The sequence below is a fragment of the Polaribacter sejongensis genome, from assembly GCF_038024065.1.
Lineage (GTDB): Bacteria > Bacteroidota > Bacteroidia > Flavobacteriales > Flavobacteriaceae > Polaribacter > Polaribacter sejongensis.
The window spans coordinates 2,076,543-2,134,213 of sequence record NZ_CP150667.1 but is presented as its reverse complement, the minus strand read 5'-3'; the positions used below and the strand labels follow the sequence as shown (position 1 = coordinate 2,134,213).

Here is a 57,671-nt window from a genome sequence, read left to right as displayed (position 1 = left end):
AATTACTGTAAGTGAGCTTAATGGAGTATATAAAAATGATACTTATTTTTATACAGCTGCAGATGGAGGAATGGTTTTTAAGTGTCCAGTAGACGGATTTAAAACATCTACAGGTACAAGTTATACAAGAGTTGAGTTTCGTGAAATGTTAAGAGGAACCAATACTAGTATAGATACCAAAGGAGTTAATAAAAATAATTGGGTTTTTGGTACTGCTCCGCAAGCGGATATAACTGCCGCTGCAAGTTATGACGGAGAAATGTCTGCAACACTTGCTGTAAATCATGTAACAACTACAGGAGATTCTGGTCAGCAAGGACGTGTTATTGTTGGTCAAATTCATGCAAATGATAACGAACCTATCCGTCTTTATTATAGAAAATTAGCAGGTAATACTTTGGGGTCTATTTATTTTGCACACGAACCTGCAGAAGGAAGTGGAGCTGAACAATGGTACGAAATGATTGGTTTTAAAGATAATTCTGGTTCTAACCCTCCAGACGGAATAGCACTTAATGAAAAATTTAGCTACAATATTAAAGTTGTTGGAGATGATCTAACGGTTACTATTATTAGAGAAGGCAAAGCCGATGTTGTTAAAACTGTAGTTATGGCAAATAGTGGTTATAATAATGGTGGGCAATACATGTATTTTAAAGCAGGAGTTTACAATCAGAATAATACAGGAGATGCAGATGATTATGTGCAAGCTACTTTTTATGCTTTAGAAAAATCGCATACTGTAAATTAAGTTATCGTTAAAAATACTTAGATTTTAGATTAAACTATAAACCCACTGAGATAATACTTAGTGGTTTTATAGTTTCAAAAGTTATTTATAAAAAAGTATATCCTACTATTTTAGTATAGTAATTAAATTGTGTAATTTTGTACTATGCTATCAAAGAAAACAAAATACGGAATTAAAGCACTTACTTATCTTGCAAGACTAGAAGATAAAACGCCTGTTTCTATTGCTACGATTTCTAAAAATGAAAATATTTCTTTAAAATTTTTAGAAACTATTCTTTTAACCCTTCGTAAAAACGGGTTGTTAGCGTCTAAAAAAGGAAAAGGTGGTGGCTACTATCTTTTAAAGGAACCTAAAGATATTCAAATGACTACTATTATGAGAATCTTAGAAGGGCCAATTGCCATGATTCCTTGTGTTAGTTTAAATTTTTACGAAAAATGTGCCGATTGTCCTGATGAAAACCTTTGTGCTGTAAACAAGTTAATGGTTCAGGTAAGAGATAGTTCTTTGCAAATTTTTAAAAATACTACGCTAGCAGATTTGTGTAATTGCTAAAACTATAAGTCATTTCGAGGAGGAACAACGAAGCCTTCTATTTGTTTTATTTATTATTAATTGCCATTTCTAAGCACTAAGCACTAAGCAAGTAGCAATCTCTTAATTATTCCTTTCCGTCTTTAGGTTGATATTCAACTTCTTTTGCCAATTAATATTGAGACAACACACCTTTACAAGCTCACTTTAGATTCCCTTTGTATTATTTTAATTACTAAAACCTTGTAGTAGTTACATATTCATAATTTATTTACTCTTTTTTTATTAATCTACTAAATCTATAGGGTTTAGGTAATTTTTAAGATTTAATCCCGACTTTTTGTATAATAATAATGTAGATTTGCATACCCTATTAAAGTAGTAGGGTAATTATTTGAATTAATTTTTTTTATGATTTTAGACCAAATCATTTTTAGTAAAAAAGCACAGACTAAAGGTTTTAAAGAAGATAAAACTTCTGAAAAACCTTTACGAAGTGTGCTTAAGGCATTAAGTTGGAGAGTTATAGGTACAGTAGATACTTTAATAGTGTCTTACCTCTTAACAGGGGAGTTGTCAGTGGCTACTTCAATTGCATCAATAGATTTTTTAACAAAGTTAGTTTTATACTTCTTTCACGAGAGAGTATGGAATAAAATAAAATGGGGAAAGTAATGAGCTTAAACTTAACACAAGTTAACGCAGAATTAAAAGATAAAAGTCCAGCAGAAATTATAGCTTGGGCTATTTCTTTTGCTAAAAATCCAGTAATTACAACCAACTTCAGGCCTTATGAAGTTGCAATTTTAAAAGCGGTTACGGATGTGCAAAAAGACATTAAAGTAATTTGGTGCGACACTGGTTATAATACGATGCAGACTTATAAACATGCGGAAGAAATTATAGAAAAACTGAATTTAAACATTCATTTATATACACCAAAACAAACGGCAGCTCATAGAAATGTTGTTTTAGGAGTTCCTTCGGTAGAAGATCCAAAACATGTTTTGTTTACAGAACAAGTTAAGTTAGAGCCATTTTCTAGAGCTATGAAAGAGCATCAACCAGATGTTTGGTTTACAAACTTAAGAAAAGGTCAAACGGCATTTAGAGACAGTATAGATGTTGTTTCTCAAAGTAAAGACGGTGTAGTAAAAGTGAGTCCGTTTTATAACTGGACAGATAAAGAATTAGATGCTTATTTAGTAGAACAAAATTTGCCAAATGAGTTTACATATTTCGATCCAACAAAAGTAGAAAGTAACAGAGAATGTGGTTTACACATCTAAAAAGATAATTATGAGTAATACAACAATACAAGTAGATGCTTTAGAAAGTGAAGCAATTTATATTTTTAGAGAAGTTGTAGCGCAGTTCGAAAAACCTGTGTTGCTTTTTTCTGGAGGAAAAGACAGTATAACGTTAGTACGTTTAGCTCAAAAAGCATTTTATCCAGCAAAAATTCCTTTTCCTTTAATGCATATTGATACAGGTCATAATTTTCCTGAAACGATTGAATTTAGAGACAGATTAGCAAAAGAATTAGGTGTTGAGTTAATTGTAAGAAATGTACAAGACAATATAGATTCTGGTAGAGTAAAAGAAGAAACTGGTAGATATGCAAGTAGAAATATGTTGCAAACAGAAACGTTGTTAGACGCTATAGAAGAGTTTGGTTTTGATGCTTGTATTGGAGGAGCAAGAAGAGATGAAGAAAAAGCAAGAGCAAAAGAAAGAATCTTTTCTGTAAGGGATGATTTTGGTCAGTGGGATGAAAAAAACCAACGTCCAGAAGTATTCGATATGTTAAACGGACGTATAGATTTAGGTCAGAATGTACGTGTTTTTCCAATTTCTAACTGGACGGAATTAGACGTTTGGTCTTATATAGAACAAGAAAATATCGAGATTCCATCAATCTATTTTGCACATAAAAGAAAAATATTTGTAAGAGACGGAATGATTTGGTCTGCAGATGATGAAGTTGTTTTTAGAGATGAAGAAGAAAAAGTAGAAGAAAGAATGGTTCGTTTTAGAACTGTTGGAGATATGAGTTGTACAGCAGCAGTTTTATCCGACGCAGTCGATATTGCAAAAGTTGTAGAAGAAATTAGAGATTCTTCCATTTCAGAAAGAGGTGCAAGAATAGATGATAAACGATCTGAAGCAGCAATGGAGAAACGTAAACAACAAGGGTATTTTTAGAATACTTTGGGCGTTTTAACGGGCTTTCCACTATATCTTTTTTTTGAAAAAAAAAGGATGTCGTTTCAATCCCTAACGCAACTATTTGCAAACACCTTACAAAATTTAATCGCTTTGTAAGTATTAAAAATGAATACAAATTAAGCTAAAAGCCAAAGGCTAATAGCGAACAGCTCATAAGAATGAAAGTACTAAAAATAGCAACAGCAGGAAGTGTAGATGATGGTAAGAGTACCTTAATTGGTCGTATTTTATACGATACAAAATCATTAACAGACGATAAGTTAGAAGCGATAGAAGAAAAAAGTAGACAACGTGGTTTTGACTATTTAGATTTCTCTTTAGCAACCGATGGTTTGGTAGCAGAACGCGAACAAGGAATTACTATTGATGTAGCGCATATCTATTTTTCTACACCAAGTAAAAGTTTCATTATAGCAGATACTCCAGGGCATATAGAATATACAAGAAACATGGTTACGGGTGCTTCAACTGCACAAGCTTCTATCGTTTTAATTGATGCAAGAAACGGAGTTATAGAACAAACATACAGACACTTTTTTATCAATAATTTATTGAGAATTAAAGATGTTGTAATTGCTATTAATAAAATGGATTTAGTTGAGTTTTCTGAAGAGAAATACAACACCATTAAAGCTGAAATTGAATATTTAGCAAGTAAAAGTGAGTACAAAGGTCAGAATTTAACGTTTATACCAATGTCTGCTTTACAAGGAGATAATGTGGTTCATAAATCTGAAAATACGCCTTGGTATAAAGGAGAAACGTTAATGCATCACTTAGAAAGATTAGATGCAGAAGATATTAATGATGCTTCTCAAACTCGTTTTCCTGTGCAAACAGTTATCAGACCAAAGACGGAAGAATACCACGATTTTAGAGGTTATGCAGGAAAGCTTTATGGAGGTGATTTAGCTGTTGGAGATGAGGTTGCAGTGTTACCATCGCAAACAAAATCGAAAGTTAAAACAATTAATTTTTTCGATAAAGAATTTGAAACTGCAAAAAGAGGAAGTTCTGTTACCATTACATTAGAGGACAATGTAAATGTTAGTAGGGGAGATATGTTGGTGAAAGTAAATGAAGAGCCAACAATTGCTAAAGAATTAACAGCAACTATCTGTTGGATGGATAAAGAGCCTTTAAAAGCTTCTCAAAAATACTATATTAAACATGGTGTAAATGATGCACAAGCAAAAATTACACAATTGTCTAGTATTATAAAAACTGATTTTTCTGGAATTGAAGAAAATCCATCAGAATTAGTATTAAACCAAATAGGAGACATACAATTAAAGTTAAGTAAACCATTAGCTTTTGACTCTTATAAGAATAATAAATCAAATGGATCATTTATTTTAATAGATCCAAAAAGCAACAATACAGTAGGTGTAGGTTTTATCAAGTAAAAAGCCCCCTTTCCCCTGAAGGGGGAACAATGGAATCGAAGTCTTAAAAGTTGACTTCTATATATTCCAATAAAAACTACAAGGTTTCAACAACCTTGTAGGTCTATAAAAAAAATATTATTAACAATATTCTTACCGCCCGAGTAAGAATTCCTTCCCTTCGGGAAGGTTAGGATGGGCTTTTTTATGCAGAGTTTTAGAACCGAAATAGAGAATCCAGTTGTAGAAAGAGATATTATTGAATTAGCAGATAAAATTGCAGCATTCAATAATCTAGAAATAGACGAAGAAAAATTTAGAAGTTTACGTTTAGCAAGAGGTGTTTATGGTCAGCGTCAAGAAGGCGTACAAATGATTCGTATTAAATTGCCTTATGGTAAAGTAATGAGTAATCAATTACGTAGAATTTCTGAAGTTTCAGATGAGTATTCTAGAGGAAGATTACACATTACAACACGTCAAGATATTCAAATTCACTATGTAGATTTACAAAGAACGCCAGAATTATGGGCAGAATTAGAACGTGATGATGTTACGTTGCGTGAAGCTTGTGGTAATGTGGTTAGAAATGTAACAGCATCAGAAACTGCAGGTATCGATGTAAACGAACCTTTTGATGTTTCTCCGTATGCGGATGCTTTGTACAAATTCTTTTTACGTAACCCTATTTGTCAAGAAATGGGACGTAAATTTAAAGTTTCTTTTTCTTCTACAGATGAAGATACAGGATTGTCTTATTTACATGATTTAGGATATATTGCTAAAATAGAAAACGGCGTAAGAGGTTTTAAAGTGATGGTTGCAGGAGGATTAGGTTCTCAGCCAAGACACGCAGAAACTTTATATGAGTTTTTACCTTCAGATAAAATTATTCCAGTAATGGAAGGTGTTTTAAGAGTTTTTGATCGTTATGGCGAACGTAAAAGTAGAGCCAAAGCAAGAATGAAATTCTTATTAAAAGACATCGGTTTAGAAGCTTTTAAAGAATTAGTAGCACAAGAACAAAAGGCTATCGAATTAAAAACGGTTGCAATAGATGCAGATGGTTATGTTGCGTCAACTCCAGTTTCTGTAGATGCTCCACAAGTGGAAATAAAAAATCAAGAAGCATTTGATTTATGGAAATCGACCAACTTAATTCCACAAAAGCAAGCAGGTTATGTTGCTATCGGAATTAAAGTTTTATTAGGAGATTTTTATACAGATAAAGCACGTTTATTAGCAGATTTAGTAGATACATACGCAGCAGGAGAAATCCGATTAACCTTGCGTCAAAATATTGTTATTCCTTTTGTAAAAGAAGATTTAGTTCCTTATTTCTATCAAGAATTAGAAAAATTAGGTTTTGTAGAAGCAGGTTATAATAAGGCTGTAGATATTACGGCTTGTCCAGGAACTGATACTTGTAATTTAGGTATAGCAAGTAGTACAGGAATTGCAGCAGAACTAGAAAAAGTAATTGCGGCTGAATATCCTCAATACTTAAAAAACGAAGATCTTGTTATTAAGATTAGTGGTTGTATGAATGCTTGTGGACAACATAACATGGCAAACATTGGTTTTCAGGGAATGACCGTTAGAACACCAGATAAATTAGTGGCGCCAGCATTACAAGTTTTATTAGGTGGAGGAAATTTAGGAAACGGAAATGCATTATTTGCAGATAAAGTAGTAAAAGTGCCAAGTAAAAGAGGTCCGGAAGCATTACGTAGAATCTTTAATGATTTTGAAGCAAATGCTGATGGTAAATCTTTTGTAGAGTATTATAAAGTGACAGGAGAACGTTATTTTTATGATTTATTAAACGATTTACAAGATGTTACTAATTTAACTCAAGAAGATTTTATCGATTGGGGAGAAGCAGATAAATATGTAAAAGAAATAGGAATTGGAGAATGTGCAGGTGTTGTTATCGATTTAATTGCCACTTTGTTTTTAGAAAGTGATGAGAAAATTGAAAATGCAAATGTAGCTTTTGAAAACAAAGTATATTCAGGAGCTATTTACTACGCATATCAGTCTATTGTAAACTCTGCAAAAGCATCTTTATTAGCGGCAGATAAGAAAACAAATACTCATGCAAGTATTGTTTCTCAATTTGATGAGTACTTTATTGCATCAGGAAAAATAGATTTAGGATCTTCTTTTGCAGATTTAATTTATCAAATTAATAAGTTTGCTCCAACAGAAGAATTTGCAAAGAAGTATATTAGCGATGCGAATACGTTTTTACAGAAAGTAAGAGCTTTTAGAAATGCTGAAACTGCAATTGCAAAGTAAGTCATAAAAGAATAAAATGAGTTTAAAAACACCAAAGTTAACCGTTGTAGGTGCAGGCCCTGGAGATATAGATTTAATTACAGTAAAAGCCATTAAGGTTTTAAAAACTGCCGATGTAGTTTTATATGATGCTTTGGTGAATGAAGAATTATTAGCATATATAAATCCGGAAGCCGAACAAATTTTCGTTGGAAAACGTAGAGGGTGTTATAAATATCAACAAGAACAAATTAATGAGTTAATTGTTGAACGAGCAAAATCTAGCGGACATGTAGTTCGTTTAAAAGGTGGAGATCCATTTATTTTTGGTAGAGGTGCAGAAGAAATGGAATATGCAGCAAATTTAGGTTTAGAGGTTGCGGTTGTTCCAGGAATTTCATCTTCGTTGGCAGTAGCTGCTTATCAAAATATACCTTTAACAAAACGTGGAAGCGCAGAAAGTTTTTGGGTAATTACTGGAACCACAAAAGATCATAAAATTTCTAATGATATAGAGTTGGCTGCAAAGTCTAACGCAACTATTGTGGTGTTAATGGGAATGAGTAAACTGCCTCAAATTGTAAAATTATTTCAAGCAGAAGGTAAAAATAATTTACCTGTAGCCATTATTCAAAGAGGTACTACTTCTAGAGAAAAACTAGGAATAGGAACTGTGGATACGATAGAAAAAATTGTTGCTGATAATGAATTGAAAAACCCTGCAATTATTGTTTTGGGTGAAGTAGTAAAACATCGTCAGGTAATTTTAGATATTCAAGAACAATATGCAAATGAATTAAAAGGATAGGTTTATGGAAAGAAATAATTTATATCCTATTTTCTTAAAAACTAAAAACCTTCAGGTTTTAATAATTGGAGGTGGTTTTGTTGCAGAAGAAAAATTGACGTTCTTATTAAAATCGAGTCCAGATGCAAATGTAACCATGGTTTCTCCTATGTTTAGAGAAGGCACAACAACATTAGCAAAGAAGGGTAACGTAAAATTGATCAAAGAAAAATACAGTAAACGGTATTTAAAAGGGAAACATATTGTTGTGGCAACAACAGAATTTCCAGAAGTAAACGAAAAAGTTTATAAACATTGTAGAAAGAGAAGCATATTAGTAAATGTTGCTGATAACCCTCCTTTTTGTGATTTTTATATGGGCGGTATTGTAACCAAAGGAAACGTAAAGGTTGCCATTTCTACCAACGGAAAATCACCAACAACAGCTAAAAGATTACGTCAGTTTTTTGAGGATGTAATTCCCGAAAACGTAGATGATTTGGTTAAGAATTTAAACGAATATAGAAAAACAATCAAAGGAAACTTTGAAGAAAAAGTAGAAAAGCTAAACGAGTTTACAAAGAGTTTAGTAGAAAAATAATAGATTAAAAAGACCTCAAAGGTTTTTAAAACCATTGAGGTCTAAAGTTAGATAAATTAAAAAAAATGATTACAACAGACATACTTATTATTGGAGCAGGACCAACGGGGTTATTCACAGTTTTTGAAGCTGGTTTATTAAAATTAAAATGTCATTTAATTGATGCATTACCACAACCTGGTGGACAATGTTCTGAGATTTATCCGAAGAAACCAATTTATGATATTCCTGCATATCCAGAAATTTTAGCAGGAGATTTAACACATAAGTTAATAGAGCAAACAAAGCAATTTAAACCTGGTTTTACTTTAGGTGAAAGAGCGGAAACGATAGATAAGCAAGATGATGGTACTTTTATTGTTACAACCAATAAAGGAACAAAACACCATGCTAAAATTGTAGCAATTGCGGGAGGTTTAGGTTCTTTTGAACCAAGAAAACCATTGATACCTAATATCGCAGATTTTGAAGATAAAGGTGTTGAATATATTATTAAAGAACCAGAATTTTATAGAGATAAAAAAGTAGTAATTTCTGGTGGTGGAGATTCTGCTTTAGATTGGGCTGTTTTCTTGTCTGATGTAGCGTCTGAAGTAACTTTAATTCATAGAAGAAATGAATTTAGAGGCGCTTTAGATTCTGTAGAAAAAGTACAAGAATTAAAGAATTTAGGGAAGATTAGAATGATAACTCCTGCAGAAGTGAAAGGAATTATCGGAACAGATAAAGTAACAGGTGTTGCTGTAGAGAAAAAAGGAGAAGATGCTTTTATTGTAGATACAGATCACTTTATACCTTTATTTGGATTATCTCCAAAATTAGGTCCAATAGGTAATTGGGGATTAGAGATTGAGAAAAATGCAATTAAAGTAAATAATGCTTTAGATTATCAAACAAATATTCCTGGAATCTATGCTATTGGTGATGTAAACACGTATCCTGGTAAATTAAAATTAATTCTTTGTGGTTTTCACGAAGCAACTTTAATGTGTCAGAGTGCTTATAAAAGAATTTTTCCGGATAAGAAATACGTTATGAAATATACTACTGTTGGTGGTGTAGAAGGATTTGATGGAACAAGAAAAGATGCGCCAAAAGCAGTTGTAAAAGCTATTCAGTAATTTTTTTAGCAAGTTTTCAAAAACCTTATTGGTATAAAATTGTTAGGTTTACTTAATTTAGTAGACAATTAATAAAGAGAATAACGTAGACCTCAAAGGTTTTAAAAACCTTTGAGGTCTAACCAAACAAATTTATTACTTTTGGCTTTGGTAAAAAATGTATAATGAGCGTAGATATAAATATTAAAATAACTGATAGAAATGGTGTACAGCATGAAGTTGTAGCACCTACAGACATGGCAATGAACCTTATGGAAGTTGTTCGTTCTTACGAATTAGCAGAAGAAGGAACTATTGGTATTTGTGGCGGAATGGCTATGTGTGCTTCTTGTCAGTGTTATGTAAATTCAGATCACGAATTACCAGAAATGACAGATGATGAAGATGCTATGTTAGCAGAAGCATTTAATGTTGAAGACAATAGTAGATTGGGCTGTCAGATACAAATGACGCCAGCAATGGACGGGTTAGAAGTAGTATTAGCTCCAGAAATGTAAAAGCTAAAATGAAAGAAACAGCACAAATAATTACGTTTAAGAACTACAGCATGTGTTTAAGAGATGCCGTAGAAGTTTTTACGAAACAGTTAATTAATAACTTGTTTGATGAACGTCATTTGTCTGAAAGTGGTGCAGAAACAAGATTAAAGTTTTTAAAAATTTTAGAAAGATTATCCGTTGAAAATGGTGAAAATTTGTGGAATGATTTTGAAAATTCTTTTGTTTCTATTCGTCAAAAATTAGATTTAGATGCTGCTGCTGCAGAAAAAAATGATCCTGCTGCTAAAAGTTTAGAAGAAATTTACTTAGCATATCCAGGATTTTATGCCATTGCCGTGTATCGCTTAAGTCACCAATTATTAAACTTAGGAATCCCTGTTTTTCCAAGAATAATGAGTGAGTATGCGCATAGTAAAACCGGTACTGAGATTCATCCAGGAGCAGAAATAGGAGCTTCTTTTCATATAGATCACGGAACAGGAACTGTAATAGGAGAATCTGCAATAATAAAAGATAATGTACAGATTTTTCAAGGCGTCACTTTAGGAGGAATACAAGTAAAGAAAAGTTTAGCATCCACCAAAAGACATCCTACAATAGAAAGTGGTGTTGTTATTTATGCAAATGCTACCATTTTAGGAGGAGATGTTGTAATAGGAAAAAACTCTGTAATTGGAGCCAATGTTTGTATTATGGAATCCGTTCCAGAAAATTCGGTGGTAACAGTGAAATCAGAAAATAATATTTTTCAAAAAAGAAATTAGAATGAAAACCAAAAGTATCATAGATTTTGTTGGAAATACACCACTTGTAGAGGTACAAAATATCTTAAAGAAAGAAGGTGTTACTTTATTATTAAAACTAGAAGGGAACAATCCTGGGGGAAGTGTAAAGGATAGAGCAGCTTATTATATGATTTCTGAAGCTATTAAAAGAAAAAATATAAAGAAAGGTGATACTTTAGTAGAGGCAACAAGCGGAAACACAGGTATTGCATTGGCTTTAATGGCAAAAGTTTTAGGTGTAAATATGGTACTTACAATGCCAGAAAACTCTACCATAGAACGTGTTAAAACAATGAGAGCCTACGGAGCAAAAGTGATTTTAACTCCTGCAGATGAAGGGATTGAAGGTGCAATTGATTATGCTTTAAAGCTAAAATATAAAAAGGGATACTTTCGTTTAAATCAGTTTGATAATTTTGACAATCCGAAAGCACATTTTAATACAACAGGACCAGAAATTTGGAGAGATACAGAAGGAGAAGTAACTCATTTTGTTTCTGCCATGGGAACTACTGGAACTATTACTGGAGTTTCTGATTATCTAAAATCACAAAACGAAAACATTACTATTATTGGAGCACAGCCAACTGAAGGGGCAAAAATACCTGGAATTAGAAAGTGGTCTGAAGAATATATGCCAGCTATTTTTAAAGCTAAAAAAATAGATCAAATATTTGAAGTAAGTGAAGAAGAGGCAAAAGAAATGACGGTTCGTTTGGCAAAAGAAGAAGGTGTTTTTGCAGGAATGAGTAGTGGAGGATCTGTTGCTACCGCGTTAAAAGTAGCAGAATCAATAGATAAAGGTGTTATTGTTGCTATTATTTGTGATAGAGGAGATCGTTACTTATCATCAGATATCTACGAATAAATTATTAAAACAAGAAAAAAGTTCGTTACTTTGTAACGTAATTTAGTTCATTTATTAAATATTGTTATCAAGAAAGGTTGAGGGATTAGACCCGAGGAAGCCTTGGCAACCCTTTATCTTTAAAGAAGGTGCTAATTTCTACTGATTCTTTCTGAACTAGGTTCAGAACCTTTCAGAGAGATAACGGAAAAAGTATCAATTCTTCTTTTCCTGATAACACAAAAATTAATTTTCAGGAATGTCAAATATATACAAAGCTTTACAAGAAAGAATTTTGGTTTTAGATGGTGCTATGGGTACTATGCTACAAGCCTATAAATTCACGGAAGAAGATTTTAGAGGAGAACGTTTTAAAGACTATCCATCACCTTTACAAGGTAATAATGACTTGTTATCAATTACGCAACCAGAAGCAATAAAAACCATTCATGGTAAATATTTTGAAGCTGGTGCAGATATTATAGAAACCAATACTTTTTCTGGAACTACCATTGCAATGGCAGATTATCAGATGGAAAATTTAGTGTATGAACTAAATTATCAATCTGCAAAAATAGCCAAAGAAGTTGCAAATGAGTTTACAGCAAAAGAACCACACAAACCTCGTTTTGTAGCAGGTTCTATTGGGCCAACAAACAGAACTGCAAGTATGTCTCCAGATGTTAATGATCCTGGTTATAGAGCAGTAACTTTTGATGAATTAAGAATTGCTTATAAACAACAAGTTGAAGCATTATTAGATGGTGGTGCCGACTTATTGTTAGTAGAAACGGTGTTTGATACTCTAAATGCCAAAGCAGCATTATTTGCTATTGAAGAAGTAAAAGACGAGCGTAGTATTGATGTTCCAATTATGTTAAGTGGTACCATTACAGATGCTTCTGGTAGAACTTTATCTGGGCAAACTGCGGAAGCTTTTTTAATTTCTGTATCTCACATTCCTTTATTATCTGTAGGGTTTAATTGTGCTTTAGGAGCCAATTTATTACAACCCCATTTACAAGCTATTGCAAACAAAACAGATTTTGCTATTTCTGCACATCCAAATGCAGGATTGCCAAATGCTTTTGGAGAGTATGATGAAACTGCAGAAGAAATGGGAGAGCAGATAGAAGAGTATTTAAAGAAAGATTTAATCAATATTATCGGTGGATGTTGTGGAACATCACCAGAACATATTAGTGAGATTGCAAGGATTTCGGGAAAATATAAGCCAAGAGCCTTTGTTGTAAATAAACAGGTTTTAGATATATAAAAAGCAGTGCTACGCAATAATCTCAAAATAAATAAAAGGAAAGTGATTCTAGAAGTAGCCATTTTAAACATAAAAGTAGGCCTTTCAAAAGATTTTGAGTTTAATTTTAAGAAGGCAGAAAAGATTATTTCTTCTATGAAAGGATATAGCTCTCATCAATTAAAGAAATGTGTTGAACAAGATGACAAATATATTTTATTGGTCAGTTGGCAAACAATAGAGGATCACGAGGTTGGATTTAGAAAATCTGATGAATATGAACAATGGAAAGAATTATTGCATCATTTTTATGAACCATTTCCAATAGTAGAACATTACATATAATGAAAGTGAAACAAACAAAATATATGCGTTTATCAGGATTAGAACCTCTAGTCTTGAATGAAAATAGCAATTTTATCAATGTAGGAGAACGTACAAATGTTGCAGGTTCTCGTAAGTTTTTACGATTGATAAAAAACGAGCAATTTGATGAAGCTTTAGATATTGCAAGACATCAAGTAGATGGTGGCGCACAAATTATAGATATTAATTTTGATGACGGTTTAATTGACGGGAAACAAGCCATGGTTCGTTTTTTAAATTTAATTGCAGCAGAACCAGATATTTGTAGAGTGCCAATTATGATTGATAGCTCTAAGTGGGAGATCATAGAAGCAGGTTTACAAGTTGTTCAAGGAAAATGCGTTGTAAACTCAATTTCACTTAAAGAAGGAAAAGAAAAATTTATTTGGGAAGCAAAACAAATAAAACGATATGGTGCTGCTGTAATTGTAATGGCTTTTGATGCCGAAGGACAAGCAGATAACTATGATCGTAGAATTGAAATTGCTAAAAAATCGTATGATATTCTAGTAGATGAAGTTGGTTTTCCTAGTGAAGATATTATTTTCGATTTAAATATATTTCCTGTTGCAACAGGAATGGATGAGCACAGAAGAAATGCCATCGATTTTATTGAAGCTACACGTTGGGTAAGAGAAAATTTACCAAACGCAAGTGTTAGTGGAGGTGTTAGTAACGTGTCGTTTTCTTTTAGGGGAAATGACGGAGTTAGAGAGGCAATGCATTCAGTGTTTTTATATTATGCGATTCAGGCAGGTATGAACATAGGAATTGTAAATCCTGCACTTTTAGAAGTGTATGATAATATTCCGAAAGATTTATTAGAACGCGTAGAAGATGTGATTCTTGATAGAAGAGAAGATGCAACGGAGCGTTTATTAGATTTTGCTGATACAGTAAAAGGTTCTAAAGTAGAAAAAACGGTAGATTTATCCTGGAGAGAAAACCCTTTACAAGATAGAATTACACATGCTTTGGTAAAAGGAATTGATGCTTTTATTATTGAAGATATAGAACAAGCAAGACAAGAAGCAACCTCGCCAATAGAAGTAATTGAAGGTCATTTAATGATTGGAATGAATGTGGTTGGAGATTTATTTGGAGCAGGAAAAATGTTTTTGCCGCAAGTAGTAAAATCTGCACGTGTAATGAAAAAAGCGGTAGGTTATTTAAATCCGTTTATTGAAGCAGAAAAAGGAGACAAGCAAGAGCCTGTTGGTAAAATATTAATGGCGACTGTAAAAGGTGACGTGCATGATATTGGTAAGAATATTGTGAGTGTTGTTTTAGCGTGTAATAACTACGAAATTGTAGATTTAGGCGTAATGGTTCCACCAGAAAAAATTATTGAAATGGCTATTAGCGAACGTGTAGACGCTATTGGTTTGTCTGGTTTAATTACACCCTCTTTAGATGAAATGGTGTATTTAGCAAAAGAAATGCAACGTAAGAATTTTGTGTTGCCTTTGTTAATTGGTGGTGCAACAACCTCTAAAGCGCACACTGCAGTAAAAATTGATACGCAATATACAAATGCGGTGGTGCATGTAAATGATGCTTCTAGAGCAGTAACTGTTGTAGGTGATTTATTAAATAAGAAAACATCTCATGAGTACGTTGCTAAAATGAAAAAAGATTATGATGAATTTAGAACTAAGTTTTTAAAACGAGGTAAAGAAAAATCATACATTTCATTAAAAGAAGCACGTAAGCGTAAATATAAAATAGATTGGGAAACGTCTGAAATTGTAAAGCCTAATGAATTAGGTATTCAGACTTTAGAACAATTAAGTTTAAAAGAATTATTACCTTTTATAGATTGGAGTCCGTTTTTTAGAAGTTGGGATTTACATGGTAAGTTTCCAGCTATTTTAAAGGATGAGGTTGTTGGTGAGCAAGCTACTATTATGTATGATGAAGCTCAGGCAATGATTAAAGAAATTATTGCGAAACAATTGTTAAAACCAAAAGCTGTTTTTGGTTTGTTTGAGGCAAATACTATAAATGACGATGATATAGCTGTAAAGAAAAAAGGAGGAGAAGAATTTATTTTTAGAACTTTACGTCAGCAATTAAAGAAGAGAGAAGGAATTCCGAATCATGCGTTATCAGATTTTATTGCACCAAAAGAAACTGGTAGAACAGATTATATAGGATCATTTTGTGTAGGGATTTTTGGAGCACAAGAATTAGCAGAAAGCTATAAGGCAAAAGAAGACGATTACAATGCAATTATGGCGCAAGCTATTGCAGACCGTTTTGCAGAAGCTATGGCAGAATATCTGCACAAACAAGTTAGAACGAAACATTGGGGTTCTGATTCAGATGAAGGTTTAACAAATGATGATCTAATAAAAGAAAGTTACAAAGGGATACGTCCTGCACCAGGATATCCTGCGTGTCCAGATCATTTAGAAAAAGAAACCATTTGGGATTTGCTTAAAGTGGAAGAAAATATTGGTGTTACATTAACAGAAAGTATGGCAATGTGGCCAGCGGCAGCAGTATCTGGATATTATTTTGCAAACAAAGAAGCTAAATATTTTGGTTTGGGTAAAATTACAGATGATCAGGTAACAGATTATTCAACAAGAAAAGGAATTACAAAGGAGAAAGCTAGAAAATGGTTGCATCCAACACTTGCTGAAGAATAATAATTAACTCTGAAAGGGTTAAAACCTTTCAGAGTTATTCTCACAAAAAAATATATATGGAGTTTATAGAATTACATTTAGGAAGTTATGTTATCTCTCATGGTTTTGATAAAAACAATAAGGAGAAAATGACTCCAATTGCAGCAGAGAAATTTGGAAAGAAGTTAATTGCAGTTTCTAGAATTAAATCTTTAAGCGAAAAATATATTCTGACTGATTATGTAGATGGAAGATGGATTTATTGGGAATACAAAGAAGATTTCGAAGATGTAAAAAAGCTGCTTAACAGGTAGCGTTAGCGATTGAAACCTTTCGACTACGCTCAAGATAGGCTCTATCCTTTTTGCTTTTTCGGCAAAAAGATATAGAGTAAAGCGCGACCCTTGTGGTAACGCTCAAAAAGATAAAATAAATATTAATACAAAATAACCCGCAACAGTTTCCCTCCTTTGGAGGGATTAAGGGAGGCTAATGAAAGTTACAGATCACATTAAAAATGCAAATGGTAAAACATTATTTTCTTTTGAAGTAATACCACCTCAGAAGGGAAAAAATATTCAAGATTTATACAACAATATAGATCCTTTAATGGAGTTTAATCCACCTTTTATAGACGTAACAACTTCTAGAGAAGAATATGTTTATGTAGATAAAGGAAATGGACTTTTAGACAAGAGAATTACTAGAATGCGCCCAGGAACGGTAGGTATTTGTGCGTCTATTATGCATAAATATCAGGTAGATGCAATTCCGCATTTATTGTGTGGAGGTTTTACCAAAGAAGAAACCGAGTACGTTTTGGTAGATTGCCATTATTTAGGATTGGATAACGTGGTTGCTCTAAGAGGAGATGCTAGAAAAGATGAATCTTATTTTAAAGCAACCCAAGGAGGTAATGCTTTTGCGAGCGATTTGGTACAACAAATATCTGATTTAAATAAAGGGAAATATTTACATGATGATATTAAAGTAGAGCATAATTATGATTTTTGCGTGGGTGTTGCAGGATATCCGGAAAAACACATGGAATCTCCGTCTTTAAATACAGATTTAAAACGTTTAAAGCAAAAGGTTGATGCAGGTGCAGATTATGTGGTAACGCAAATGTTTTTTGATAATAATAAATATTTCGAGTTTGTTAAAAAAGCTAGAGAAATAGGAATTACAGTGCCAATTATACCAGGAATTAAACCACTTGCTGTAAAAAGACATTTACAGGTTTTACCACAAGTTTTTAAAATTGATTTACCAGAAGATTTAATTGATGCTGTAGAAGGTTGTAAAGATAATAAAGCAGTAAGACAGGTTGGTATTGAGTTTGCTATTCAGCAATCTAAGGAGTTAAAAGAAGCAGGCGTGCCATTTTTACACTATTATTCTATGGGTAAAAGTGATAATATACATGCAATTGCATCTAAATTATTTTAAAATAATAAAGTGTAGTTTCTTTAATTAGTAATTAAATTTATAGAGAATCATCAGAAAACTACTTTAAAACAGTGTTTTTTTGATGATTCTCTATTTATATGCATAACAACTATTTATAGACAAATAGGAAAAAGTAATTTTTAAGAAAACTACTAAGTGAATAAAATGATTACTTTTGTAGTTCGAAATTGAAATAATAATTTAAAAATATAAAAATGGCATTAGAAATTACAGACGCAAACTTTGACGAATTAGTATTAAAATCTGACAAACCAGTATTAGTAGATTTTTGGGCAGCTTGGTGTGGACCATGTAGAATGGTAGGACCAATTGTTGATGAAATTCATACTGAATATGAAGGAAAAGCCGTAGTTGGTAAAGTAGATGTTGATGCTAACCAAGAATTTGCAGCAAAATACGGAGTACGTAACATACCAACTGTTTTAATCTTTAAGAACGGAGAAGTTGTAGACAAACAAGTAGGTGTTGCTCCTAAAAATGTGTATACAGGAAAAATCGATGCAGCTATATAAGTAGTATTCATCTTTTATAATATTAAAAAGGTTTGGCTAACGTCAAACCTTTTTTTATTTTTAAAATCTAAATTCTTTACATGAAATTTTATCTATCATTAATAGTTTGCCTACTCATTTTTATTTCTTGTGATAAACAAGAGAGTCAATTAAAACTAGAAAAAGGAATTTCTTTTGAATTAGCTAAATACAGAAAACAGCAAATTGCTGACGTTATTTATGATGTACATTTCAAAATTCCGAAGGAAAAAGAAAAGGCTATTGCTGCTATATTAGAAGTTAAATTTACCGTTATTGATTTAGAAAATGATGTTTACTTAGATTTTAACGAGGATGCTTCTAAGTTGAAATCTATAAAAGTAAACGGAGAAATATCCGAAATAAATCATCAGAAGGAACACGTTATTATTGATAAAAAACGATTAAGTCTAGGTGAAAATACAATAGAAATATTATTTGAAGCAGGAGAAAAATCACTCAATAGAAATGAAGAATTTTTATATACTTTACTAGTTCCGGATAGAGCAAGTACGTTATTTCCTTGTTTTGATCAGCCAGATATAAAAGCTAAGTACAATTTAAAAATTACTGCTCCAAAAGATTGGCAAGTTCTTGCTAGTGGTTTTGAAGAAAGTAGTGTAGAGCTTGATGGTTTTACAGAACATACTTTTGCAACGTCAGATTTAATGAGTACTTATTTATTTTCTTTTGTTACAGGTAAATTTACATCAGCAACTAAAAATCCTGGAGCATTTGATATGCGTTTTTTATACAGAGAAAACGACGCGGAAAAGATAAGTGAAAGTGTAGATGAGGTATTTCAAATTCATCAGAAATCGATCGATTTTTTAGAAGAATTTACACAGGTTAAATTTCCATTTCAAAAAATGGATTTTGCTGCAATTCCGCCTTTTCAATATGGAGGAATGGAACATGTTGGTGCTATACAATACAGACAATCGTCTTTGTTTTTAGATAAGAATGCCACTCAAAAGCAAAAAATAAGCAGAGCAAAGTTAATTGCACATGAAACCTCGCACATGTGGTTTGGAGATTTGGTAACCATGCGATGGTTTAATGATGTTTGGATGAAAGAGGTGTTTGCTAATTTTATGGCAGATAAAATTATGAATCCTGTTTTTCCGGAAGTAAATCACGAACTTAATTTTATGATGACGCATTATCCAAATGCCTATTCTGAAGATAGAACAAAAGGAACAAACGCCATTCGACAGTATTTAGGAAACTTAAAAGATGCAGGTTCTTTATACGGAAGAATTATTTACAACAAAGCGCCAATTATGATGCGTCAGTTAGAAGCTTTATTAGGAGAGGAGGCTTTTAAAGAGGGAGTTCAAGAATACATAAAAAAGTATCAGAATTCTAATGCAGATTGGAATGAGTTGGTTGCTATTTTAGATAACAAGTCGCCAGGAAATATAAAAAATTGGTCTGATGTTTGGGTGAATTCATCTGGAAGACCTGTTTTTTATGAAGAAATAGAATTGAATGATAAAGGAAACGTCAGTAAATTTATAATTCATCAAAAAGCAGAAGATGGTTCTAATAAAGTTTGGACACAATCTTTTAAAATTAAATTGATTGATAAAAGAGGGTATGAGAAAATTATCAACCTTAAGAATATGGGGAAATCTTTTGATATTACATCAGCAACAAAAGATTTTAAACCCGGACAAGTTTTGTACAATACAAACGGGTTTGGTTATGGTGTTTTTCCTATTTACAAGAAAGAAGTTGATACTTATCAGCATCTAAATGATGAAGTTTCTAGAGGGTCTCAATACATTAATTTATATGAAAATATGTTGATAGGAGAGGTTACTCCGTTAGAAACCTTTCAAGTGTATACTTCAGCAATTAAAGTTGAAAAAAATGAGTTGATTACCAATTATTTGTCAGGGAGAATTCAAACAATATTTTGGTCATTTTTAACAGAAGAGGAGCAAAATGAGGTGCAGCAAAAAGTAGAAAAAGAGGTTTTAGGATTGTTAGAAAGTAATGTGTCAAAAAATATAAAAAGAACGCTGTTTGGCTTGTATCAATCGGTAGCTATTTCTGAAAGAGGAAAAGAAACTTTATATAAAATTTGGAATAAAGATAAGGAGATTAATAACTTATTTTTAAATGAAAGCGACTTTAGTTCTTTGGCAATGACATTAGCTGTTTTAGAACATGCAAAAGCAATAGGGATTTTACAAGAACAGCAAACTAGAATATCTAACAACGATAGATTAGATCGTTTTAAATGGCTGTTACCTTCGTTATCTGCAGATGTACAAGTAAGAGATGCTTTTATGACATCACTTTTAGAAAAAGAAAATAGAGAAAACGAGTCTTGGGTAGAAGCAGGCTTAAAGAATATTCATCATCCGTTAAGACAAAAAGAAGCAACAAAACATTTAAAATCGGTTTTAGAAACATTAGAAGAAGTGCAATTAACAGGTGATATCTTTTTTCCTAAAGGATGGTTAGCTAGTTCCATTGGTCAATATTCTTCTAAAGAAGCAAAAGTTGTGTTAGATCCATTTTTAGAGGAACATCCAGATTACAATGCTATCTTATTAAAGAAGTTATTACAAACTACAGATAATTTAACCAGAGCTCAAAATATTAAAAAATAATATGAATTTATCTGAAGTGAAATCAGACATTAAAAACCTAGACTTACTTGCTAAACAAGTGGTAGAAGGTTTTATTACGGGAATTCATAAAAGTCCGTTTCATGGATTTTCTGTTGAATTTTCTGAGCATAAATTATATAATAAAGGAGAAAGTACGCGTCATATAGATTGGAAACTGTTTGCAAAGACAGAGAAGTTGTACACTAAAAAATATGAAGAAGAAACCAATTTAAGGTGTCATATTATTATAGACAATTCTGCATCCATGCATTATCCTATGGTAAAAAAGCAAACGGTAGATAATTTAAACAAAGTTGGATTTTCTGCAGTTGCCTCGGCATCATTAATGGAAATACTAAAAAGACAAAGAGATGCAGTTGGTTTAAGCATTTATGGCGATAGTTATGAATATTATGCTCCGGAAAAGGGGAGCGAGCGACACAGAAAGATGTTGTTGCATCAATTAGAGCAATTATTGGTTTCAGAATCTAAGTCTTCTACAGAGACCTATAAATACTTGCATGAAATTGCAGAGAAAATACACAGGCGTTCATTAATTTTTGTTTTTACAGACATGTTTCAACCAAATAAAGATAATGAAACACTTTTTGAAGCTTTAAAACATCTTAAATTTAATAAACATGAGGTTGTTTTGTTTCATACGTATGATGGAGAAACAGAATTTAACTTCAATTTTGACAATAATCCTAAAAAGTTTGTGGATGTTGAAACCGGAGAAGAAATTAATATATACGCAGAAAACATTAGAGAAAAGTACACTGCGTTAGTTGGTGATTATTTTAAAGAATTGAAAAATAAATGTTTACAATATAAAATTGATTACATCCCTGTAGATATACGTAAAGGATACAATGAAATTTTAACGGCATATTTAATTAGTAGAAAAAAAATATAAACTTTTTTTAATTTTATGCTTGTGTATCTAGAAATACATTGTATATTTGCAACCGCTTAAAGCAACGGTCTGGTAGTTCAGCTGGTTAGAATACCTGCCTGTCACGCAGGGGGTCGCGGGTTCGAGTCCCGTCCAGACCGCGAAAAGCACTTCATTTATGAGGTGCTTTTTTTGTGTCTAAATTTTAGTTGAAAAGCATCAAAATTATATAAAATGAAATTATTTTTAAATTCTTTCATTTTTTTGTTGCGTATGTAAAAATACATTGTATATTTGCAATCGCTTAAAGCAACGGTCTGGTAGTTCAGCTGGTTAGAATACCTGCCTGTCACGCAGGGGGTCGCGGGTTCGAGTCCCGTCCAGACCGCGAAAAGCACTTCATTTATGAGGTGCTTTTTTTGTGCTTATAAGTTTCTGTATTGCTATAGTTTGTTTGCAGTGTTTTTAACAGTTATTGAGGTAATGTTGACTCACTGTGTAGATTATTTATTCTCATTCCATCAGCTTGCTGTAAAAACGAAAAAAGGCGCATTGTTAAATGCACTTTTTTAAAATATGATAATAAAGTATTTTTGTTTTAGAATCCTTGAGCAATTTTGTCTAATTCAACACTATTTAATATTGAAATATCCTTTCCTTTAAACTCAATAATATTCTTCTTTTTTAACTCAGAAAGTAAGCGGATTGCAGACTCTGTGGCTGTTCCTATAATATTAGCAATGTCTTCTCTAGAAAGGTGAATGTCTATTGTGTCTTCTCTGTTTGTACCAAATTTTTTATGTAGATTTAGAAGTGTTTCGGCTAAACGTTGCTTCACGGTCTTTTGAGCCATATCTACAATAACATTATCAGCTTGCTTTAAGGTTTGTGCCATATCTTTAAGCACATTCATGGTAAAGTTTGGGTTTTTAGATAGATCCTTTAAAATTTCTTCTTTAGGAATAAAACAGACTTGCATGTCATTTAAGGCAACTGCCTTAAGATTAGATGCTTCGTCGGATATTAAACTTCTTTCTCCTAATAAATCACCTTTGGTAACCAAGCTAATAATTTGATTTCTACCATTTTCACTCATTTTAGAAACCTTGCAAACACCATCCTTAATACAAAAAACACCTTTTAATCGCTCGCCTTCCTCAAAAATAGCCTCACCTTTTTTTATAACTTTAGTTGTTTTACAGTTAGAAATCTTAACCAACTCTTCTTTAGTTAAGTGTTGTAAGGAATTAAATTGACGAATAATACATTGCTCGCATTTACTCATAATGACTAATGATATTTGAGAGTCAAAGATATTAAAAATGTGATATATATCATGTTCTAAAACATGATTCTTATCGTAAATTTGCAAAAGGCAAAAGAGTAAATATGAAATCTACACAATGTTATCACTGTGGTGATTCTTGTGATGATAATTTAATAAAGTTCGATGAAAAGAGTTTCTGTTGCAATGGTTGTAAAACTGTTTATGAAATTTTTTCTGAAAACGATTTAACTTGTTATTACAATTTTCAAGACAATCCAGGAGCAATCCCATCTGAAATTCAAGGAAAATATGATTTTCTAGATACGACAGAAATAGCGGAGAAATTATTAGATTTTAATGATGGAAATACGCAGATTGCAACCCTTTATATACCTCATATTCATTGCAGCTCTTGCATTTGGATATTAGAAAACTTACACAAATTAAATGATAAAATATCTTCGTCTCAAGTAGATTTTCCGAAGAAACAAGTAAGGGTTACTTTTAATTCTGAAAAAACCACTTTAAAAGAAATTGTTCTTTTAATAAGCTCTATTGGTTATGAACCTTACATTAGTTTAGATGATTATGAAGGCGGCAAAAAAGCTGTAGACAGAAGTCTAATTTATAAATTAGGGATTGCGGGTTTTGCATTCGGAAACGTTATGTTTCTTTCTTTTCCAGAGTATTTTGAAGTAGATGGTTTTTGGATAGAGAAATATAAAACGCTCTTTAGGTGGTTAATGTTTGCTTTTTCTTTACCGGTTGTTTTTTATGCAGGACAAGGTTATTTTGTTTCTGCTTTTAAAGGGTTGCGATCTAAAATTTTAAATATTGATGTTCCTATTGCGCTGGGTATTTTAGTTTTATTTATAAGGAGTACTGTAGAAATTATTTTCGATTTAGGAACTGGTTTTTTCGACAGTTTAACTGGGTTGGTTTTTTTCCTTTTATTAGGGAAGTTTTTTCAGCAGAAAACATACAACTTCCTGTCTTTTGAACGAGATTATAAATCTTATTTTCCTATTGCAGTTACGCGTATAACTTCTAAAGGAAAAGAAGAAAATGTGGCTATTTATGATATTGAAAAAGGAGATAGATTGCTTATTAGAAACCAAGAATTAATTCCTACGGATGGTATTCTTATCAACGGAACTGCAGATATCGATTATAGTTTTGTTACCGGAGAAGCGGAACCAGTTTCTAAAAAATCTGGAGACAAGTTATTTGCTGGAGGTAAGCAACTTTCAGGAGTGATAGAAATGGAGGTTTTAGCTTCTGTTTCTCAAAGTTATTTAACGCAATTATGGAGCAATGATGTGTTTAATAAAGATAATAAATCACCTTTTAAAACCATTACAGATACAATTAGTAAGAATTTTACAATACTAGTTTTACTCGTTGCTTTCTTGTCTACTAGTTTTTGGTTGTTTTATGATGCAAGCAAAGCATTAAATGTGTTTACTGCAGTTTTAATTATAGCATGTCCTTGTGCAATTGCTTTAGCAGCACCATTTACTTTAGGAAATATGCTACGTATTTTTGGTAGAGAAAAATTCTATTTAAAAAATGCAACGGTTGTAGAACAACTGGCAGCTATAGATTCTATTATTTTTGATAAAACAGGTACGTTAACCACACATAAAGAAAATACGATTTCTTATGATGGTGTTCAATTAAATCATCAAGAAAAAAGTGTTTTAAAAAGTGCTTTAAGAGCCTCTAACCATCCATTAAGTAGAACATTGTATGAGAGTTTAGAAGAAGTAGAAGTTCTTGCAATTTCCAATTTTAAAGAAATTGTAGGTAAAGGAATAGAGGTAAGCTGTAAAGACGTAAAATTAAAGTTAGGTTCTTCTTCTTTTGTGAAAAATAATGAAGATATATCAGCTTTAGATACTTCTGTATATGTTAGTTTTAATGAGATTTATAAAGGAAAGTTTACATTCAAAAATTCTTACAGAGAAGGTGTAAAGTCTTTATTCGAATCTTTAAAAAAAGAATATGATTTATCGGTTGTTTCGGGAGATAATGAAGGTGAAAGAGTTTATCTAGAAGAAAATTTACCAAAAGGCACCAATTTGTTATTCAATCAAAAACCAGAAGATAAATTAGAAGTAGTAGCAGATCTTCAGCAAAAACATCAAAAAGTAATGATGATTGGAGATGGTTTAAATGATGCTGGAGCTTTGGCAAAAAGTGATGTTGGTATTGCGTTATCAGAAAATATTAATGTGTTTTCTCCTGCTTGTGATGGTATTTTAGATGCATCAAAATTTAATAAAATAGGAGCCTATATATTGGCTTCTAAAAAAGCGATTAAAGTTATAAAATACAGTTTTATACTGTCTCTTTGTTATAATGTAATAGGATTGTATTTTGCTGTAACGGGACAATTAATACCTGTAATGGCAGCAATTTTAATGCCTTTAAGTTCTATAAGTATTGTGGTTTTTACAACAATTTCTACCAATTTAATCGGAAATAAAATAAAATAATTATGAGTGTTCATATCGAAGCAAAAAAAGGAGAAATAGCAGAAACAGTTTTGTTGCCAGGAGATCCTATGAGAGCCAAATGGATTGCAGATACTTTTTTAAAAGATGTTAAGCAATACAATGATGTGAGAGGTATGTTGGGTTTTACGGGTACTTATAATGATAAAAAGGTATCTGTGCAAGGAACAGGAATGGGAATTCCATCAACCTTAATTTATTGTACAGAATTAATTACAGAATACGGTGTTAAAAATTTGATTAGAGTAGGTTCTGCAGGCTCTTATCAGAAAGATGTAAAAATAAGAGATATTGTTTTGGCAATGTCAGCTTCTACTAATTCGGGTTTAAATACCATCCGTTTTAACGGAGCAGATTATGCGCCAACCGCAAGTTTTAAATTATTTCAGAAAGCAATAGAGGTTGCAAAAGAAAAAAATATAACTGTAAATGCTGGAGGAGTTTTAAGTTCAGATGAATTTTATGCAGATGAATTTGAAAGTTATAAAAAATGGGCAGAGTATGGTGTTTTATGTGTAGAAATGGAAACTGCGGGTTTATACACGGTAGCAGCAAAACACAATGTAAACGCATTGTCTATTTTAACAATATCAGATAGTTTGGTAACCAATGAAAGAACTACCGCAGAGGAGAGAGAACAAACGTTTAAGGAAATGATAGAAATTGCTTTAGAGCTTGCTTAAAAATATTTAAAATGAAAAAATCACTAATACAAAAATATAACATTCCAGGACCAAGATATACCAGTTATCCAACGGTGCCTTATTGGAACAAAGCAGGAATAGACAAACAAGATTGGATACAATCTTTTCAAACTTCTTTTAAAGAAAGTAACGCATCCGAAGGAATAAGTATTTACATTCATTTACCTTTTTGCGAGAGTTTGTGTACGTTTTGTGCGTGTCATAAACACATTACAAAACGTCATGAAGTAGAAGATGAGTATATAGATACTGTTTTAAAAGAATGGAAATTATATGTTGCTTTGGTAGATGAAGTACCTGTTGTAAAAGAATTACATTTAGGTGGCGGAACTCCAACTTTTTTCTCAAAAGAAAATCTAAAATATTTAATGGATGGCATTTTCGAAATTGCAAAAAAACATCCAGAAGCAGAGTTTAGTTTCGAAGGACATCCTAATAATACTACCAAAGAACAATTGCAAACCTTGTTTAATGAAGGCTATACAAGAGTAAGTTTTGGTGTACAGGATTATAATGAAAAAGTACAAAAAGCAATTCATAGAGTTCAACCTTTTGAAGCTGTAGAACAAGTGACCAGATGGTCTCGAGAAATTGGATACACTTCTGTAAGTCACGATTTAATTTTCGGGTTACCACATCAAACCAAAGAAAACGTCATTTATAGCATCAATAAAACAAAAGAATTACAACCAGACAGAATTTCATTTTACAGTTATGCACACGTACCCTGGGTAAAAGGTGTTGGGCAAAGAGGTTTTAATGAAGATGATTTGCCAAAAGATGATGAAAAAAGAGCGTTGTATGAAATAGGTAAAGAACTTTTTGCAGAGTTAGGGTATGTAGAAATTGGTATGGATCATTTTGCATTAAAGACCGATAGTTTGTATAAAGCCACCATCAACAAAACATTGCACAGGAATTTTATGGGCTATACTGCCAATAAAACAAAGCTAATGATTGGTTTAGGAATGTCTGCAATTTCCGATTCTTGGTATGCATTTGCACAGAATGTAAAGACGGTAAAAGAATATCAGAAAATTGTAAATAAGGGAGAGATTCCTATTTTTAAAGGACATTTATTATCTGAAGAAGATATTATTATTAGAAAACATATTTTAAATATTATGTGTCATTTTTCCACTTCGTGGGAAGACAAAACAATGAACATCAATAATATTGAAGAACATTTAGCATTGTTAGGTGAAATGGAGCAGGACGGATTGGTTAAAATTGATATAAAATCTAAATCTTTGTCAATACCAGAAGAGGCAAGACCTTATGTACGAAACATTTGTATGGCATTTGATTTACATCTTTTAAAAAATAAGCCAAAAACACAGTTGTTTTCTATGACTATTTAACAAAAAATTAAGATATTTACTAAACATGATATTTGTCATGTTTTAAGAAACGGACCAATACTATTTTTGACAAATCAATTATCAGGCAAGATATGAGCGTAATATACCTACTACTAACTATTAGTATACTAGTAGCAATCTTATTTTTTATCGCATTTATTTATTCAGTAAAAACTGGACAATTTGACGATTCTTATACACCATCTGTTCGTATGCTGTTTGATGATGAATTAGTAAAAGATAAAAAAGAAAAATCAACTAAAGACTAAACATTAAATTATGGAAATGCAGCAATTTTATTACGATAATAAAATCGTAAAGAAATTTATCTATGCTACCCTGTTGTGGGGAATAGTAGGGTTTACAGTGGGACTTTTACTCGCTTTTATGTTTTTGTTCCCTGGGCTTACAGAAGGGATTTCATGGTTAAGTTTTGGCCGTTTAAGACCATTACATACAAATGCCGTAATTTTTGCCTTTGTAGGTAACGCTATTTATGCAGGTGTTTATTATTCGCTTCAGCGTTTACTAAAAGCAAGAATGGCTAGTAATTTTTTAAGTAATTTTAACTTCTGGGGTTGGCAAGCAATTATAGTTGCGGCAGCCATAACATTGCCTTTAGGATATACTTCATCTAAAGAATATGCAGAGTTAGAATGGCCAATAGATATTGCTATTGCATTGGTGTGGGTTGCGTTTGGTGTAAACATGATCTGGACGATCTTACAAAGAAGACAACGTCACTTATATGTAGCTATTTGGTTTTATCTAGCAACATTTGTAACAGTTGCTGTGTTACATATCTTTAATAGTTTGGCATTACCGGTTACCTTTTTAAAATCATATTCTGTGTATGCAGGAGTGCAAGATGCTTTAGTTCAATGGTGGTACGGGCATAATGCTGTAGCGTTTTTCTTAACAACACCGTTTTTAGGATTGATGTATTATTTTGTGCCAAAAGCAGCAAACAGACCAGTATATTCTTATAGATTGTCTATTGTACACTTTTGGTCTTTAATATTTATTTATATCTGGGCAGGACCTCACCATTTATTATATACTTCATTACCAGAATGGGCTCAGAATTTAGGAGTTGCATTTTCTATAATGTTATTAGCACCTTCTTGGGGTGGTATGATAAACGGTTTATTAACTTTAAGAGGAGCTTGGGATAAAGTAAGAACAGACCCTGTTTTAAAATTTATGGTTGTTGCAATTACCGGTTATGGTATGGCAACGTTTGAAGGACCAATGTTATCTTTAAAAAATGTAAATGCAATTGCACATTACAGTGATTGGATTATTGCCCACGTTCACGTTGGTGCATTAGCTTGGAACGGATTCTTTACTTTTGGTATGTTATACTGGATGGTACCAAGAATGTTTAAAACAAAATTATATTCAGTTGCCTTAGCAAACGTGCATTTCTGGATTGGTACTTTAGGTATTATATTATACACGTTACCAATGTATGTAGCAGGTTTTGTACAGGCTTCTATGTGGAAACAATTTAACCCAGATGGATCTTTAACATACGGTAACTTCTTAGAAACTGTTAGTGAAATTATACCAATGTACTGGATGCGTGCAATTGGAGGAAGTTTATTTATTCTTGGTGCATTTGTAATGCTATACAATATTATTTTAACAGTAAGATCTGGTAGCAAAGTAGAAGATGAGTTAGCAGAAGCAGCTGCTTTAACAGTTGTGCCTAAACACAGAACTAAAGGAGAAGGATGGCATACTTGGATTGAAAGAAAACCTATTAAATTAACAATTTTTGCAACGATTGCTATTTTAATTGGAGGAGCAGTTCAAATTATTCCTACCCTATTAGTGAAATCTAATATTCCTACAATTAGTAGTGTAAAACCTTATACTCCATTAGAGTTAGAAGGACGAGATCTTTATATTAGAGAAGGGTGTGTTGGTTGTCACTCTCAAATGATAAGACCTTTTAGAAGTGAGGTAGAGCGTTATGGTGAATATTCTAAAGGAGGTGAGTATGTATATGATCATCCATTTTTATGGGGATCTAAACGTACAGGACCAGATTTACATAGAATTGGAGCTAAATATTCAGATAGTTGGCACTTAAACCATATGTATGATCCACAAAGTACTTCTCCAGGTTCTATTATGCCTTCTTATAAATGGTTAATTACAGATGAATTAGATAAATCTAATACTGAATCTAAAATGGAGGTGATGGTTACTTTAGGTGTTCCTTATTCAGAAGATGAAATAGCAAATGCACAACAGCATATGTTAGACCAAGGAACTAAGATTGAGCAAAACTTATATGCAGATCCAGATTTTGCAAAAAATTATGAAGCAGATAAAAAGTATGCAGAAGAAAATGGTGAGGCTTTCATTGAAATGAGAAACAGAGAGATTGTTGCAGTAATAGCTTACATACAACGTTTAGGTACTGATATAAAAGTAAAAGACGAACAACAAATAACTAAAAACTAAGACGATGTTAAAATTTGTAAAAGGTCACATGGAGAGTATTTTAGGAATCGAAATTTATCCTTTAATATCATTAATCATATTTTTTACTTTTTTTGTTGCCTTATTCTTGTGGGTATTTACAGCGAAAAAAGAATATATAAATAAGGTAAGTAATTTACCATTAGAGAACTAAAACGAAAAAAAATGAAAAAATATTTTCAATCTACAATCTATATAATCTTTGTCATTGTTACATTTTTAGCGCTTGCAAAGTCGTTTATGGTGTACGAAAACCCATTTGATATTTATGAGAATCCTTTAGTTTGGATCGCTCTTATTGGTTTCGTTTTAGTTGTTGTACTAAAGGAAATGGTAAATGTAATTGCCATTGCTAAAGCAACAGAATTAAAAAATGAAAAATTAGGTATTGTTCCTGAAGAAAGTAATGCTTGGATTAAAAAGCTATTACAATCATGGACAAAGTCTAAAGATATTGATAACGAGCAAGAAATAATTTTAGAACATAACTATGATGGAATTCAAGAGTTAGACAATACGTTACCTCCTTGGTGGGTGTATATGTTTTATGCTTCTATTGTTTTTGCAATTGTGTATTTAGTAAGATTTGAAGTCTTAGATGGCGATAATCAAATTGTAGAATATGATAAAGCGGTTGCAGAAGCGAAAGCTGCTTTAAAAGAATATAAATCTACAGCACCAGCAACAGATTTTATAACTGCAGAAAATGTAACTTTATTAACCGATGCTAAAGATTTAGGTAGAGGTAAAGCCGTTTTTAAATTGAACTGTGCATCTTGTCATATTGCAGATGGTGGTGGAGCTATTGGACCAAACTTAACAGATGAATTCTGGATTTTAGGTGGTGGTATTAAAAATGTTTTTAGTACTATTTCCAATGGAGGTAGAGATGGTAAAGGGATGATAGCTTGGAATAAAACTTTAAAAGCAGATGATATTGCTAAAGTTGCGAGTTATGTAATTTCTTTACAAGGTACCACACCTGCAAATGCTAAAGCTCCTGAAGGAGATAAATGGGTTGCAGAAGGTGTAACGGTAACTTCAACTGAAGAGGAAGCTCCTGTAGAAACAGAAGTAGAATAACTGATAATACAAGTTAATTAGTAGATTTATGGAAACTCCTAAAAACGAACAATTTAGAGATAGTATTGGTACGATTGATAAATCTGGTAACCGTTCTTGGGTTTTTCCTAAAAAGCCTAGTGGAAAATTTTATAAATACAGGTCTTACGTAAGTTACTTTTTATTAGCATTTCTTTTAGCAGCTCCTTTTATAAAGATTAATGGGAATCAGTTTTTGCTCTTTAATGTTATAGAACGTAAATTTAATATTTTTGGATTTCCTTTTTGGCCACAAGACTTTTACTTATTGGTAATTTCAATGATTGTAGGTGTTGTGTTTATCATTCTATTTACAGTTATTTTTGGTCGTATTTTCTGTGGATGGATTTGTCCGCAAACCATTTTTTTAGAAATGGTTTTTAGAAAAGTAGAATACTGGATTGATGGAGATAGAGGAAAGCAAATACGTTTAGATAAACAAGCTTGGAACGCTGATAAAATTAGAAAAAGACTTTTAAAATGGTTTATTTTCTTTGTTATTTCTTTTCTGATTGCCAATGTGTTTCTAGCATATTTAATTGGTGGTGACACATTAATAACTTACATAACTGGCAGTCCTTTAGACAATACAAGTACGCTAATTTCATTAATTATATTTACGTGTGTTTTCTATTTTATTTTTGCATGGTTTAGAGAGCAGGTTTGTATTATTGCTTGTCCGTATGGTAGACTGCAAGGAGTTTTATTAGATAACAAAACCATTAACGTAGCATACGATCATAAACGAGGTGAACGAGAGGCAGGAAGATCTAAGTTTAAGAAAAACGAAGATAGAGAGGCTATTGGTAAAGGAGATTGTATAGATTGTAAACAATGTGTTGTTGTTTGCCCTACCGGGATAGATATTAGAAACGGTACACAATTAGAGTGTGTAAATTGTACTGCTTGTATTGATGAATGTGATCACATGATGGAAAGTGTTGGTTTACCAAAAGGATTAATACGATACGAAAGCGAAGAAAATATCGAGAAGAAGAAACCTTTTAAACTAAATGCAAGAATTAAAGGGTATTCTGCAGTCTTATTTATTTTAGTAGGAGTTTTAATAGGAATGTTGTTTTTAAGAAATGATGTTGAAGCAACTATTTTAAGGTTACCAGGGCAATTGTATCAACATAAAGAAAATAACATTATTAGTAATGTGTATACTTTTAAGGTGATAAATAAAACAACCAAAGATATAAATGACGTTAGCTATAAACTAATGTCTCAAAAAGGAACTATAAAATTAGTAACCAATCAAGATTTTAGTATTCCTAAACAAGGTTTAGCCGAAGGAACTTTATTTATAGAAATAAATTCATCAGCATTAAAAAAAGATAAAATTAAGTTAGAAATAGGTGTTTATAGTGGCGACGAATTAATTGAAACTACCATAACCAACTTTTTAGGACCTAGAAGTTACAAATAAACAACATTATGAAATTTAATTGGGGAACAGGAATTACTATTGCAATAGTCGCTTTTATGAGTTTTATTTTATACATGGTTATTACTATGAGTACAGATAAATCTTATAGTTACGATTTAGTTACAGAAAATTATTATCAACAAGAAGTACATTTTCAAGGTGAAATTAATGCAGAGCAAAATGGCGCCAAGTATAAAGATAAAGTAACTATTCAAAGAACAGTAGAAGGTTTAAAAATAGAATTTCCTAAAGAGTTATCTCCAAATGAAATTACAGGAAAAGTGTTCCTATATAGACCGTCTAATAAACAATTAGATTTTGAAATACCTATTTCAATCTCTAATACATATTTGCTCGTGCCTGAGAAACGTTTATTAGATGGTCGTTGGAACATTAATTTAGCCTTCAAATATAAGGATAAAGAATACTTAATTAAAAGAGAAATACAGTATTAATGTTTTTATCGGCAATATTATTTGGGTTATTAGGTAGTTTCCACTGTGTTGGTATGTGCGGACCTATTGCCTTTATGTTGCCAATTGATAGACAAAATAAAACTAAAGGTTTTCTCCAAATTTTAAGCTATCATTTTGGTCGGTTATTTAGTTATAGTCTTATCGGTTTATTATTTGGGTTTTTAGGTAAGGGGTTTTATTTCTTCGGATTTCAACAGCAACTATCTATAATTGTTGGTGTCAGTATGATTTTGATGGTGATTTTTCCTAGATTTTTTTCAAAAATAAATTTTTCTAAGGGCATCAATAAAGTTATTTTTAAAGTAAAGAATGCATTAGGCAAAGAGTTGAAAAAGAAGAGAAATGACACTTTTTTTACCATCGGTTTTTTAAATGGATTTTTACCTTGTGGTTTGGTCTATATGGCTGTTTTTGGAGCTTTAGCTACTACAAATGCTTTTTCAGGAAGTTTATACATGTTTTTATTTGGTTTGGGTACTATTCCTTTAATGACTTCTGTCGTTTACCTGGGCAACTTTACCAAAGGTACTCTTAGAAAAAAAATTCAAAAAGCAATACCCGTTGTGGTTGTATTTATTGGGGTTTTATTTGTTTTAAGAGGACTAGGTCTTGGAATTCCTTATGTTTCTCCTGCTCCGGTTATAGATGTTATTAATGCGAATGAAATTTGTCATTAACTGTTTTTATTCTTTCTCTTTAAATTTTCTGTATTAATCATATATTTAGCCTGTTAGATGAAATGTATACAACTAATTGTACAAAATTTTTAACTTGAAAAGTGTTTTCTATAAGAAAAAGAATATATTTGATATCTTATAATACTTTTTCTTTAATGAAATTAAATTACGTAAAATATTGTTTACTATGTGTTTTGTTTTTTTCTTTAAAAAATTACGCACAAGAAACATTACCGATTTATCAAGATTATTTATCTGATAACGTGTATTTGGTGCACCCATCTGCTGCAGGTATTGGTAATTCTAGTAAATTACGTTTTACAGCAAGACAGCAATGGTCTGGTATACCAGATGCACCTGCTTTGCAAACTATAAGTTTCCATTCTAGATTTGGCGCTGAAACAAATGCAGCTTTTGGTGTAGTTTTGTTTAATGATAAAAATGGATATCACTCTCAAAAAGGAATTCAAGGTACGTATGCGTATCATTTACCTTTAAATGATAATGGTAATTATTTTGAGCAATTATCTTTCGGGTTGTCTTTTACATTTGTTCAAAATCAATCCGATCAAAGTAGTTTTACTGGAGATCCATCTATCAGTCAAACAATAGAAACTAGTAGTTATTATAATTCAGATTTTAGTGCTGCTTACCATAGAGGAGGTTTTTCATCTTATTTTACAGTAAAGAATTTATTATTAACAGCTAAAAATAATTTAAATGTTTCAGAACCTTTAAATTTAAGGAATTATGTTTTTTCTGCTGGATATTATTATGATGAAAATTATTATTTTCAATTAGAACCTTCCTTTATGCTTCAAGTAAAGGAAAATACAGGACAGAAAATTGCAGATTTTAATTTAAAAGGATATAAAACGCTTAACAACTATCAATTATGGTTAGCTTTGTCTTATAGAAGAAGTTTTGATGCCGATGCTGTTGAGAACTCCCAATTTGTATCTCCAATAGTTGGTTTAAACTATAAAAACGTTATGTTTTCTTATACCTATACAAACCAAATAGGAGATGTAGTTTTAACAAAAACAGGATTTCATCAATTAACTTTAGGGATTAACTTATGGACGCAAGATAAAAATTGGCGTAGTATGCCTAATATTAATAATTCATTTATCGGTTTCTAAAAATCTTTTTCAGTAACTATTCTTGTATTGCTTTTATCAGAAACTAACATTTCTAATACATTTTTTTCTTTGTTGATAAAAAATTGATGTACACCTTTTTCTTTATTCTTATTTATTAGTAAATGTTTTTCTAAAATATTTTTGGTTTGTCTTGCTACGGCTTGACCAGAATCTATAATTTGAATTTTATTTCCAACCAATTTTCTTATTTGTGGAATTAAGTAAGGGTAGTGTGTGCAACCTAAAACTAAGCAATCTACGTTCTCTTCCATTAAAGGATTAACATAGGCTGATAATAATGCTGTCATCTCCTTAGAGTGCAGTTTACCATCTTCTATAAGCTCTACTAAACCAGTTCCTATTATTTCTTTGCGTATAATTTTTTGGTTGATGGAATGTGATGTTTGCTCAAACAACTCACTATTTAAAGTCCCTTTTGTAGCAAGTATGCCAATGGTATTGGTTTTTGTTTGCAAAGCAGCAGTTTTAATAGCTGGCTCTATTCCTATAAATGGAATATCGTATTTTTCTCTTAAAACTTTTATGGCGTTTGTAGTTGCAGTGTTACAGGCTACAATTATAATTTTACAATTTTGTTTTAGTAAAAACTCGGTGTTTTTAATCGATAAATCAATAATCTCTTGTTTGCTTTTATCGCCATAAGGAGCGTTTTTACTATCTGATAAATAAATAGTATTCTCTTGTGGTAAAAGTGCGTTAATTTCTTTCCAAATGGAAGTGCCGCCTACACCAGAGTCGAATATGCCAATAGGAAATTTATTAGGTTTTACCATGTTCTGTAAAAATAAAAAAACCTACTGAATTTCAGTAGGTTTTAATTTGTAATATTAAGTAGATTTATTAAAAACCTAATTTAGCTTTTACGTCGTTAAATAAGTCTTCACCTTTTTTAACTAATAAACCTTTACCAACAGAAGCATCTAAAACATATACTACACCTTTAGAAGCAGCTACAGCATCGATAGCAGTTTGTGCTTTTTCTATGATTGGTTGTAAACCTTCATTTTGTTTTTTCTGCATATCTTGGTAAGCAAATCTTCTTGCTTGCTCAATTTTTGCAGCTTCTTGTTGTAATTCTTGAGCTCTTGTATCATTAGTTTCGTTGGTTTGTCCTTTAGACTCTGCAACATACTTTTGTCTAGTAGCTTCAATTTTCTTTTCCATTCCTGTAATCTCATCTTGGTACGTTTTACCAAGCTTCTCCATATCTAATTTTAGAGTTTTAGTCTGAGGCATTTCAGCAACTAATTTTTCAAAGTCTATATGACCTATTTTTTGTGCATTTGCAACACCTGCTAGTCCTAAAGTAAATACAGCGATTAATAGTAACGATTTTAAATTTTTCATTCTTGTTTTAATTTAATTATTATTCTTGTTCTTCTTTTTGTTCTTCTTTTTTCTTTCTTAAAGCTTCTTTCTTAGCTCTTAACAATTCTCTCTTTTCTTCTCGCTCTTTTAAAAGTTTTTCTCTTTTTTCTGCGATTAACTTCTTTTTTGCTTCAACATCAGCAATTCTCTTTGCTTGTGCTTGTTCTTTTTTTGCGAGAGCTTCTTTTTGTCTATCTGTTAACTCGTTTTTAGGAGCTAGGTTTCTCTCTTCTCTTTGTTTTCCTTTTTCAGCAATTAATCTGCTACGATCTATAGTTGCTAAAACAAGGTCGCTAATATCGTATTTTTTATTTGAATATAGCATCACCAAGTCAGTAGATTTATCAAAAACAAAGTCATAATTTTTTCTTAAAGAAATACTTTGTATTGCATTGTAAACTTGATCTTGAATTGGCTTAACCAATTGTTTTCTTACAGAAAACATATCTCCATTTGGTCCAAAGTACAAAGATTCAAGTCTTCTTAATTCTACTTGTTTTAAACTAATTTCTTCTTCTTTCTCTTCAATTAAATCTTTTGTTAGAATTGCTTTTTCATTTGCTAAGTCTGTTTTTAAGATTTCTATATGTCTAGCTTGTTCATCTAGTTTTTTTCTCCATTTTGCAACTTTAGCATCCAACGTGTTTTGCGCATCTAGATATTCTGGAACATTTTCTAGAATATACTCCATATCTATATAGGCAATTGATTGACCCCTTTGAGACCAAGAAAAAGTAACACTAAGTAAAAGAACGATTACTAAAAATATTTTTTTCATTTGTATTATGTATTTAGAAAAAACCGTGCCAAAAAAACTTTTCCTTTACAATGCTGCAGTTTTTTTAGAATTGTTTTCCAATTATAAAGTGTGTTTGCCAACCAGATTTTTCACTCTGTAAAGGTAATGGATCAAATCCATGTGCAAAATCAATTCCTAATAAACCAAATGCAGGCATAAATATTCTTACCCCAACACCAGCTGAACGTTTTAAATCAAATGGGTTAAACTCATCGAAATCATCATAAGAATTACCAGCTTCTAAGAACCCAAGTGTATAAATAGATGCAGAAGGTGCATCTGTAATTGAATAACGTAATTCTAATTGAAATTTATTATAAATGGTTCCACCATAGTTAGATGAAAGTCCACTGTTTTCATATCCTCTTAAACCTACTGTCTCTCTACCATCTAATTGGTAAGCAGCAATACCATCTCCACCAACAAAATAACGCTCTACAGGTGTTGCTCCTAAATCACTATTATAAGAACCTAAATAACCTGCTTCTGCATTGGTCATTAATACCAATTTGTCTGTAAATGCAGTGTACCATTTTCCTTTAAAATTTAATTTATAGTACTCTAACCATTTGTATTTGTCTACAGCATCTAAACTACTGTCATTATAATCTTTATTATTCAATAAAGAATAAGGGAATGTTGCTTTTGCTCCAACCGTAAACTCAGATCCGTATGTAGGGAATATTAAACTTGGTCCTGCAGAGTTTCTTGATAAAGAAATATTGTAAGAAAGGTTGTTTAAAGTACCATTGTTTAAGTTTAAACCTGCTAAACCAAAGTTATAGTTGTTAGATTTTAAAGCTTGGTAACTGATAGATTGTGATAATTGGAAAAAATCATCTGGCCATTTTAAACGCTGTCCTAATCCTACAGAAGCTCCAATAATACCTAAGCTTTTACTTTTATCTACATCATAAGTAGTATAATCTAATTGATATTGATTAGAAGAATATACAGAAAAAGATAATGATTTTGGTTTTTTACCACCTAACCATGGTTCTGTAAAAGAAAAACTATATGTATTGTATGTTCTACTCGTTTGTAATCTTAAAGATAGTGTTTGACCATCTCCCATTGGTAAAGGCTTGTAAGCCTCCTTGTTAAAAATGTTTCTTATAGAAAAGTTGTTGAATGATAAACCTAAAGTTCCTATAAAAGAACCACCACCATAACCACCTTGTAATTCTATTTGACTACCACCTTTTTCTACAACAGAAAAGTCTATATCTGCTGTTTTATTTTGATAATCTGGTATTACATCTGGCGAAACATTAGAGTCAAAGAAACCTAATTGACCAATTTCTCTAATAGATCTAATAATAGCACTTCTACTAAATAAGTCTCCCGGTTTTACGCGTAGTTCTCTAAATAAAACATGGTCATTCGTTTTGTCGTTACCAGAAACAGTTACTTTTTTAATACGAGCTTTTTCATCTTCTCTAATTCTAATCTCTACTGTAATAGAATCATTTTTAACTTTAGTTTCTACAGCATTCACAGAAGAGAATAAAAAACCGTTATCTTGGTATAAAGTAGAAATATCTTGAGATGTTGGACTACCATCACCTTTAACTCGCTCTTCTAAAACAGCACCATTATATACGTCTCCTTTTTCAATTTTTAAATATAATTGAAGTTGTTCTGCAGTGTATTCTTTATTACCAACAAATAAAATTTCTGCAAATCTATATTGTCTTCCTTCTTCTAATTCTAAATCAATATCGATGGTGTTGTCATCATTCCAACTAATTTTATCACTAAGAATACGTGCATCTCTGTATCCTAATCTACTATATTTATCTAAAATACTTTCTAAATCTTCCTGAAAGTCTTCTTCTATATATTTAGATCCTTTCCAAAAACGACCAAGAAGTTTTTCTTTGGTGTTTTTCATCGCTTTTTTAAGTTTCTTATCAGAAAGCGCTTTATTTCCTACAAAATTAATGTCTTTAATTTTAATTTTTTTGCCTTTATCAATAAAAATAGCCATGTTAACAATGTTAATATCTGATGTATCTTTTTTAACATCTAAATTAACTTTTGTTTTTAGGAAACCTTTATCTGTATATTTTTTTGTGAAGTAATTTTTAGTAGTAACAATAAGGTTATCAGTAACCATTGCTCCTTTTTTTAATTCAGCATCTTTTTTAAGTTCTTTTGCTTTTCCTTTTTTAATACCTGCAATTGTTATATTGTTTAACTGAGGTAATTCTAAGACATCAAATTGTAGGTAAACTGTGCTACCATCTAATCTTGCTAGGTAAACATCTACATTACTAAACTGCTTACTTTCGTATAGCTTTTTAATGGCACTTGTAAGTTTGTCTCCGGGTAATTTAATAGGTTGCCCATTTCTTAAGCCTGTAAAAACCCTAACAGTTTCTTCACTAAACTTTTTTAAACCGGTTACACTTATGCCCCCTAGCGTGTATTCTTTCCCTTTTTCAAAGGATGTATCTTTTATAGAGGTAGTGTCTATTTTTACTGTCGATAAACTATCTATTTCAGTTTGTGCCTTAGCACTAAAAGTAAAAAATAATGCTGTTAACATTATTGATGCAGAAAGTAATTTCATAAAAAATTTATTCTGTAATTTGTTCGCTTGTTTTTCCAAATCTTCGTTCTCTATTCTGATAATCTATGATTGCATCGTAAAAATGCTCTTCTCTAAAGTCTGGCCAAAGTATATCTGTAAAATATAATTCGGCATATGCCATTTGCCATAATAAGAAATTACTAATGCGTTGTTCTCCACTAGTTCTAATCATTAAGTCTACGTCGGGCAAATTAAACGTATATAAATGGTTATTTATAGTATTTTCATCAATTTCTTCGATATTTATCTCATTATTAACAACTTTTTTGGATATGTTTTTAATAGTATTAACAATTTCTTCTCTAGAACCATAGCTAAGAGCAAAGGTTAATACAATATCTGTGTTGTCTTTTGTTTGAGAAATTACATCTCCTAATACTTTTTGTGCTTTTTTTGGTAAGCTTTCTATAGCTCCAATTGCGTTTACTTTTACGCCATTTTTCATGAAGCCAGGTAATTCCTTTTTTAAAGAATTAATTAATAAACTCATTAAAGCATCAACTTCTAATTTAGGGCGGTTCCAGTTTTCTGTAGAAAAAGCGTATAAAGTAATTGCCTCTATGTTTACTTGAGAAGCTGCACTAACAGACTCTCTAACAGCGGTTAAGGCGTTTCTATGGCCGAAAATTCTATTCATTCCTTTACCTTTAGCCCAACGGCCATTACCATCCATTATAATGGCAACATGTTTTGGTGTTCTTTGTAGGTCGATTAGTAATTTTTTATCCATAGTTTTTTATAATCCGTTTGTATAACAAGCAGGTCTACCAAATGTGTAGATTAAAGAAACCCCAGTAAACATATACCAGTCATTACCTGTGCCGTCTAAATTTACATTTGGTGTATCGTTAGAAAGGTAATCTAAATCATCTTCCAAAGTATATCTAAATTTTGCTTCAATTGCAAAAGCTAAAGTACCATATAATTTAGACTTATAACCAAAACCGAAAGGAATAGCCAAAGACGTTTTCTTTCCTAATTTTTCTATTCCTCCTGTTGGTAAGTATGAACTTACGTTTGTATGATTAAAAACAGCCAATTCTAAGATTAGGTAAGGAGTCCAAGTTTTATCATAAGATGATAAATCATACTCATAGAAATTATATTCGATACCAACAGCTAATTCATTTATATTGTTAGAAAAATTGTATGTTTTTCCACTAGCGTCTAATCGATCTCTTCTATACCCCGTGTCTGCATCTGCATCATTTCCTGAAATAGGTAGAAGGCTGTAAGTTGCTCTTAAAGCAATTCTAGGATTCCAATTATACTTGTATGTAATGCCACCAGCGAGTTCATTCGGGTAAAAGTAGTAGTTTTTACCAATGTCACCAACATAGTTAGTACCTCCAATAGTAAGGCCTACCTCATGAAGTTGCCCCATGAAAATGGAGGTAAAACTTACAAATACAAAAAATAATATTCTTTTTTTCATTATAAAATAGTGGGCAAATATAGAAATTTCAAATTGCTTTATAAAGTTAATATATAGTCTTTTTTGAATAACAACATTTTTAAAGAAATATTGTAAGTACTCCGTTAAACATTTGTTTTGTTTCTAATGTCTTCTCCCCACAAAAGTTTACTTCTTAATGTCTTTAAAAAAGATTGGTTTTTAGGTAAGATACTTTTAATGGTGAAATCTGTTTTTTCTATTAAAATTTTTGTGTGATTGGCTACCGTGGTAACTCTAGAATCTAAAGATACTAAGTAGCTTTTTTCTCTAGAATCTACTTCTAGTTCTACTTTAGTTTCATCGGAGATTACTATAGGTCTTGCATTTAAGTTATGCGGTGCAATAGGTGTAATAACAATGTTTTTAGAATCTGGTAATATTACAGGTCCGTTACAACTTAATGAATAGCCTGTAGAACCTGTTGGTGTAGATATAATTAAGCCGTCTGCCCAATAATTGGTAAGATACTCTCCATTTAAATAGGTTTTTACCCCAATCATAGAAGTAGTATTCTTTTTGGCAACAGTTACTTCATTTAAAGCAAAATTTAACTCTTCAAAATCTTTTGTTTTAGGTTCTGTCTTCACAGATAAAAGGGTTCTTTCTTGTATGGTGTATTCGCCTTTTAAAACCAGATTTATACTTTCTTCTATAACATCTTTGGCAACGATGGCTAAAAAACCTAATCTACCTGTATTTATACCTAAAATAGGAATGTCTAAATCTCTAATATGGGTTGCAGAACGTAAAAATGTACCGTCTCCACCAAGTGTAAGCATAATATCAAAACTATTGTCTAAGTCATTAAAATTATCGAATGATTTGTAGGAGTCTTCTAATACTTCGTGTTCTATTAAAAGATTGTAAAACTTATGTTCAATATAAAAATCAATCTTATTTTTTTGTAAAACGTGTATTAATGTTTTAACTTCTTTTTCTGATGTAATCGCGTATGATTGACCGTAAATTGCTGCTTTTTTCAATACGTTTTTTTATTTTTTTGTAAATGTATTCTTATAGGTTTACATATCTAAATATTTCTGTAAATATTCAGACCTACTTTTTAAATCTTCTAAATAAATGTCATTTTCATGCATAGATATAATTTTATAATCATACCTTCTAAAAGTTTGCATAATTTCATTTATTTCTTCAGATATTACTTTGATGGTAACTTGTACATTATCTAAATTCTTTTCGGAAATATACAAGCCTAATAATTGACCTCCACTAGCTTCTATAATTTGTACAACCTGACTCATAGAGTAGTCGTTCCTTAATTTCTCTATAATTAAAGTCTCACTTTCTTCAACCATAAACGGACTTGTAGAAAAAACATCTAAAACATCACGCAAATCAAAATAACCAATATAATCTTTGGCTTCATTTAAAACAGGTATAATGTTGGTGTCATTGTCTGCAAAAATCTTTAAAAGTTCTAAAAGAGTTGCTTTTTCATCAGCAAAAAAAGAATTTAATAAATGTGCATGTTCAACTAACTCTTCGTTATTATTTTCTATGGTTTGTATATCATCTTCAGCAAAAGAACCTAATAATTTATTATTTTCAATAATAGGAAAATGTGTTATATGATTGTTTCTTAACACTTTTTGAGCACTTTTAACAGTGTCTTTTAAGCGAAGTGGTTTTATTTGATCTAATAAATAGTCGTTCATATTCATGCTTTACGAATATAGGATAAAATGATTTAATAAATTATATTTGCAGCCTAATTTTAGACAATGACAAAGTTAAGTGTAAATATTAATAAAATAGCAACTTTAAGAAATTCTCGTGGAGGAAATGTCCCTAATTTGTTAAAAGTAGCCAGTGATATAGAAGAGTTTGGTGCTCAGGGAATAACAATTCACCCAAGACCAGACGAAAGACATATTCGTTATCAAGATGCAAGAGATTTAAAAAATATTGTTACTACCGAATATAATATTGAAGGAAACCCTATAAAATCTTTTATGGATTTGGTCTTAGAAATAAAACCAACGCAGGTTACTTTGGTACCAGATGCTTTAGATGCAATTACTTCTAATGCAGGTTGGGATACCATTACACATCAATCTTTTTTACAAGAAGTAATTAGAGAGTTTCAACAAAACGGAATTAGAACTTCAATTTTTATTGATACAGATGCTAAGTTGATTGAAGCTGCTGCAAAAACAGGCGCGGATAGAATAGAATTGTACACAGAAGATTTTGCAACGCAATATGATTTAGGAAATAAAGAAGCTATAAAACCTTATACGGAAGCTGCTGTTTTAGCTCATAAATTAGGTTTAGGTATTAATGCTGGGCACGATTTAAGCTTAGATAATATTAAATTCTTTAAAGAAAATATTCCTAATTTGGCAGAAGTTTCTATTGGGCACGCGCTTATTGCAGAGAGTTTGTACTTAGGTTTAGAGAATGTTGTAAATATGTATTTACATCGTTTGAAATAAGTTTACAGTATTCAGTCTCAGTAATCAGTTTTTAGTTGCAGTCGCAGTTTTTAGAAAAATTCTGTGAAACTCTGAGATTTCTCTGCGAATCTCCGTGTAATAATTATAAAAAATAAAGTATGTCTAACAATCCAATATTACATTCAACCATAAAAGGGGAAGGAAAACCATTGTTAATTTTACATGGTTATTTTGGAATGTCTGATAACTGGAAAACAATTGGAAATCAGTTTGCTGAAGATTACCAAGTCCATTTAATAGACCAAAGAAATCACGGACGTAGCTTTCATGAAGATGAATTTAATTATGAGGTTTTAGTAGAAGATTTACATGCTTATATTCAGCATTATCAGCTAGAGTCAGTACATATTATTGGGCATTCTATGGGCGGCAAAACCGCGATGTTGTTTGCGGTAACGTATCCGGATTTGGTTGATAAATTAATTGTTGTTGATATTTCTCCAAGAATGTATCAACCGCATCATAATGCAATTTTAGCTGGATTAAATTCTATTGATTTTTCTGTAGAGAATACCAGAACTTTGGTTGATAAAAAATTGTCAGCTTTAATTCCAGATTTTGGTGTGCGTCAGTTTCTGTTGAAAAACGTCTATTGGAAAGAAAAAGGGCAATTGGCATTTCGATTTAATTTAGAGTCTTTAACAGATAATAATCCTGCTGTGGGAGAAGCTTTGCCTTCGTTTACAGTTTTCGAAAAAGAAACGTTGTTTTTAAAAGGATCAAAATCGGACTATATTACACAAGACGAAGAACCAATTATTGAAGCACATTTTCCGAATTCTAAAATTATAGAAATTAAAAATGCAGGGCATTGGCTGCATGCTGAAAATCCGAAGGATTTTTACACTGAAGTTTCTGAGTTTTTGAAGTAATAGTTAAGGTTTCGTTACTTGTTTTATTAACTAAATTAGTAAACTAAAACGAGCCAGATGGAATTTCGAATGAGTTTTCAATTAGGCTCTAACTAGCAATGAATCATATGTATTGTGTCTTATAGGGCTCAAGGAACAAAATAAATACCAAGAAGAATTGTTCAATAATTTTCAGTTGAGCAGTTGAACTCTTAATACAATGTAGTTTTAAAGTTAGATATTTTTAATAATTAGGCGAAACTTTATTATGGCAATTGCGGACAAAAATATATTGATCCTATCGTTTTTGTTAAACTCTCTTTTAAGGCCACTAAACTTTAGATTTGTATTCCATTTGCTGTTATAATTATTATAATGTCCATTTTTACGTTCGTAATTTATATTATAGCTAACTTTATTGATATGGAGACTTTTTATTCGATATATCTGAAGATAACGAAATTTGGTACAAAAAAACCTCATCAATTAATAAGATGAGGTTTTAAATATGTATAAAAAATGTTTATATTACTTAGGATCTAAAATAGTATCAATTCTATCTACAACATCTTGTAAGTGGTAACGTGTTAAAGTGTTTCCTCTGTTAGAAGCAGATTTTACATCACGTTGTAAACGTTTCAACTCTCCTCTTGCTACAGATTTTACATCAGATTGATTGATGTTAATAGCAGTACTTTTTCTATAGCCACTGTTTACACCTCTTTGGTCTGATGCTTTGTTTAAAAGATAATCTAATCTATCTAAATAAGCTCTTTGTAAATTTCTTCTGTAAGTATCAATAGATTTACCAGTGTAGATTTCACTCCAAACACCTTTTCTTAAATCGCTCATCATACTAATTAATGAATATGCTTTTGTTCCATTAGAAGTTTCGTTTTCGATCATACGAGCCATTCTACCAGCGTTTAACATATTGTTTAAAGTTGATGCTTGTAAACCACGTACTCTTTCTACAGAACCAGAAAATTCGGTTTTGCTAAAGATGTTTTGATCTAACATCCATGTAGGAGTTTTAAACAACTCATCAATTACAAATTGTAAAGCTTCTTTTTGAGTTGCTTTGTCTACATAAGTATAAACAGCACCTTCTTGGTCTGTAGTTTTATAGTTTTCATATACACCCCCAACATTTGCAGTTACATGCCCCATATATCTATTAAACTGACCTAATACTTGTCCGTACATCGTAGATAAATTATCATAATTTTCACCTTTATCAGAAGTCCATTCTTCTAATCTTGGTAAAATTCTTTGTAAATTTTTAATTCCATACATAGAAGCTTTCATTGCATTGTCTCCTAAATCTTCTGTTTGAGAACTAGGATCTACAACACCACCTGCTTGCTGATGTCCGAATCTATACATTGGGTCTCCAGCATGTTTTAAGATCCAAGAATCTAAAATAGGCTTTTCATCTTTAGCCTCTGTATCTAAAATAGGTCTGTATCCCCAAGAGATTGCATATTTATCATACACACCAATATTTGGCATTAAGGCAACACCTTTATCTTCTGGTTGTGCCACATAATTAAAACGAGCATAATCCATAATAGAAGGTGCTGTTCCGTATTTTTTTGTAAATGAAGCAGAACGTAAAGAATCTACAGGATATGCATTAGAACTTCCCATATTATGAGGTAAACCTAACGTGTGCCCTAACTCGTGAGAAGACACAAATTTGATTAATTCACCCATAGTTTCAGTCTTAAAATTATTACTTCTTGCGTCTGGGTTGATTGCCGCAGTTTGAATAAAGAACCAGTTGTGTAATAAAGACATTACATTATGATACCAATTAATATCAGATTCTAAGATTTCTCCAGATCTTGGATCACTTACGTGAGGTCCGTTTGCATTAGGAATAGGAGATGCTAAATATCTAATTACAGAATAACGTACATCTTCTGGACTGTATTCTGGGTCTTCTTCTTTGGTTGGTGCTCTTTTACCAATAATAGCGTTTTTAAAACCTGCTGCTTCAAAAGCAACTTGCCAATCATTTACACCTTGTATAATATAAGGAACCCATTCTTCTGGAGTTGCCCTATCTACGTAGTAAACAATTTGTTTTTTAGGTTCTACTAATTCTCCTCTTTTAAATTTTTCGATATCTTCATCTTTTACTTCTAAACGATATCTATCTAAATATTTAACTGTTTTACTTTTTTGAGCATCTAAACCATAATCTACTTGACCTCTAGTAAACCATCCTACACGTTCATCAAAATAACGACGTTTCATTGGTACTTTAGGTAGTAAAACCATTGAGTTACTCATTTCTAAAGTAATAGAACCCAAAGAGCTATTAGAAGGTGCTTTACTTGCAAAATATGTTTTTACATGTCTTGTTTCTATGTTTTTAGGGTAACTACTAACTCTTTCTATATAAGAACGGTCCTTGTCCATTCTTGTTACACCGTACGCTTTTCTATAAAAACCAGGAAAACCTAAAGGTTTTATATCTGTAGAAAATAAAGAAGTAGCATCTATAACAGTTGCTGTAGAGTCTTTACTAATTGCTTTTATAGGAAAAGAAAATAGAATAGGCTCTAAGTTAGAGTTTACAACGGCTTTATGAACTGGTAAGATAGTATCTGCAACAATATCATGAGAAACAATTCTTAATAGAATTTGTTTGTTCTTTCTTTCCCAACGTAACACTTGTGTGTTTGTTTTTCCACCACCAAAACCAATTCCGGTTGCAGTTTTTGCAATTCTTGTAACCATTAACATTTCTCTTGTTAAAAGAGAATCTGGTATTTCAAAAAGATAAGAATTACCTTTTGTGTGAACTTTAAATAGACCTTCGTCTGTTTTATGGTCTTTGGTAACCACTTTTCCGTAAGGCTGAATGTCTCCTTTTTCGGGTTTCTTTTTTGGAGTTTGCTTAGGAGTTTCATCCTTTTTCTTCTTCCAAAATTGGGCTTCTGTTTGAGTTGTAAAACCAAAAACAAAAGCAACTAAAAGTAATTTAGTAAGTAATCTTTTTGTCATCATTAAAGTATTATTTGAATTGGTTTCGAAATTAAGAAAACGCTGAAGTATTGAGTCTTAAATATATGTTAAAGGGAAAGGAGGAAATCAATAAAGAGAGCTTCTTAATAAGTAGATTGGGTAAATAGCATAGGGTAGAAGTACCTTTGGTTGTTTAATCTGAAGAATTCATTAAAATAAGTTCTATTAAAGTAGTGTATTTAATAGTTGACGTTTCTTTTTACAGTAAAAAAAAACTCATCTACAATTTATTTTTGTAGATGAGTAATGTTAGCTTTTGTTATAGAAATTAACTATAAAAAATATTTTTGGTAATGCTTAATACGCTCTTTTATCATTTCCTTCATAGAAATTAATGAAGGCTTGGTTTACAACTCTCATTCCTCCGGGAGTTGGGTAGTTTCCTGTAAAATACCAATCTCCTAAATTATCTGGACATGCTTTATGCAAACCTTCTATAGATTGATAAATCACTTCCACTTCTGCTTTAATATCTTTTGTTTTTAGCATTTCTGCTATTTTCTTTGATATTTCTTCTGCTGAAAAAGGTTTGTAAATTTCTTTTACATAATTTACAACATCTTCATCATTAGCACCTTGTTGAGCTTTAGATTTTTTATAAACCTCTTCTACAATATGATATTGATTGGTGTCTTTTAATAATTCTAGAGCAGCATTAAAAGCAATAAAACCATCAATTTTTGCCATGTCAATTCCGTAACAATCTGGGTAACGAATTTGTGGAGCAGAAGAAACTACTACTATCTTTTTAGGACTTAATCGATCTAAAATTCTAATAATACTTTTCTTTAAAGTTGTTCCACGAACAATACTATCATCAATGATAACTAGGTTATCAGTAGGTTTTACAACACCATATGTAATGTCATAAACATGCTCTACCAAATCATCTCTACTGCTATCATCTGCAATAAAAGTTCTTAATTTTGCATCTTTAATGGCTATTTTTTCAAAACGAGGTCTTTCAGATAAAATTTCTGTAACCTTTTGTGCTGATAATTTTGTTCCACCAGCTAAAATTTTAGCTGTTTTTTGTTGGTTTAATAAATCTTCAGCAGCTTCTACCATTCCGTAGAAAGAAGTTTCTGCTGTGTTTGGTATAAAAGAAAATACGGTGTTAGAAATATCGCTATTAATAGATTCTAAAATCTTTGGGAATACTATTTTTCCTAAGTCTTTTCGTTCTTTATAAATAGAAGCATCACTTCCTCTAGAAAAATAGATACGTTCAAAAGAACAAGATAATTTTTCTCTAGGCTCTATAATTTTCTTAATTGAAGTTACGCCACTTTTCTTAATAATTAAAGCATGTCCTCTTTCTAATTCTTGAACGTCTTCTATCTTTACATTAAAAACAGTTTGAATAACTGGTCTTTCTGAAGCGACAACTACAACTTCTTCATCTTCATAAAAATAAGTAGGTCTAATTCCGTTTGGATCTCTTAAAACAAAAGCATCTCCATGACCAACTAAACCTGCCATAGCATAACCACCATCCCAGTTTCTAGAAGATCTTTTTAATACTTTTTTAAGTTTTAAATTTTCTTCGATGTAAGGTGAAGCATCTCTTTTATTAAATCCTTTTTTCTTTGCTTCTTGGTATAATTTGCCAACTTCATCTTCTAAAAAATGACCAATTTTTTCCATTACAGTTACCGTATCTGTAAATTCTTTAGGGTGCTGCCCTAACTCAATTAATTCTTCAAGTATTTGGTTAGAATTAGTCATGTTAAAGTTACCAGCAACTATTAAGTTTTTATGTTTCCAGTTACTTTGACGTAAAAAAGGGTGTACACTTTCTATACTATTTTTACCAAATGTACCATAACGTACGTGCCCTAAAAATAAGTTTCCAACATAAGGCATGTTTTCTTCTTGCCAAGCAACGTCGTCTTTTTTGTCTGGATTTTGTTCTAAAACTTTATTTAAACGTTCATTAATTTGAGCAAAAACATCTTGTATTGGCTGCGATTGATTAGAACGTACTCTACTAATATATCTTGTACCTGGTTCTACATTAAATTTTACGCTAGCAAAACCTGCACCATCTTGTCCACGATTGTGCTGTTTTTCCATTAATAAATACATTTTATTAATTCCGTAAAAAGCAGAACCGTATTTGTCTTTATAAAACTGTAACGGTTTCTTTAATCTAACAAGTGCAATTCCACATTCATGTTTAATAGCATCGCTCATTGGTCTTTATAGTTTTTTTGTTGTGTTGTTGAAAAAAAAAATCCGCAGCAAAAACCGCGGATTAAAATTAAGATATTTTTATATCAAACTGTGTTAATTCTTTAAAAGCTTGTAATCGCTTTTTAACTTCTTCCGTTGTAAGTGTTTCCATGCGCTCTGTACCAAACTTTTCTACACAAAAAGAGGCAAGGTTAGAACCGTAGATAATTGCATTTTTCATGTTGTTAAAAGAAATGTCTTCTGTTTTAGCTAAATAACCACAAAAACCACCAGCAAATGTATCTCCAGCTCCTGTAGGGTCAAAAACTTCTGCTAAAGGTAATGCAGGCGCATAAAACATATCTCCTTCATTAAATAATAAAGCACCATGTTCTCCTTTTTTGATTACGACATATTTAGGTCCCATTTCATGAATCTTTTTAGCTGCATTTACTAAAGAATATTCTCCAGATAATTGACGCGCTTCTTCATCATTAATAGTTACTACATCTACACGTTTTAAAACAGTATGTAAATCATCTAAAGCAATGTCCATCCAAAAATTCATAGTATCTAAAACTACTAGTTTTGGTCTTTCTGTCATTTGATCTAATACAGATGCTTGTGTTAACGGGTGTAAATTCCCTAACATTACAATACCTGCATCTTTAAAGTTTTCTGGTACAACTGGTGTAAAAGTTTCTAATACATTTAATTCTGTAATTAAAGTATCTCTAGAGTTCATATCATTATGATATTTACCACTCCAGAAAAAAGTTTTACCTTTTTTGTCAACCTCAATTCCATCAGTATTAATACCTTTAGAATTCATCATTTCTAAGTAAGATTCAGAAAAATCTCCACCAACTACAGAAACAACGCCTGTTTTTACTCCAAATTGACTTGCAGCTAGACCTACATAGGTTCCAGATCCACCTAATATTTTGTCAGTTTTCCCAAAAGGGGTTTCAATTGCATCAAAAGCTACTGTACCAACTGCTAATAATTTACTCATTTCTTAGATTTTATACGTAATTTTGCATTTTATAAAATGCTTTTTAAAAAGTGCAAAAATAAGTTTTAAAAATGACTATCAAAGAAATACAAGAAGAAATTATTGATGAGTTTTCTATGTTTGATGATTGGATGGAGCGCTATGAGTACATTATAGAGTTAGGTAAATCGTTACCAATTATTGAGGATGCGAATAAATTAGATGAAAATTTAATAAAAGGTTGCCAGTCTAAAGTTTGGTTATATTCTGAATTAGAGGGAGATATTATTAAATTTTCTGCGGATAGTGATGCTATATTAACCAAGGGTATTGTGGCATTGTTATTGAGGGTATATTCAAACCAAAAACCGGTAGATATTTTAGGGGCTTCTACAGATTTTATTGATGAAATCGGTTTAAAAGAACATTTATCACCAACAAGAGCAAATGGTTTAGTTTCTATGGTTAAGTACATAAAAATGTATGCCATTGCACAACAAACTAAATTAGGAAATTAAAAATACAATTGGTGAAAACTAATTGTTAAATGAAATATAATGACAGATAAAGAGTTAGAAGTAATAGGAGATAAAATTGTAAATGTTTTAAAAACAATTTATGATCCAGAAATTCCGGTAGATATTTACGAATTAGGTTTAATTTATGACGTTTTTGTATCTGAAGATAATAATGCAAAAATATTAATGACATTAACCTCACCTAATTGTCCGGTAGCAGAAAGTTTGCCAGTTGAGATTGAAGATAAAGTAAAAACTTTAGAGGAAATTAAAAGCTGTGAAGTAGAAATTACTTTTGATCCTACTTGGACACAAGATATGATGAGTGAAGAAGCAAAACTAGAACTGGGAATGCTATAAAATAGTTCTCACTAACAGTTTTCTGAATAAAACAACCAATGTCATTTCTAAATGAGCTTTTTTAAGCGATTGAGAAATTTCAACTTTGAAACTTTAATAATGCAAGAAGAAATTATAAATAGGGTTACAAATAGTAAACTTAAAACCTTTGATTTAGAAGAAATCTATCCAGAAGGAAAAAGAGTGGTATTTGATGTTAAAGATTGGTTGTTTCAAGAGTTAATCTTAAAAGAAAAAGACTTTAGAGAATCGGTACAAAACCACGATTGGTCTCAATACAAAAATAGTTTTGTAGCTATTTCTTGTTCTGTAGATGCAATAATTCCTTCTTGGGCTTTTATGTTAGTGGCGTCAGAATTAATTCCGTTTGCAAATAAAGTGGTGATTGGAGATTTAGAGTTGTTAGAAACAGTTCTTTATCAAGAATTAATTGGTTTTTTAGATCTTAAGGAATTTATTAATGCACCAGTTATCATAAAAGGGTGTGCAAATAAGCCAATCCCTAATTCCGCTTATGTTTTTTTAATAGAAAAATTACAACCTGTAGCAAGGTCTATTATGTTTGGAGAAGCTTGCTCGACAGTGCCTTTATATAAAATTAAAAAATAATTTACAATGAGAAGATTATTACTTCTTTTACTCGTTCTTTTTTCTACTTCTTTTTATGCACAAAAAAAGAAGAAAGATACTTTACCCATTCCTAAATGGAAAATTAACGGTAAATTTAGTTTTGTTTTTAATCAATCTTCCTTTTCTAATTGGTCTTCTGGAGGAGAAAATACAGTTGCAGGAAATTTAACGGTAGATTATAATTTTAATTACAAAAAAGACAATGTAAACTGGGATACTAGAATGATAACAGGCTATGGTATTAGTCATTTTAGTGAAAAAGGGCATCGTAAAACAATTGATCGTTTTGAGTTAAATAGTTTATTTGGGTACAAAACATCTAATTATTGGTTTTTTTCGTTTCTAGGTAATTTAAAATCACAATATTCAAAAGGCTATAATTATACCAATGAACCTAAGTTGGTTGTTTCAGACTTTTTTTCACCTGCATATTTAACTTTTGGTCCTGGTATGTTATGGAAGAGATCAGATAGATTAAATATAAATATAGCGCCATCAACCGCAAGATATACTTTTGTAAATGATGATTTTTCAGGTGAATTTGGTGTTGATGAAGATAGTAATACCGCGTTTAGTTTAGGTTTTAACTTATCTGGACTTTATAAATTTACTTTGATGGATAATATTGAAATGGAAAATATTTTAACCATGTATTCAGATTATTTGAATGATGTTGGTAATGTGGATGTTGATTACCAAACAAATATTAGTTTTAAGGTAAATAAGTCTATAAAAATGCAAATGACTTTTCAAACAGTAATTGATGACAATGCTTCTAGTAGTGTTCAGTTTAGAGAAATGTTTGGTTTAGGTTTAAATTATAATTTCCACCAAAAAGTGACTTATTAATATTTTTATTGTCTAAATAAGAAAAAGTGTATTTTTGCACACTCAAATTTTAAAAAAACAAAAAGATGAAGAAGTTATCAATTTTATTTTTATTGGTATTAACTAGTTTATCCATTAATGGACAAACAGCTGAAGAATTAAAAAAAGAACAAGCTCCTAAAAAAGCAGAAATTGCTAAATTACAAGGAGAGGTAAAAGCATTACAATCAAAAATTGATGCACTTCCAGGATGGAGAAAAGGTGCTTTTGGTACAATTGGAGGTAGTTTTTCTGGTTTTAATAACTGGTATTCTAGAACTGCACCTACAGCAACTGCTGGTAATATAGGTATTACAGTAAATGGTTTTGCTAATTTAATTAAAGAAGATTTTTTCTGGAGAAACTCTGCTGCGGTTAATTTAGGTTGGGTAAAACTAGATGAAGAAGGAGTTCCTGGAGATGAAGATTTTGAAGCTACTACAGATGTATTTACAATTAGCTCTTTATATGGTAAGAGATTAAATAAAAAATGGGCACTTTCTGGTTTAGCAGAATATAGAACCACAATTATAGATAATTTTAACGACCCAGGGTATTTAGATTTAGGTATTGGTACTACTTGGACACCAACAAATAATTTAGTGGTTGTTATACATCCAGGAAACTACAATTTTGTTTTTAGTAGTGGAGATACAGTTTTCGAATCTTCTTTAGGTGCTAAAGTTGTAGCAGATTACACACAGAAATATGGTAAACTAAGTGTAAAGTCTAATTTATCTATGTTTCAAAGCTATGATACATCAGATTTATCTAACTGGACATTTACAAACTCTTTTGCTTATACAATTTGGAAAGGAATTGGAGTTGGTTTTGAGTTAGGTTTACGTCAAAATAAACAAGAAGCTTTAAACAATGCTTTAGATAATGCTGTTGTTCCTACAGCTACTTTTGACAATATAGATAACAAATTACAATCTTACTATTTACTAGGTTTGAGTTATGCTTTTTAAGTAATATCAAATAATATTTTATTTAAACCTCAAGAAGAAATTCTTGAGGTTTTTTATTTTCCTTACTTTTACATTCTAAACCTTTGTTGATGACATTATTAATAATTTTCGCTACCGTTTCTGTTTTCTTTTCATTTTTGTGTTCTATTCTAGAGGCAGTTTTACTTAGTATTACACCAACTTTTATCAACCTAAAAAAGAAAGAAGGGTTAGAGTATGCAATACAGTTAGAGGCGTTAAAGAAAGATGTAGACAAACCCTTAATAGCAATCTTAACAATTAATACAGTTGCACATACTGTAGGGGCTATTTTAGTTGGTGTACAAGCAAAAGTTGCCTATGCAGAAATGTATGGTACTTCTACTAAAACTATTTTGGGTATTAAATTAACAGAAGATGTTATGGTGGGTGTTGTATCTACAATAATGACTATTTTAATTTTAGTTGCATCAGAAATTATCCCTAAAACAATTGGAGCCACTTATTGGAGACAGTTAGCTAATTTTACTACCAAGGCTTTAAATATTATGATTTTTCCTTTAAAATGGACAGGTTTTATTTGGGTTTTACAATTAACTACAAAATTAATTGGAGGCAAAGGACATGGCAGTGTTTTAAGTAGAGAAGGCTTTTTAGTAATGACAGAAATAGCTGAAAAAGATGGGGTTTTTCATGAAAACGAAGGTAAGGTTATTAGAAACTTATTAGGTTTTAAAGGGATTAAAGTAAATGATGTAATGACACCTAGATCTGTTTTAGAAATAGCAGATGAAAGCCAAACGATAGAAACTTTTTATAATGAGCATAAAAAATTACGTTATTCTAGAATTCCTGTTTTTGCTGAAAATCCAGATGAAATTACAGGATATGTTCTAAAGGATAATTTATTTGAAGCAATAATTAGTGGAAAAGGAGCAGAGACCTTAGCTTCTATAAAAAGAAATATTATAATTACAGACAGGGATTTATCGATTGCAGATTTATTTGACAAACTGATTCGACAGAAAGAACATATTGCGTTGGTTGTAGATGAATATGGTTCTGTAAGCGGACTTGTTTCTCAAGAAGATGTAATAGAAACTTTATTAGGTTTAGAGATAATGGATGAAAGTGACTCTGTTGCAGACTTACAAGCTCATGCTAAAAATTCTTGGAAAAACCGAATAAAAAAAATGGGAATAAATGATGATAAAAAGGAGGAATAACTTTTACTTACAAAGTTTATAACACGAGTCCTTTTTAGATATTTACATTAAATAAATAGCCAGCTAAGGCTGTTAATCCCATAGCAGCTGTACCCCAAAAAGTGATTCTTAAAACTGCTTTTTTAATATTAGAACCGCCTGCTTTAGCCGCTAATGCCCCTAAAGTCATTAGAAAAAGTATGGAAGAAGCGTAAATGTAGTATTCTAAATTTTCTAAAGGCAGAAAAAGAGTTACCAAAAAAGGAAGTAGGCCACCAATTGTAAAAGCCGCTCCGGATGCTACTGCAGCTTGAATAGGATTTGCCTGACTAATTTCATTAATACCTAATTCATCTCTAATATGTGCTGCTAACGCATCATTTTCTGTCAATTCTTCAGCAACAATTAATGCTGTTTCTTTTTTAAGTCCTCTCTTTTCGTAGATTCTTGCCAACATTTGTAACTCAAGTTCTGGCATTTCTTCTAATTCTACTTTTTCTCTTTCAATGTCTGCATATTCAATATCTGTTTGAGAACTTACAGAAACATATTCTCCTGCTGCCATAGATAAAGCGCCTGCAACCAAACCAGCTAAAGTTGCTAGAATTACAGGTTCTCTTAAATCACTAGCAGCAGCAACACCAATAGCCAAACTTGCGGTAGATAAAATTCCATCATTTGCTCCTAAAACAGCTGCCCTTAACCAATTACTTCTATGTATATAGTGTTTCTCTAAATGGTCGACTAATTCTGTGGAGCTTTTGTTCATCTCAATGAAGTTTATTTTATCAAATCATAATTATTTACTCTTCTTCTTTATATTCATAATATAAGAAATCGTTATAAGGAAAACGTTGAATATGAATTTTCTTCACTTCTTCGTAGGTTTTCTCTTTAAAGTCTTCTAAATTATCTTTGTTTAAAGCGGATATAAAAATAGAATCTACATCATAATCATTCATCCAAGTTTTTTTCCAATCTTGTAATGTATAATGCTCTTTACCTTTTTCTGTTACAATATCATCTTCATCAATAGTTTCATGAGAATATGCATCAATCTTATTAAAGACCATAACAGAAGGTTTGTCTGCACATTTTATATCTGCTAAAACAGAATTTACAGAAGCAATATGATCTTCGAAATTTGGATGAGAAATATCTACTACATGTAATAATAAATCTGCTTCTCTAACTTCATCTAACGTAGATTTAAAAGATTCTACCAATTGTGTAGGTAGTTTTCTAATAAAACCAACAGTATCTGTTAATAAAAATGGAATGTTCTTAATAACCACTTTTCTAACAGTAGTATCTAAAGTTGCAAATAATTTGTTTTCTGCAAATACATCACTCTTACTAATTACATTCATTAAGGTAGATTTACCAACATTTGTGTAACCAACTAAAGCAACTCTAACCATTTTTCCACGGTTTTTACGTTGCACACCCATTTGTTTGTCAATGGTTTTTAATTTTTGCTTTAAAAGAAAAATCTTATCTCTAATTATACGTCTATCTGTTTCTATTTCTGTTTCTCCAGGTCCACGCATACCAATACCACCCTTTTGCTTGTCAAGGTGTGTCCATAATCTTGTTAAACGTGGTAATAAGTATTGACATTGAGCCAATTCTACTTGTGTTTTTGCAGAGCTTGTTTGTGCTCTTTGTGCAAAAATATCTAAGATTAAGTTGGTTCTATCTAAGATTTTACAATCTAAAACCTTTTCAATATTACGTATTTGAGCAGGAGATAATTCATCATCAAAAATGGCAGTTCCAATATGATTCGATTCAATATAATCTCTAACTTCTTCTAATTTACCAACACCTAAAAAAGTTTTAGGATTTGGTTTTTCCATCTTTTGGACAAAACGTTTTACGGCAACTCCACCTGCAGTAAGCGTTAAAAACTCTAATTCATCTAAGTATTCTGTAGATTGAGTTTCATCTTGTTTCTGAGATATAATTCCAATTAAAACAGCTTTTTCCGATATTACTTCGCGTTCGTCTATCATAGACAACAAAAATACAAAGATTTGATTTGTAAATGCATAAAAAAATCCTCAATAAAATTAAGGATTTTAATAATTAATTCAAATTCAAATTCAATACTTTTTCTTCTTATAGCAGTGGTTTTTAAAGGTTTAATATTCACGCTTATTTTAATCACTGCAAACTTATATTAGAAAAACGTAATTTAGAATACGTTAATGTTAACAAAACATATAATTTAAGTTACGAGTACCAAAAGTTTATTTGTCTATTTTTACGTTTCACAAAAATTAAGTATACATGCAATCATTTTTTTTATCATCTAAAAGGAGTAAAGATATTTTTACTGTTGGTTTTTACAACGTAGAAAATTTATTTGATACAGTAGATGATCCAAAAACTTTTGATGATGATTTTACAGCCAATGGAAAAAATCATTGGAATAATAAACGTTACAGAGACAAGATTAAAAAACTAGGTTCTGTAATTTCTCAATTAGGTAAAGAAAGATCTTATGATGTACCTGCACTTGTTGGTTTGGTAGAGGTAGAAAATGCAAAAGTTGTAAGAGATTTGGTGAATTCTAAAGATTTAAAAAAGCATCATTATGG

The 57,671-nt window shown here is 31.3% G+C and carries 55 protein-coding genes, 2 tRNA genes and 1 riboswitch (2 of these 58 cut by a window edge); of the genes, 43 read left to right on the top strand and 14 right to left on the bottom strand.

The window, feature by feature from the left end:
• The 23 genes from WHD08_RS08920 to WHD08_RS08810 all read left to right on the top strand — a co-directional run.
• Positions 1-751: the 3' portion of a polysaccharide lyase family 7 protein gene (locus tag WHD08_RS08920; protein ID WP_244183334.1), read on the top strand. It extends 455 nt beyond the left edge of the window; only the last 751 of its 1,206 coding nucleotides appear in the window; its start codon lies beyond the left edge, outside the window; the stop codon is at positions 749-751.
• Positions 752-895: 144 nt separating this feature from the next.
• Entirely contained in the window at positions 896-1,309 is a 414-nt protein-coding gene (locus WHD08_RS08915) for an RrF2 family transcriptional regulator (RefSeq protein ID WP_165733138.1), read from the top strand.
• A gap of 390 nt (positions 1,310-1,699) precedes the next feature.
• Positions 1,700-1,963 (top strand): DUF2061 domain-containing protein, encoded by a 264-nt coding sequence (locus WHD08_RS08910; protein WP_208891073.1) that lies wholly within the window; start codon positions 1,700-1,702, stop codon positions 1,961-1,963.
• Complete coding sequence (locus tag WHD08_RS08905) at positions 1,963-2,577, top strand: phosphoadenosine phosphosulfate reductase family protein (protein ID WP_208891074.1); 615 nt, start codon at positions 1,963-1,965, stop codon at positions 2,575-2,577. The genes WHD08_RS08910 and WHD08_RS08905 overlap by 1 nt, the downstream gene beginning before the upstream one ends.
• A 10-nt stretch (positions 2,578-2,587) precedes the next feature.
• The gene (gene cysD / locus WHD08_RS08900) at positions 2,588-3,493 is read left to right on the top strand and encodes a sulfate adenylyltransferase subunit CysD (RefSeq protein ID WP_165733135.1); all 906 of its coding nucleotides are present in this window, start codon (positions 2,588-2,590) and stop codon (positions 3,491-3,493) included.
• 182 nt (positions 3,494-3,675) lie between these two features.
• Complete coding sequence (locus WHD08_RS08895) at positions 3,676-4,923, top strand: sulfate adenylyltransferase subunit 1 (protein ID WP_208891075.1); 1,248 nt, start codon at positions 3,676-3,678, stop codon at positions 4,921-4,923.
• 186 nt (positions 4,924-5,109) lie between these two features.
• Positions 5,110-7,203 carry a HEPN domain-containing protein gene (locus WHD08_RS08890; RefSeq protein WP_208891076.1) on the top strand — a complete coding sequence of 698 codons (2,094 nt, stop codon included), beginning with the start codon at positions 5,110-5,112 and terminating at the stop codon, positions 7,201-7,203.
• Between the two features lie 16 nt (positions 7,204-7,219).
• Entirely contained in the window at positions 7,220-7,990 is a 771-nt protein-coding gene (gene cobA, locus WHD08_RS08885; protein ID WP_165733132.1) for a uroporphyrinogen-III C-methyltransferase, read from the top strand.
• 4 nt (positions 7,991-7,994) lie between these two features.
• A complete protein-coding gene (locus WHD08_RS08880) occupies positions 7,995-8,570 on the top strand; it encodes a precorrin-2 dehydrogenase/sirohydrochlorin ferrochelatase family protein (RefSeq protein WP_208891077.1) in 576 nt (191 codons plus the stop codon).
• A gap of 65 nt (positions 8,571-8,635) precedes the next feature.
• Positions 8,636-9,691, top strand: coding sequence for an NAD(P)/FAD-dependent oxidoreductase (locus tag WHD08_RS08875; protein ID WP_208891078.1), 1,056 nt, complete (start codon positions 8,636-8,638; stop codon positions 9,689-9,691).
• A gap of 164 nt (positions 9,692-9,855) precedes the next feature.
• Positions 9,856-10,188 (top strand): 2Fe-2S iron-sulfur cluster-binding protein, encoded by a 333-nt coding sequence (locus WHD08_RS08870; protein WP_165733129.1) that lies wholly within the window; start codon positions 9,856-9,858, stop codon positions 10,186-10,188.
• Positions 10,189-10,196: 8 nt separating this feature from the next.
• Positions 10,197-10,955: a serine O-acetyltransferase EpsC gene (gene epsC, locus WHD08_RS08865; RefSeq protein ID WP_208891079.1), complete on the top strand. Its 759-nt coding sequence runs from the start codon at positions 10,197-10,199 to the stop codon at positions 10,953-10,955.
• A 1-nt stretch (position 10,956) separates the two neighbouring features.
• On the top strand, positions 10,957-11,844 hold the full coding sequence (gene cysM, locus WHD08_RS08860; protein WP_208891080.1) for a cysteine synthase CysM: 888 nt from the start codon (positions 10,957-10,959) through the stop codon (positions 11,842-11,844).
• Between the two features lie 61 nt (positions 11,845-11,905).
• A riboswitch (SAM riboswitch) is annotated at positions 11,906-12,031 on the top strand.
• Positions 12,032-12,082: 51 nt separating this feature from the next.
• The gene (locus WHD08_RS08855) at positions 12,083-13,099 is read left to right on the top strand and encodes a homocysteine S-methyltransferase family protein (protein WP_165733126.1); all 1,017 of its coding nucleotides are present in this window, start codon (positions 12,083-12,085) and stop codon (positions 13,097-13,099) included.
• 42 nt (positions 13,100-13,141) lie between these two features.
• A complete protein-coding gene (locus WHD08_RS08850; RefSeq protein ID WP_165733125.1) occupies positions 13,142-13,423 on the top strand; it encodes an antibiotic biosynthesis monooxygenase family protein in 282 nt (93 codons plus the stop codon).
• Complete coding sequence (gene metH, locus WHD08_RS08845) at positions 13,423-16,098, top strand: methionine synthase (protein ID WP_165733124.1); 2,676 nt, start codon at positions 13,423-13,425, stop codon at positions 16,096-16,098. Before WHD08_RS08850 ends, metH begins: the two co-directional genes overlap by 1 nt.
• 56 nt (positions 16,099-16,154) lie before the next feature.
• Entirely contained in the window at positions 16,155-16,391 is a 237-nt protein-coding gene (locus WHD08_RS08840) for a hypothetical protein (protein WP_165733123.1), read from the top strand.
• A gap of 178 nt (positions 16,392-16,569) precedes the next feature.
• The gene (metF, locus tag WHD08_RS08835) at positions 16,570-17,526 is read left to right on the top strand and encodes a methylenetetrahydrofolate reductase [NAD(P)H] (RefSeq protein ID WP_165733122.1); all 957 of its coding nucleotides are present in this window, start codon (positions 16,570-16,572) and stop codon (positions 17,524-17,526) included.
• Positions 17,527-17,741: 215 nt separating this feature from the next.
• Positions 17,742-18,059, top strand: a complete 318-nt coding sequence (gene trxA / locus WHD08_RS08830; protein WP_165733121.1) for a thioredoxin — start codon at positions 17,742-17,744, stop codon at positions 18,057-18,059.
• Positions 18,060-18,139: 80 nt separating this feature from the next.
• Positions 18,140-20,701 (top strand): M1 family aminopeptidase, encoded by a 2,562-nt coding sequence (locus WHD08_RS08825; RefSeq protein ID WP_208891081.1) that lies wholly within the window; start codon positions 18,140-18,142, stop codon positions 20,699-20,701.
• Between the two features lies 1 nt (position 20,702).
• Positions 20,703-21,617 carry a DUF58 domain-containing protein gene (locus WHD08_RS08820; protein ID WP_208891082.1) on the top strand — a complete coding sequence of 305 codons (915 nt, stop codon included), beginning with the start codon at positions 20,703-20,705 and terminating at the stop codon, positions 21,615-21,617.
• A gap of 66 nt (positions 21,618-21,683) precedes the next feature.
• A tRNA-Asp gene (locus WHD08_RS08815) sits at positions 21,684-21,757 on the top strand.
• A gap of 153 nt (positions 21,758-21,910) precedes the next feature.
• Positions 21,911-21,984: transfer RNA gene (locus tag WHD08_RS08810), tRNA-Asp, on the top strand.
• A 210-nt stretch (positions 21,985-22,194) separates the two neighbouring features.
• Here WHD08_RS08810 and WHD08_RS08805 read toward each other — a convergent pair.
• Complete coding sequence (locus tag WHD08_RS08805) at positions 22,195-22,881, bottom strand: Crp/Fnr family transcriptional regulator (RefSeq protein WP_208891083.1); 687 nt, start codon at positions 22,879-22,881, stop codon at positions 22,195-22,197.
• Positions 22,882-22,985: 104 nt separating this feature from the next.
• Between WHD08_RS08805 and WHD08_RS08800 the strand changes: the two genes are divergently transcribed.
• The 11 genes from WHD08_RS08800 to WHD08_RS08750 all read left to right on the top strand — a co-directional run bounded on the left by WHD08_RS08800 (position 22,986) and on the right by WHD08_RS08750 (position 34,765).
• Positions 22,986-25,361 carry a heavy metal translocating P-type ATPase gene (locus WHD08_RS08800; protein WP_208891084.1) on the top strand — a complete coding sequence of 792 codons (2,376 nt, stop codon included), beginning with the start codon at positions 22,986-22,988 and terminating at the stop codon, positions 25,359-25,361.
• 2 nt (positions 25,362-25,363) lie between these two features.
• Entirely contained in the window at positions 25,364-26,062 is a 699-nt protein-coding gene (gene deoD / locus WHD08_RS08795) for a purine-nucleoside phosphorylase (protein WP_208891085.1), read from the top strand.
• An 11-nt stretch (positions 26,063-26,073) separates the two neighbouring features.
• Positions 26,074-27,444 carry an oxygen-independent coproporphyrinogen III oxidase gene (gene hemN / locus WHD08_RS08790; RefSeq protein ID WP_208891086.1) on the top strand — a complete coding sequence of 457 codons (1,371 nt, stop codon included), beginning with the start codon at positions 26,074-26,076 and terminating at the stop codon, positions 27,442-27,444.
• A gap of 92 nt (positions 27,445-27,536) precedes the next feature.
• Positions 27,537-27,713 (top strand): cbb3-type cytochrome oxidase assembly protein CcoS, encoded by a 177-nt coding sequence (ccoS, locus tag WHD08_RS08785; protein WP_068450341.1) that lies wholly within the window; start codon positions 27,537-27,539, stop codon positions 27,711-27,713.
• Positions 27,714-27,723: 10 nt separating this feature from the next.
• Positions 27,724-29,919 (top strand): cytochrome-c oxidase, cbb3-type subunit I, encoded by a 2,196-nt coding sequence (gene ccoN / locus WHD08_RS08780; protein WP_165732237.1) that lies wholly within the window; start codon positions 27,724-27,726, stop codon positions 29,917-29,919.
• 4 nt (positions 29,920-29,923) lie between these two features.
• Complete coding sequence (locus WHD08_RS08775; protein WP_165732239.1) at positions 29,924-30,091, top strand: CcoQ/FixQ family Cbb3-type cytochrome c oxidase assembly chaperone; 168 nt, start codon at positions 29,924-29,926, stop codon at positions 30,089-30,091.
• Positions 30,092-30,102: 11 nt separating this feature from the next.
• A complete protein-coding gene (locus WHD08_RS08770; protein ID WP_165732241.1) occupies positions 30,103-31,020 on the top strand; it encodes a cbb3-type cytochrome c oxidase N-terminal domain-containing protein in 918 nt (305 codons plus the stop codon).
• Between the two features lie 28 nt (positions 31,021-31,048).
• Positions 31,049-32,470 (top strand): cytochrome c oxidase accessory protein CcoG, encoded by a 1,422-nt coding sequence (ccoG, locus tag WHD08_RS08765; protein WP_208891087.1) that lies wholly within the window; start codon positions 31,049-31,051, stop codon positions 32,468-32,470.
• An 8-nt stretch (positions 32,471-32,478) separates the two neighbouring features.
• The gene (locus WHD08_RS08760; RefSeq protein WP_165732245.1) at positions 32,479-32,925 is read left to right on the top strand and encodes a FixH family protein; all 447 of its coding nucleotides are present in this window, start codon (positions 32,479-32,481) and stop codon (positions 32,923-32,925) included.
• Positions 32,925-33,623: a sulfite exporter TauE/SafE family protein gene (locus WHD08_RS08755; RefSeq protein WP_165732247.1), complete on the top strand. Its 699-nt coding sequence runs from the start codon at positions 32,925-32,927 to the stop codon at positions 33,621-33,623. Before WHD08_RS08760 ends, WHD08_RS08755 begins: the two co-directional genes overlap by 1 nt.
• Positions 33,624-33,778: 155 nt before the next feature.
• A complete protein-coding gene (locus tag WHD08_RS08750; RefSeq protein WP_208891088.1) occupies positions 33,779-34,765 on the top strand; it encodes a PorP/SprF family type IX secretion system membrane protein in 987 nt (328 codons plus the stop codon).
• Here WHD08_RS08750 and murI read toward each other — a convergent pair.
• The 8 genes from murI to WHD08_RS08710 form a co-directional block, all read right to left on the bottom strand.
• Complete coding sequence (gene murI / locus WHD08_RS08745; protein WP_208891089.1) at positions 34,762-35,559, bottom strand: glutamate racemase; 798 nt, start codon at positions 35,557-35,559, stop codon at positions 34,762-34,764. The two genes, WHD08_RS08750 and murI, sit on opposite strands and share 4 nt — an antisense overlap.
• A gap of 67 nt (positions 35,560-35,626) precedes the next feature.
• Entirely contained in the window at positions 35,627-36,133 is a 507-nt protein-coding gene (locus WHD08_RS08740) for an OmpH family outer membrane protein (protein WP_165732252.1), read from the bottom strand.
• A 19-nt stretch (positions 36,134-36,152) separates the two neighbouring features.
• Positions 36,153-36,932, bottom strand: coding sequence for an OmpH family outer membrane protein (locus WHD08_RS08735; RefSeq protein WP_165732254.1), 780 nt, complete (start codon positions 36,930-36,932; stop codon positions 36,153-36,155).
• 64 nt (positions 36,933-36,996) lie between these two features.
• Positions 36,997-39,528: an outer membrane protein assembly factor BamA gene (bamA, locus tag WHD08_RS08730; protein WP_208891090.1), complete on the bottom strand. Its 2,532-nt coding sequence runs from the start codon at positions 39,526-39,528 to the stop codon at positions 36,997-36,999.
• Positions 39,529-39,535: 7 nt separating this feature from the next.
• Complete coding sequence (locus WHD08_RS08725) at positions 39,536-40,279, bottom strand: isoprenyl transferase (RefSeq protein WP_165732258.1); 744 nt, start codon at positions 40,277-40,279, stop codon at positions 39,536-39,538.
• 6 nt (positions 40,280-40,285) lie between these two features.
• Positions 40,286-40,984, bottom strand: a complete 699-nt coding sequence (locus WHD08_RS08720; protein WP_208891091.1) for a DUF6089 family protein — start codon at positions 40,982-40,984, stop codon at positions 40,286-40,288.
• Between the two features lie 104 nt (positions 40,985-41,088).
• Entirely contained in the window at positions 41,089-41,988 is a 900-nt protein-coding gene (locus WHD08_RS08715) for an NAD kinase (protein WP_208891092.1), read from the bottom strand.
• Positions 41,989-42,027: 39 nt separating this feature from the next.
• Positions 42,028-42,681 (bottom strand): CBS domain-containing protein, encoded by a 654-nt coding sequence (locus tag WHD08_RS08710; RefSeq protein WP_244183335.1) that lies wholly within the window; start codon positions 42,679-42,681, stop codon positions 42,028-42,030.
• Positions 42,682-42,747: 66 nt separating this feature from the next.
• Between WHD08_RS08710 and WHD08_RS08705 the strand changes: the two genes are divergently transcribed.
• Both WHD08_RS08705 and WHD08_RS08700 read left to right on the top strand, forming a co-directional pair.
• Positions 42,748-43,461, top strand: coding sequence for a pyridoxine 5'-phosphate synthase (locus tag WHD08_RS08705; RefSeq protein ID WP_208891094.1), 714 nt, complete (start codon positions 42,748-42,750; stop codon positions 43,459-43,461).
• A 119-nt stretch (positions 43,462-43,580) separates the two neighbouring features.
• Positions 43,581-44,354 (top strand): alpha/beta fold hydrolase, encoded by a 774-nt coding sequence (locus WHD08_RS08700; protein WP_208891095.1) that lies wholly within the window; start codon positions 43,581-43,583, stop codon positions 44,352-44,354.
• Between the two features lie 507 nt (positions 44,355-44,861).
• On the opposite strand, the gene WHD08_RS08695 is transcribed toward WHD08_RS08700, so the two are convergent.
• From WHD08_RS08695 to WHD08_RS08685, 3 genes are all read right to left on the bottom strand, one after another.
• The gene (locus WHD08_RS08695) at positions 44,862-47,348 is read right to left on the bottom strand and encodes a zinc-dependent metalloprotease (protein ID WP_208891210.1); all 2,487 of its coding nucleotides are present in this window, start codon (positions 47,346-47,348) and stop codon (positions 44,862-44,864) included.
• A gap of 318 nt (positions 47,349-47,666) precedes the next feature.
• Positions 47,667-49,565, bottom strand: a complete 1,899-nt coding sequence (locus WHD08_RS08690) for an amidophosphoribosyltransferase (RefSeq protein WP_208891096.1) — start codon at positions 49,563-49,565, stop codon at positions 47,667-47,669.
• Between the two features lie 67 nt (positions 49,566-49,632).
• Positions 49,633-50,559: a PfkB family carbohydrate kinase gene (locus WHD08_RS08685; protein ID WP_208891097.1), complete on the bottom strand. Its 927-nt coding sequence runs from the start codon at positions 50,557-50,559 to the stop codon at positions 49,633-49,635.
• 71 nt (positions 50,560-50,630) lie between these two features.
• On the opposite strand from WHD08_RS08685, the gene WHD08_RS08680 reads away from it, so the two are divergent.
• From WHD08_RS08680 to WHD08_RS08655, 6 genes are all read left to right on the top strand, one after another.
• Positions 50,631-51,056, top strand: coding sequence for a SufE family protein (locus WHD08_RS08680; RefSeq protein WP_165733067.1), 426 nt, complete (start codon positions 50,631-50,633; stop codon positions 51,054-51,056).
• Between the two features lie 39 nt (positions 51,057-51,095).
• Positions 51,096-51,416 carry a DUF59 domain-containing protein gene (locus WHD08_RS08675; protein ID WP_165733066.1) on the top strand — a complete coding sequence of 107 codons (321 nt, stop codon included), beginning with the start codon at positions 51,096-51,098 and terminating at the stop codon, positions 51,414-51,416.
• Positions 51,417-51,515: 99 nt separating this feature from the next.
• Complete coding sequence (locus WHD08_RS08670) at positions 51,516-52,025, top strand: DUF2480 family protein (protein WP_165733065.1); 510 nt, start codon at positions 51,516-51,518, stop codon at positions 52,023-52,025.
• A gap of 6 nt (positions 52,026-52,031) precedes the next feature.
• The gene (locus WHD08_RS08665; protein ID WP_208891098.1) at positions 52,032-52,895 is read left to right on the top strand and encodes a DUF3078 domain-containing protein; all 864 of its coding nucleotides are present in this window, start codon (positions 52,032-52,034) and stop codon (positions 52,893-52,895) included.
• Between the two features lie 65 nt (positions 52,896-52,960).
• Positions 52,961-53,884, top strand: coding sequence for a DUF3078 domain-containing protein (locus tag WHD08_RS08660; RefSeq protein WP_165733063.1), 924 nt, complete (start codon positions 52,961-52,963; stop codon positions 53,882-53,884).
• 89 nt (positions 53,885-53,973) lie between these two features.
• Positions 53,974-55,089 carry a CNNM domain-containing protein gene (locus WHD08_RS08655; RefSeq protein WP_208891099.1) on the top strand — a complete coding sequence of 372 codons (1,116 nt, stop codon included), beginning with the start codon at positions 53,974-53,976 and terminating at the stop codon, positions 55,087-55,089.
• Between the two features lie 34 nt (positions 55,090-55,123).
• Here WHD08_RS08655 and WHD08_RS08650 read toward each other — a convergent pair whose 3' ends face one another.
• Both WHD08_RS08650 and hflX read right to left on the bottom strand, forming a co-directional pair.
• On the bottom strand, positions 55,124-55,837 hold the full coding sequence (locus WHD08_RS08650; RefSeq protein WP_208891100.1) for a VIT1/CCC1 transporter family protein: 714 nt from the start codon (positions 55,835-55,837) through the stop codon (positions 55,124-55,126).
• A gap of 34 nt (positions 55,838-55,871) precedes the next feature.
• Positions 55,872-57,083, bottom strand: coding sequence for a GTPase HflX (gene hflX, locus WHD08_RS08645; protein ID WP_208891101.1), 1,212 nt, complete (start codon positions 57,081-57,083; stop codon positions 55,872-55,874).
• 277 nt (positions 57,084-57,360) lie between these two features.
• Here hflX and WHD08_RS08640 point away from each other — a divergent pair, with 277 nt between their 5' ends.
• Positions 57,361-57,671, top strand: the 5' end (the start) of a protein-coding gene (locus tag WHD08_RS08640; RefSeq protein WP_208891102.1) for an endonuclease. 667 nt of this gene lie beyond the right edge of the window; 311 of the gene's 978 nt are visible here — the first part of the coding sequence; its start codon is at positions 57,361-57,363; its stop codon lies off the right edge, out of view.

Coding starts and splice junctions, on each gene's coding strand:
- WHD08_RS08915 (WP_165733138.1), top strand. CDS start 896: ATGCTATCAAAGAAAACAAAATACGGAATTAAAGCACTTACTTATCTT.
- WHD08_RS08910 (WP_208891073.1), top strand. CDS start 1,700: ATGATTTTAGACCAAATCATTTTTAGTAAAAAAGCACAGACTAAAGGT.
- WHD08_RS08905 (WP_208891074.1), top strand. CDS start 1,963: ATGAGCTTAAACTTAACACAAGTTAACGCAGAATTAAAAGATAAAAGT.
- cysD (WP_165733135.1), top strand. CDS start 2,588: ATGAGTAATACAACAATACAAGTAGATGCTTTAGAAAGTGAAGCAATT.
- WHD08_RS08895 (WP_208891075.1), top strand. CDS start 3,676: ATGAAAGTACTAAAAATAGCAACAGCAGGAAGTGTAGATGATGGTAAG.
- WHD08_RS08890 (WP_208891076.1), top strand. CDS start 5,110: ATGCAGAGTTTTAGAACCGAAATAGAGAATCCAGTTGTAGAAAGAGAT.
- cobA (WP_165733132.1), top strand. CDS start 7,220: ATGAGTTTAAAAACACCAAAGTTAACCGTTGTAGGTGCAGGCCCTGGA.
- WHD08_RS08880 (WP_208891077.1), top strand. CDS start 7,995: ATGGAAAGAAATAATTTATATCCTATTTTCTTAAAAACTAAAAACCTT.
- WHD08_RS08875 (WP_208891078.1), top strand. CDS start 8,636: ATGATTACAACAGACATACTTATTATTGGAGCAGGACCAACGGGGTTA.
- WHD08_RS08870 (WP_165733129.1), top strand. CDS start 9,856: ATGAGCGTAGATATAAATATTAAAATAACTGATAGAAATGGTGTACAG.
- epsC (WP_208891079.1), top strand. CDS start 10,197: ATGAAAGAAACAGCACAAATAATTACGTTTAAGAACTACAGCATGTGT.
- cysM (WP_208891080.1), top strand. CDS start 10,957: ATGAAAACCAAAAGTATCATAGATTTTGTTGGAAATACACCACTTGTA.
- WHD08_RS08855 (WP_165733126.1), top strand. CDS start 12,083: ATGTCAAATATATACAAAGCTTTACAAGAAAGAATTTTGGTTTTAGAT.
- metH (WP_165733124.1), top strand. CDS start 13,423: ATGAAAGTGAAACAAACAAAATATATGCGTTTATCAGGATTAGAACCT.
- WHD08_RS08840 (WP_165733123.1), top strand. CDS start 16,155: ATGGAGTTTATAGAATTACATTTAGGAAGTTATGTTATCTCTCATGGT.
- metF (WP_165733122.1), top strand. CDS start 16,570: ATGAAAGTTACAGATCACATTAAAAATGCAAATGGTAAAACATTATTT.
- trxA (WP_165733121.1), top strand. CDS start 17,742: ATGGCATTAGAAATTACAGACGCAAACTTTGACGAATTAGTATTAAAA.
- WHD08_RS08825 (WP_208891081.1), top strand. CDS start 18,140: ATGAAATTTTATCTATCATTAATAGTTTGCCTACTCATTTTTATTTCT.
- WHD08_RS08820 (WP_208891082.1), top strand. CDS start 20,703: ATGAATTTATCTGAAGTGAAATCAGACATTAAAAACCTAGACTTACTT.
- WHD08_RS08805 (WP_208891083.1), bottom strand. CDS start 22,881: ATGAGTAAATGCGAGCAATGTATTATTCGTCAATTTAATTCCTTACAA.
- WHD08_RS08800 (WP_208891084.1), top strand. CDS start 22,986: ATGAAATCTACACAATGTTATCACTGTGGTGATTCTTGTGATGATAAT.
- deoD (WP_208891085.1), top strand. CDS start 25,364: ATGAGTGTTCATATCGAAGCAAAAAAAGGAGAAATAGCAGAAACAGTT.
- hemN (WP_208891086.1), top strand. CDS start 26,074: ATGAAAAAATCACTAATACAAAAATATAACATTCCAGGACCAAGATAT.
- ccoS (WP_068450341.1), top strand. CDS start 27,537: ATGAGCGTAATATACCTACTACTAACTATTAGTATACTAGTAGCAATC.
- ccoN (WP_165732237.1), top strand. CDS start 27,724: ATGGAAATGCAGCAATTTTATTACGATAATAAAATCGTAAAGAAATTT.
- WHD08_RS08775 (WP_165732239.1), top strand. CDS start 29,924: ATGTTAAAATTTGTAAAAGGTCACATGGAGAGTATTTTAGGAATCGAA.
- WHD08_RS08770 (WP_165732241.1), top strand. CDS start 30,103: ATGAAAAAATATTTTCAATCTACAATCTATATAATCTTTGTCATTGTT.
- ccoG (WP_208891087.1), top strand. CDS start 31,049: ATGGAAACTCCTAAAAACGAACAATTTAGAGATAGTATTGGTACGATT.
- WHD08_RS08760 (WP_165732245.1), top strand. CDS start 32,479: ATGAAATTTAATTGGGGAACAGGAATTACTATTGCAATAGTCGCTTTT.
- WHD08_RS08755 (WP_165732247.1), top strand. CDS start 32,925: ATGTTTTTATCGGCAATATTATTTGGGTTATTAGGTAGTTTCCACTGT.
- WHD08_RS08750 (WP_208891088.1), top strand. CDS start 33,779: ATGAAATTAAATTACGTAAAATATTGTTTACTATGTGTTTTGTTTTTT.
- murI (WP_208891089.1), bottom strand. CDS start 35,559: ATGGTAAAACCTAATAAATTTCCTATTGGCATATTCGACTCTGGTGTA.
- WHD08_RS08740 (WP_165732252.1), bottom strand. CDS start 36,133: ATGAAAAATTTAAAATCGTTACTATTAATCGCTGTATTTACTTTAGGA.
- WHD08_RS08735 (WP_165732254.1), bottom strand. CDS start 36,932: ATGAAAAAAATATTTTTAGTAATCGTTCTTTTACTTAGTGTTACTTTT.
- bamA (WP_208891090.1), bottom strand. CDS start 39,528: ATGAAATTACTTTCTGCATCAATAATGTTAACAGCATTATTTTTTACT.
- WHD08_RS08725 (WP_165732258.1), bottom strand. CDS start 40,279: ATGGATAAAAAATTACTAATCGACCTACAAAGAACACCAAAACATGTT.
- WHD08_RS08720 (WP_208891091.1), bottom strand. CDS start 40,984: ATGAAAAAAAGAATATTATTTTTTGTATTTGTAAGTTTTACCTCCATT.
- WHD08_RS08710 (WP_244183335.1), bottom strand. CDS start 42,681: ATGAACGACTATTTATTAGATCAAATAAAACCACTTCGCTTAAAAGAC.
- WHD08_RS08705 (WP_208891094.1), top strand. CDS start 42,748: ATGACAAAGTTAAGTGTAAATATTAATAAAATAGCAACTTTAAGAAAT.
- WHD08_RS08700 (WP_208891095.1), top strand. CDS start 43,581: ATGTCTAACAATCCAATATTACATTCAACCATAAAAGGGGAAGGAAAA.
- WHD08_RS08695 (WP_208891210.1), bottom strand. CDS start 47,348: ATGACAAAAAGATTACTTACTAAATTACTTTTAGTTGCTTTTGTTTTT.
- WHD08_RS08690 (WP_208891096.1), bottom strand. CDS start 49,565: ATGAGCGATGCTATTAAACATGAATGTGGAATTGCACTTGTTAGATTA.
- WHD08_RS08685 (WP_208891097.1), bottom strand. CDS start 50,559: ATGAGTAAATTATTAGCAGTTGGTACAGTAGCTTTTGATGCAATTGAA.
- WHD08_RS08680 (WP_165733067.1), top strand. CDS start 50,631: ATGACTATCAAAGAAATACAAGAAGAAATTATTGATGAGTTTTCTATG.
- WHD08_RS08675 (WP_165733066.1), top strand. CDS start 51,096: ATGACAGATAAAGAGTTAGAAGTAATAGGAGATAAAATTGTAAATGTT.
- WHD08_RS08670 (WP_165733065.1), top strand. CDS start 51,516: ATGCAAGAAGAAATTATAAATAGGGTTACAAATAGTAAACTTAAAACC.
- WHD08_RS08665 (WP_208891098.1), top strand. CDS start 52,032: ATGAGAAGATTATTACTTCTTTTACTCGTTCTTTTTTCTACTTCTTTT.
- WHD08_RS08660 (WP_165733063.1), top strand. CDS start 52,961: ATGAAGAAGTTATCAATTTTATTTTTATTGGTATTAACTAGTTTATCC.
- WHD08_RS08655 (WP_208891099.1), top strand. CDS start 53,974: ATGACATTATTAATAATTTTCGCTACCGTTTCTGTTTTCTTTTCATTT.
- WHD08_RS08650 (WP_208891100.1), bottom strand. CDS start 55,837: ATGAACAAAAGCTCCACAGAATTAGTCGACCATTTAGAGAAACACTAT.
- hflX (WP_208891101.1), bottom strand. CDS start 57,083: ATGATAGACGAACGCGAAGTAATATCGGAAAAAGCTGTTTTAATTGGA.